47 protein-coding genes and 1 pseudogene (1 of these 48 running past the window's edge) are annotated in these 57671 nt (G+C 46.1%); 24 read left to right on the top strand and 24 right to left on the bottom strand.

All coding sequences use genetic code 11. The annotated features are described in order from the left end of the window. The 4 genes from QUA20_RS10335 to QUA20_RS10320 all read left to right on the top strand — a co-directional run. Nucleotides 1-322, top strand: the 3' portion of a protein-coding gene (locus QUA20_RS10335) for a DMT family transporter (protein WP_333188451.1). It extends 11 nt beyond the left edge of the window; 322 of the gene's 333 nt are visible here — the last part of the coding sequence; its start codon lies off the left edge, out of view; it ends in the stop codon at nt 320-322. Nucleotides 323-355: 33 nt separating this feature from the next. After that, nucleotides 356-2434: a dynamin family protein gene (locus tag QUA20_RS10330; RefSeq protein ID WP_333188449.1), complete on the top strand. Its 2079-nt coding sequence runs from the start codon at nt 356-358 to the stop codon at nt 2432-2434. A gap of 14 nt (nt 2435-2448) precedes the next feature. Beyond that, nucleotides 2449-4131 carry a dynamin family protein gene (locus QUA20_RS10325; protein ID WP_333188446.1) on the top strand — a complete coding sequence of 561 codons (1683 nt, stop codon included), beginning with the start codon at nt 2449-2451 and terminating at the stop codon, nt 4129-4131. A 503-nt stretch (nt 4132-4634) separates the two neighbouring features. Further along, nucleotides 4635-4952, top strand: a complete 318-nt coding sequence (locus QUA20_RS10320) for an SDR family NAD(P)-dependent oxidoreductase (protein WP_333188443.1) — start codon at nt 4635-4637, stop codon at nt 4950-4952. Here QUA20_RS10320 and QUA20_RS10315 read toward each other — a convergent pair. Beyond that, nucleotides 4936-5103, bottom strand: a complete 168-nt coding sequence (locus tag QUA20_RS10315; protein WP_333188440.1) for a hypothetical protein — start codon at nt 5101-5103, stop codon at nt 4936-4938. The two genes, QUA20_RS10320 and QUA20_RS10315, sit on opposite strands and share 17 nt — an antisense overlap. A gap of 115 nt (nt 5104-5218) precedes the next feature. On the opposite strand from QUA20_RS10315, the gene QUA20_RS10310 reads away from it, so the two are divergent. From QUA20_RS10310 to QUA20_RS10290, 5 genes are all read left to right on the top strand, one after another. Continuing rightward, nucleotides 5219-6403: an L-dopachrome tautomerase-related protein gene (locus tag QUA20_RS10310; protein WP_333188437.1), complete on the top strand. Its 1185-nt coding sequence runs from the start codon at nt 5219-5221 to the stop codon at nt 6401-6403. 200 nt (nt 6404-6603) lie between these two features. Further along, nucleotides 6604-7020: a hypothetical protein gene (locus QUA20_RS10305; protein ID WP_333188434.1), complete on the top strand. Its 417-nt coding sequence runs from the start codon at nt 6604-6606 to the stop codon at nt 7018-7020. 183 nt (nt 7021-7203) lie between these two features. Next, nucleotides 7204-7725, top strand: coding sequence for a hypothetical protein (locus tag QUA20_RS10300; protein ID WP_333188433.1), 522 nt, complete (start codon nt 7204-7206; stop codon nt 7723-7725). A 71-nt stretch (nt 7726-7796) separates the two neighbouring features. Then, nucleotides 7797-8861 (top strand): aldo/keto reductase, encoded by a 1065-nt coding sequence (locus QUA20_RS10295; RefSeq protein ID WP_333188431.1) that lies wholly within the window; start codon nt 7797-7799, stop codon nt 8859-8861. A gap of 166 nt (nt 8862-9027) precedes the next feature. Further along, nucleotides 9028-9228 (top strand): VOC family protein, encoded by a 201-nt coding sequence (locus QUA20_RS10290; protein WP_333188428.1) that lies wholly within the window; start codon nt 9028-9030, stop codon nt 9226-9228. Between the two features lie 35 nt (nt 9229-9263). Here QUA20_RS10290 and QUA20_RS10285 read toward each other — a convergent pair whose 3' ends face one another. Both QUA20_RS10285 and gloA2 read right to left on the bottom strand, forming a co-directional pair. After that, nucleotides 9264-10556 (bottom strand): endonuclease/exonuclease/phosphatase family protein, encoded by a 1293-nt coding sequence (locus QUA20_RS10285; RefSeq protein ID WP_333188425.1) that lies wholly within the window; start codon nt 10554-10556, stop codon nt 9264-9266. 42 nt (nt 10557-10598) lie between these two features. Next, nucleotides 10599-10985 (bottom strand): SMU1112c/YaeR family gloxylase I-like metalloprotein, encoded by a 387-nt coding sequence (gene gloA2, locus QUA20_RS10280; RefSeq protein ID WP_333188422.1) that lies wholly within the window; start codon nt 10983-10985, stop codon nt 10599-10601. A 307-nt stretch (nt 10986-11292) separates the two neighbouring features. Here gloA2 and ilvC point away from each other — a divergent pair, with 307 nt between their 5' ends. Then, a complete protein-coding gene (gene ilvC / locus QUA20_RS10275; RefSeq protein WP_333040067.1) occupies nt 11293-12342 on the top strand; it encodes a ketol-acid reductoisomerase in 1050 nt (349 codons plus the stop codon). A gap of 916 nt (nt 12343-13258) precedes the next feature. On the opposite strand, the gene QUA20_RS10270 is transcribed toward ilvC, so the two are convergent. From QUA20_RS10270 to QUA20_RS10255, 4 genes are all read right to left on the bottom strand, one after another. Beyond that, a complete protein-coding gene (locus QUA20_RS10270; protein WP_333188419.1) occupies nt 13259-14920 on the bottom strand; it encodes an alpha/beta hydrolase in 1662 nt (553 codons plus the stop codon). A 488-nt stretch (nt 14921-15408) separates the two neighbouring features. Continuing rightward, complete coding sequence (locus QUA20_RS10265) at nt 15409-17412, bottom strand: cation:proton antiporter domain-containing protein (protein ID WP_333188416.1); 2004 nt, start codon at nt 17410-17412, stop codon at nt 15409-15411. A gap of 559 nt (nt 17413-17971) precedes the next feature. Continuing rightward, nucleotides 17972-20725, bottom strand: a complete 2754-nt coding sequence (locus QUA20_RS10260; protein ID WP_333188412.1) for an NHL repeat-containing protein — start codon at nt 20723-20725, stop codon at nt 17972-17974. A 443-nt stretch (nt 20726-21168) separates the two neighbouring features. Further along, nucleotides 21169-22566 (bottom strand): amidase, encoded by a 1398-nt coding sequence (locus tag QUA20_RS10255; RefSeq protein WP_333188410.1) that lies wholly within the window; start codon nt 22564-22566, stop codon nt 21169-21171. A gap of 305 nt (nt 22567-22871) precedes the next feature. Here QUA20_RS10255 and QUA20_RS10250 point away from each other — a divergent pair, with 305 nt between their 5' ends. Beyond that, nucleotides 22872-24164, top strand: coding sequence for a type IV pilus twitching motility protein PilT (locus QUA20_RS10250; RefSeq protein WP_333188569.1), 1293 nt, complete (start codon nt 22872-22874; stop codon nt 24162-24164). Between the two features lie 61 nt (nt 24165-24225). Continuing rightward, nucleotides 24226-25026, top strand: a complete 801-nt coding sequence (locus QUA20_RS10245; protein ID WP_333188408.1) for a circadian clock KaiB family protein — start codon at nt 24226-24228, stop codon at nt 25024-25026. A 338-nt stretch (nt 25027-25364) separates the two neighbouring features. On the opposite strand, the gene QUA20_RS10240 is transcribed toward QUA20_RS10245, so the two are convergent. Continuing rightward, entirely contained in the window at nt 25365-27005 is a 1641-nt protein-coding gene (locus QUA20_RS10240) for a thioredoxin-like domain-containing protein (protein ID WP_333188405.1), read from the bottom strand. Nucleotides 27006-27299: 294 nt separating this feature from the next. Here QUA20_RS10240 and QUA20_RS10235 point away from each other — a divergent pair, with 294 nt between their 5' ends. Both QUA20_RS10235 and QUA20_RS10230 read left to right on the top strand, forming a co-directional pair. Further along, nucleotides 27300-28019, top strand: a complete 720-nt coding sequence (locus QUA20_RS10235) for a hypothetical protein (protein WP_333188403.1) — start codon at nt 27300-27302, stop codon at nt 28017-28019. Further along, nucleotides 28019-28498 (top strand): DUF2726 domain-containing protein, encoded by a 480-nt coding sequence (locus QUA20_RS10230; RefSeq protein ID WP_333188401.1) that lies wholly within the window; start codon nt 28019-28021, stop codon nt 28496-28498. Before QUA20_RS10235 ends, QUA20_RS10230 begins: the two co-directional genes overlap by 1 nt. A 118-nt stretch (nt 28499-28616) precedes the next feature. Here the strand turns inward: QUA20_RS10230 and QUA20_RS10225 are convergent. From QUA20_RS10225 to QUA20_RS10210, 4 genes and pseudogenes are all read right to left on the bottom strand, one after another. Next, nucleotides 28617-30209 (bottom strand): annotated as a pseudogene (locus QUA20_RS10225) (GAF domain-containing protein); the annotation flags it as partial. 120 nt (nt 30210-30329) lie between these two features. Continuing rightward, entirely contained in the window at nt 30330-31298 is a 969-nt protein-coding gene (gene arsM, locus QUA20_RS10220; protein ID WP_333188396.1) for an arsenosugar biosynthesis arsenite methyltransferase ArsM, read from the bottom strand. Nucleotides 31299-31379: 81 nt separating this feature from the next. Beyond that, a complete protein-coding gene (locus QUA20_RS10215; protein ID WP_333188393.1) occupies nt 31380-33008 on the bottom strand; it encodes a hypothetical protein in 1629 nt (542 codons plus the stop codon). Nucleotides 33009-33521: 513 nt separating this feature from the next. Next, entirely contained in the window at nt 33522-33647 is a 126-nt protein-coding gene (locus tag QUA20_RS10210; protein ID WP_333188390.1) for a hypothetical protein, read from the bottom strand. On the opposite strand from QUA20_RS10210, the gene psaA reads away from it, so the two are divergent. The 5 genes from psaA to QUA20_RS10185 all read left to right on the top strand — a co-directional run bounded on the left by psaA (nt 33646) and on the right by QUA20_RS10185 (nt 40787). Further along, nucleotides 33646-35940 (top strand): photosystem I core protein PsaA, encoded by a 2295-nt coding sequence (gene psaA, locus QUA20_RS10205; protein WP_333188387.1) that lies wholly within the window; start codon nt 33646-33648, stop codon nt 35938-35940. The two genes, QUA20_RS10210 and psaA, sit on opposite strands and share 2 nt — an antisense overlap. A gap of 110 nt (nt 35941-36050) precedes the next feature. Further along, the gene (gene psaB, locus QUA20_RS10200) at nt 36051-38279 is read left to right on the top strand and encodes a photosystem I core protein PsaB (protein WP_333188384.1); all 2229 of its coding nucleotides are present in this window, start codon (nt 36051-36053) and stop codon (nt 38277-38279) included. A 262-nt stretch (nt 38280-38541) separates the two neighbouring features. Then, nucleotides 38542-39297 (top strand): class I SAM-dependent methyltransferase, encoded by a 756-nt coding sequence (locus QUA20_RS10195; RefSeq protein ID WP_333188382.1) that lies wholly within the window; start codon nt 38542-38544, stop codon nt 39295-39297. A gap of 513 nt (nt 39298-39810) precedes the next feature. Then, a complete protein-coding gene (locus tag QUA20_RS10190) occupies nt 39811-40596 on the top strand; it encodes a hypothetical protein (protein WP_333188378.1) in 786 nt (261 codons plus the stop codon). Nucleotides 40597-40655: 59 nt separating this feature from the next. After that, nucleotides 40656-40787: a hypothetical protein gene (locus QUA20_RS10185; RefSeq protein ID WP_333188375.1), complete on the top strand. Its 132-nt coding sequence runs from the start codon at nt 40656-40658 to the stop codon at nt 40785-40787. A gap of 211 nt (nt 40788-40998) precedes the next feature. Here QUA20_RS10185 and QUA20_RS10180 read toward each other — a convergent pair whose 3' ends face one another. Next, entirely contained in the window at nt 40999-41793 is a 795-nt protein-coding gene (locus tag QUA20_RS10180) for a DUF4238 domain-containing protein (RefSeq protein WP_333188372.1), read from the bottom strand. Between the two features lie 230 nt (nt 41794-42023). After that, nucleotides 42024-42218, bottom strand: coding sequence for a hypothetical protein (locus QUA20_RS10175; protein WP_333188370.1), 195 nt, complete (start codon nt 42216-42218; stop codon nt 42024-42026). Between the two features lie 177 nt (nt 42219-42395). Between QUA20_RS10175 and QUA20_RS10170 the strand changes: the two genes are divergently transcribed. Both QUA20_RS10170 and QUA20_RS10165 read left to right on the top strand, forming a co-directional pair. Continuing rightward, the gene (locus QUA20_RS10170; protein WP_333188368.1) at nt 42396-43127 is read left to right on the top strand and encodes a group 1 truncated hemoglobin; all 732 of its coding nucleotides are present in this window, start codon (nt 42396-42398) and stop codon (nt 43125-43127) included. A 1-nt stretch (nt 43128) separates the two neighbouring features. Continuing rightward, nucleotides 43129-43470 (top strand): hypothetical protein, encoded by a 342-nt coding sequence (locus QUA20_RS10165; RefSeq protein ID WP_333188365.1) that lies wholly within the window; start codon nt 43129-43131, stop codon nt 43468-43470. A gap of 84 nt (nt 43471-43554) precedes the next feature. Here the strand turns inward: QUA20_RS10165 and QUA20_RS10160 are convergent, their stop codons facing one another. Then, nucleotides 43555-43749 carry a hypothetical protein gene (locus QUA20_RS10160; RefSeq protein WP_172190590.1) on the bottom strand — a complete coding sequence of 65 codons (195 nt, stop codon included), beginning with the start codon at nt 43747-43749 and terminating at the stop codon, nt 43555-43557. Nucleotides 43750-43973: 224 nt separating this feature from the next. Next, nucleotides 43974-44186, bottom strand: a complete 213-nt coding sequence (locus QUA20_RS10155; RefSeq protein WP_006631306.1) for a helix-turn-helix domain-containing protein — start codon at nt 44184-44186, stop codon at nt 43974-43976. Nucleotides 44187-44369: 183 nt separating this feature from the next. On the opposite strand from QUA20_RS10155, the gene QUA20_RS10150 reads away from it, so the two are divergent. After that, nucleotides 44370-44840 carry a hypothetical protein gene (locus QUA20_RS10150; RefSeq protein WP_333188362.1) on the top strand — a complete coding sequence of 157 codons (471 nt, stop codon included), beginning with the start codon at nt 44370-44372 and terminating at the stop codon, nt 44838-44840. A gap of 41 nt (nt 44841-44881) precedes the next feature. On the opposite strand, the gene QUA20_RS10145 is transcribed toward QUA20_RS10150, so the two are convergent. The 8 genes from QUA20_RS10145 to QUA20_RS10110 all read right to left on the bottom strand — a co-directional run bounded on the left by QUA20_RS10145 (nt 44882) and on the right by QUA20_RS10110 (nt 54589). Then, nucleotides 44882-45088: a hypothetical protein gene (locus tag QUA20_RS10145; protein ID WP_172190588.1), complete on the bottom strand. Its 207-nt coding sequence runs from the start codon at nt 45086-45088 to the stop codon at nt 44882-44884. 273 nt (nt 45089-45361) lie between these two features. After that, nucleotides 45362-46684 carry a CO2 hydration protein gene (locus QUA20_RS10140; RefSeq protein WP_333188360.1) on the bottom strand — a complete coding sequence of 441 codons (1323 nt, stop codon included), beginning with the start codon at nt 46682-46684 and terminating at the stop codon, nt 45362-45364. A gap of 173 nt (nt 46685-46857) precedes the next feature. Then, nucleotides 46858-48411 carry an NADH-quinone oxidoreductase subunit M gene (locus QUA20_RS10135; RefSeq protein WP_333188358.1) on the bottom strand — a complete coding sequence of 518 codons (1554 nt, stop codon included), beginning with the start codon at nt 48409-48411 and terminating at the stop codon, nt 46858-46860. 112 nt (nt 48412-48523) lie between these two features. Beyond that, nucleotides 48524-49243, bottom strand: a complete 720-nt coding sequence (locus QUA20_RS10130; protein ID WP_333188356.1) for a carbonic anhydrase — start codon at nt 49241-49243, stop codon at nt 48524-48526. Between the two features lie 104 nt (nt 49244-49347). After that, nucleotides 49348-51207, bottom strand: coding sequence for an NAD(P)H-quinone oxidoreductase subunit F (locus QUA20_RS10125; RefSeq protein WP_333188353.1), 1860 nt, complete (start codon nt 51205-51207; stop codon nt 49348-49350). Nucleotides 51208-51758: 551 nt separating this feature from the next. Further along, a complete protein-coding gene (locus tag QUA20_RS10120; protein ID WP_333188350.1) occupies nt 51759-52763 on the bottom strand; it encodes a glycosyltransferase in 1005 nt (334 codons plus the stop codon). 340 nt (nt 52764-53103) lie between these two features. Next, entirely contained in the window at nt 53104-54219 is a 1116-nt protein-coding gene (gene mraY, locus QUA20_RS10115; RefSeq protein ID WP_333188347.1) for a phospho-N-acetylmuramoyl-pentapeptide-transferase, read from the bottom strand. Nucleotides 54220-54349: 130 nt separating this feature from the next. Continuing rightward, nucleotides 54350-54589: a DUF3134 domain-containing protein gene (locus tag QUA20_RS10110; RefSeq protein WP_172190580.1), complete on the bottom strand. Its 240-nt coding sequence runs from the start codon at nt 54587-54589 to the stop codon at nt 54350-54352. Nucleotides 54590-55002: 413 nt separating this feature from the next. Between QUA20_RS10110 and QUA20_RS10105 the strand changes: the two genes are divergently transcribed. Then, a complete protein-coding gene (locus QUA20_RS10105) occupies nt 55003-56679 on the top strand; it encodes a glycosyltransferase family 4 protein (protein ID WP_333188343.1) in 1677 nt (558 codons plus the stop codon). A gap of 138 nt (nt 56680-56817) precedes the next feature. Next, nucleotides 56818-57402, top strand: a complete 585-nt coding sequence (locus tag QUA20_RS10100) for a PAP/fibrillin family protein (protein WP_333188341.1) — start codon at nt 56818-56820, stop codon at nt 57400-57402. Nucleotides 57403-57671: the final 269 nt, after the last annotated feature.

Raw genomic sequence — 57671 nt, 5'->3', positions numbered from 1 at the left:
CGACAAAAAAGCCAGAGAACTCCGGCACAAAGAACAAGAACTGCGGAAGCGCGAACAAGAAATTCGACTGCGCGAACTAGAAGCCGAAATCGACCGTTCAGTGCCAGAACATCTAACGAGCAAGTACGAAGAACCAGACAGCCAAGTTAACGGGAAACTCAAACAGTGGCGCCGAAAAATTATAGCCGCCGCTCAATTTACAGGCATTGTTATTGCTGTTATTGTTGCAGTTCGCATAGCATCTTGGCTGGCAGCCGCGCTGATAGTTGGAGGCATTGCTTTGATCGCTTACAAAATGTTTATTGAAGAAGACAGAAGTTGAAAAGCCCAAGCCGGAAATTCTCAGGAAATACCCATGAACCTTAAAGTCGAAACTAGCAACTTTCTCAACGATTTAGAGCGAGTAGCCGCAGTCCGCCGAGAAATTGCCGATCGCCTCAGCAACATCGCCACAGCCATCAATCAATCAGAATTAGCCGGAGCCGAAGCATCGGGAAAACTCGGTTTAGAAACCGACAGCGCCGACATCAATCTCGCCAGTAAAAATTTGCGCCAAGGAGTTTTTCGGCTGCTAGTTTTAGGCGACATGAAACGCGGTAAAAGCACTTTTCTCAATGCCTTAATCGGCGAAAACTTACTGCCCAGCGATGTAAATCCCTGTACAGCTTTGCTGACGATTTTGCGCTACGGTTCAGAAAAAAAAGTTACCGTTTATTTCAATGACGGCAAAAGCCCAAAACAGCTAGATTTTAAAAGTTTTAAACAGAACTACACAATTGACACCGCTGAGGCAAAACGCTTAGAAGAAGAAAAGAAACCAGCATTTCCAGATATCGACTGCGCTGTAGTAGAATATCCCTTACCTTTGTTAGAAAAAGGCATAGAAATAGTAGACAGTCCCGGACTGAACGATACAGAAGCGCGCAATGAATTATCTCTCGGTTACATCAACAACTGCCACGCTATTTTGTTCGTACTCAGGGCAACTCAGCCTTGCACGATGGGGGAAAGACGCTATCTAGAAAATTACATCAAAAATCGCGGCTTGAGCATTTTCTTTCTGATCAATGCTTGGGATCAGGTGCGGGAAAGTTTGATTGACCCGGACGATTCTGAAGAATTAGCAGAAGCAGAAGGGAAACTGCGGCGGGTTTTTCAAGCTAATTTGGCTGAATATTGTTTAACAGAAGGACACGATATTTACGACGAACGAGTGTTTGCGATTACCTCAATTAAGGCATTGAGGTTGCGGATCAAAAACCCGGATGCGGATTTGGCAGGAACTGGTTTTCCCGAATTCATGGCGGCACTGAATACGTTTTTGACCCAGGAAAGGGCGATTTCGGAATTGCGTCCGGCGAGGACTTTGGCGCGTCAAATTTCTGCTCGCGTCCGCGAAGCTGTTGGACGCCGTTTACCATTACTCGATCGCGATGTCAATGAATTGAAGGAAAAGATTAATTCAGTTGAGCCGGAGTTTAAGAAGCTGACTCAAATTCGCGATGAATTTCAACAAGAAATTATCGGCGTTAGAGATAGTAAATCGCGGGCGATCGCAGATTCTTTCCGCGCCTACGTTCTCAACTTAGAAAATACCTTTGAAACAGATTTCTTGCGGTATCAACCGGAGCTGAGATTTCTGGATTTCTTCAGCCAAGACAAGCGAGAAGCTTTTGAAGCATCGCTCAAACGAGCATTCGAGCAGTACATCAACGACAAACTAGCAGCTTGGACTCTCACGGCAGAACAAGAGATGAATTCAGCATTTTCGCAGCTATCGAAAAGTGCGGCAAATTACGGAGCATCTTACACGAAAGTGACTGAAAAAATCACCGAAAAACTGACCGGGCAAAAAATACCGGCAGCAGTCAGCAACTCGAAGGAAGATAATTCGCCATCTTGGGCAAAATGGGCAATGGGATTGTTTTCATTAACGACCGGAAATCTAGCGGGCGTAGCTATGGCAGGAGCGGGTTTTGACTGGAAAAATATCCTGCTCAATTTAATTACTGTGTTGAGCGTCAGTACGATTTTTGCTAGTTTTACGGGGATTGTTTTGGGGCCGCTGTACTTGGCTTTGTTGGGGATGGGTGTTGGGGTTTTGCAAGCAGACGGAGCTCACAAACAGTTGGTGAAAGCGGCGAAAAAAGAGCTGGTGAAATATCTGCCGCAAGTGGCTCAAGAGCAGTGGCAGCCGATTCACGATGCTGTGAAAGAGTGTTTTGATGTTTACGGGCGGGAAGTGGGCGATCGCATGAATGATGATATTAATTCTCGGAAAGCAGAATTAGATAATTTGCTTGAACAAAAGGAATCTCGCGAGATTAATTGTCAGGCTGAATCTGAGCGTTTGAAAAAATTGGAGGCTGATGTTTCTGCCCAGTCGCAGAGTATAGAATCGCTATATCAAGGTTTCCTAGCCTCCGCGAAATGAAATAAAACAACAATATGCAACAACCCGAAACTTATCAAAACCTGACCGACAATCTCAAATCAGCACTCGGCATCCTCGAACTGGATAAAAACTCCCAACTTTATCGAGATACCACCTCAATCTGCGACTATCTCGCCAAACCAACTTTTCAAATCGCTGTCTTTGGCCCGTTTAATTACGGCAAGTCAACTTTGCTCAATGCTTTGCTGGGAAATCGTGCTTTGCCGATCGACCTTGTGCCCACTACAGGTGCTGCCATTTATGTCAACTACGGCGAGGAATTGCACGCAAAAATTACCCTGAAAGACGGCACGGAAATTAGCGAACCGGGGACTGATGTGTTGAAACGCTACGCCATCCTTGACGACGCGAGACAAATGCGGGATGATGTGGCGGCCGTGAATGTTTACTGTCCCCATCCATTCCTGAAAACGGGTGTGGAATTGCTGGATTTGCCGGGAACCAACGATCGGGAAGAACAGGATAATTTGGTTCGGGATAAATTGCTAACGGCTGATTTGGTTGTGCAGGTTTTAGATGCTCGCAAATTGATGACTTTAGGCGAACGAGAGAACTTGAGAGATTGGTTGAGCGATCGCAACATCAACACTGTCCTCTTTGTTGCCAATTTTCTCAATCTACTCGAACCAGACGACCAAAAACAAGTTTACAATCGGTTGTTGTTTGTTGCCGAAAGTTTTCGCTCCAACTTACCGAACAATATCAGCAATATCTACCGCGTCGATGCTTTGCCTGCTTTGAGGGCGAGGCTGAAAGGAGATGTGGCGGCCGCCCAAACTACAGGAATTGCCACGTTTGAATCGGCTTTGCAAAGTATTGTGGCAGCTCAACAGGAACAACTAGCAGTTAAGTTGCCCAGAATTGAAGCTATAGCTACTAAAATTTGCCAATCTCTCCGAGGGAAATCTGAAACTGTCACCGCAGAAATAGCCGCAGCTCAACAAAAGCACGAGCACAGAATTGAAATTAAACAAAAAGCCGAGAAATTGATATCAAAAGGCTTTCACGCCAGCGTTTCCGAATTCGAGATTTGGCTTTACCAGCCCACACTTCTACAGCGGTATCAATCGGAAATGGCGCTGTCGCTTCAGGAAGGGAGTTTTGATGCGTGGAAGCTAAAATTTCAGCGAGAGGTCTTACATCAGCAGCAAACCATCGCAGAATGGGTAAATAAAGCTTGCGAATTCTTTGAGAAAGAACAGCCGATCGCACTTTTGATTTCGTTTCCTCCATCCCCGCAAGTCAGTTTACCGGAGCCGCCGCCGCCTCCAGCTCAAAAGTCGATCGAGGGCGAAGTAACTCCAGTGGCGATCGCCACCGGCTTAGGTTGGCTGTTGGGCGGGCCTGTGGGAGCCGCAGTAGTTGGCGGTGCTAGCTATATTTTGAATAAAAGAACTGTGTATGAAAAGCCGCCTGAATCGTCAGAAGCTTATCTCAATCAAGTAACGGAAATTTGCAGCGAGGCTGCTAAAAACTATCTCGCTCGCTTCAGCACCGATACTTTTTCCATGCTGCAACACTACAAGGAAATCGCCGGAAAAGTTATCTGTTTTCAAGACAGCAAAGAGCTGCTAAAGACAAATATTCAGGAATACCAGATACAGTTTATCAATAATTTGTTAGAAAATATCGAATCCTGCCTGGAAATGACGAAATCTGTAATTAACGGCAAATGATCCGAACCGACATTGCTGCCAGTATTAATTTTTAAAATATGAATTTATTTGCTGAGTAGGAAGCGATCGATCGCAATATAAGCCAGCGACATAAAAGTTGGCCAAGTCGCTAAAATGCCAAAGCCCGATCGCGCATTTCGCAAATTTTCGGTTTTGACCATATTTTTGTAGAATGGCGACCACATTGTGGTATTGAAATTCTCAACCAGTGAAAGCCTTAATAATACTTAGTATGCAGAACTACCTGGGGAAGAACGGCTGTGAGTGAAGACGCTTCGCAGTGCTTGAGTTGCCGTGCGATTGCACAGACGGAATTCTACAAAAGTAACCTCAAACAGACACTACCAATATGTCCTTGGGTGGTATGTCCTGGGAAAGATGCGAGCGCACAGTTGCCTCCCTAGGATTGTAAGAATTGAAAGCCCCCACTCCACAAAGATTGTCTGGTAGAGAGAGAAGCAATCCTAGACAAACGAGCGTGGAGCAATTACAGAGGATTTTATATGGTGAGAAACTGTTCGTTGACCCGGCCGTTGGCTGTCGTGACGGGTGCCTCTAGCGGCATCGGCTACGAACCCGCCAAACAGTTTGCCCGAAACGGCTTCGATCTTTTGGTGACATCGACTGGTTCAAGTATTGATGAGGCTACTAAAAGCTTTAAGGGACTGATCCCCAAAGTCGAGACAGTACAGACTGACCTCGCCACTGACGGTGGGGTTGAGACGCTTTACAACCACATTCAGAAGACAGGACGACCCGTAGATGCGATCGCGATCGGTGCAGGTGTCGGCGTCGGCGGCGAGTTTACTGAATGCCGCTAATCCACGCTGCACGCAGGGTCTGCGCGCCTACCAGTGGATGATGGAGGTCGATCGCAGTAAAGACGTGAGACTTTTTTGCAGTCACGATGCTATTGAGTCGAAAGCCTTCGCTGACGAGTTTAGTAGCTCTCAAAACTAGAAATTTCATCATTATTTTTTTGGTAACAGATTCTGATGGTTCGATCGACAATCGGCGTGTCCAAAGCTTTTTGATCCGCAATCTCCTTTTAGTAAATTTCATGGCATCGATATAAAGAAGGTATTCTATGAAGCTCCTTAAACTCCTACTATTTCTTGCAGTCGTCGGTTTTCTCGGCTCTGCTGTTTATGCCCAGTCTCAACCCGCCAAGATCGATCTAACAACGCTGCCCAGAGAGCAAACACTTGGCGAGATCGAACCCGTCGCAGTCTTCAACGGTCCCATGCCTACAGGTGTTACTGTTTCCCAAAGCGGACGCATCTTCGTGAACTTTCCCAAATGGGGCGATCGCGTAGAGTACACTGTTGCCGAAGTCAAAAATGGTCAGACTGTTGCGTATCCTAATCCGGAAATGAATCGCCCGAACCCAAGCGACCCATCAAAGTCTCTGCTTTCGGTTCAAAGTGTGGTGGTTGACCCGCGCGATCGCTTGTGGATTTTGGATACCGGCAGCGTCAACTTTGCACCCGCTCCGCCCGGTGGAGCCAAATTGGTCGGAGTGGATCTCAAGCAAAACCAGGTTTTCAAAACCATTGTCTTTCCCCCAAATGTGGCATTGCCAACAACTTACCTGAACGATGTTCGCTTCGATCTGCGACGAGGTAAGGCTGGAATGGCATTCATCACCGACTCGTCCGACAAGGGGCCCAATGGAATTATTGTGGTTGACTTGGACTCCGGCAGAAGTTGGCGGCGGTTGAACGACCATCCTTCCACGAAAGCAGTCCCCAATTTTCTACCCAGTGTGGAAGGGATGCCTATTATGAATCGTCAACCGGGTCAACCGCCCAGCCCAATCAAGATGGGTGCCGACGGGATTGCAATTAGTGCCGATGGGAAGCAATTGTTCTACTGTCCGCTTGCCGGACGACGGCTCTACAGCGTTGATGTTGATGCGCTAGCGGATGAGCGGTTGTCTGACCAAGAGGTGGGAAAGACTGTAGTGGATCGCGGCGAGAAGGGAGGAGCTTCCGATGGCTTGGAGTCGGATGCTCAAAACCGCATTTACCTGACGAACTACGAACAGAATGCGATACAGCGTCGTTTGCCAGACGGCACGATCGAACGGCTGGTGCATGACCCGCGAGTGCTGTGGCCTGACACCCTTTCAGTGGCGCAGGATGGTTATCTTTATTTCACGGCAAATCAACTCCATCGCCAAGCCAGGTATCACAACGGTCAGGATTTGCGGCAGAAACCCTACAGCCTGTTTCGAGTTCGGATTAACGCTCAACCTGTAGCACTGCGGTGAACTACCCTGTTCGCAGTCACCCAGTGAAGTAAGCGCGTTGGCATTGCGGGCGATCGCGCGATCGGTGGCGGTCAATGCTAGAAAAGTAGCCTCAAACACGCAAAGCGCGCTCGTTCGTTGGAAAGACGCGATCGCACGGCTCATTATTATTTATTGGAGGAGTTTGTGAAAAAGTACCGCCTATTGAGAAACAGTCCCCGATGAACGCTGGCAACAACCCCACGCCGACAGATGCAGTAATGGGCGTGCTTGCCAAACGCCGACAACCCGCAGTGGAAATGGTTGGCGATCTCAGCCATCAACTCATACCAGGCCCAGCGGGCGATCTGTTGGCGCGTATTTACAAGCCGCAGGGACAAGGCTTCTTCCCCGTGCTGGTCTATTTCCACGATGGCGGTTGGGTCATTGCTAACCTCGATATCTACGACTCCTCTTCTCTTGCTCATTTGCCCAATTTGAACTTATTAATCAATAATGCAGGAATCTCGCAGCGTATTCAGTTGAGTGATACTGATGCAGGTGAGCTAGAAGAAAAGCTTCGTAGCAAAGTTGAGATAGACTGCATCGCTCCAATTCTTCTTTTAGCAACTCAACTTCTGCCACACCTGAAACTTTGAAAGGAATAGAGGGCGATGCTTTGAGATAGAGGTTGGGAAAAGTAAAAGTTTAGCTCTGCTTTCACGGATATCGCCCAGTTTTGCTTACTCAGTCATTAACGCCAGAGAGTAGTAAACGCTAAACTTTGAAGGATTTATGAGCAATGCCTACAAACTACTTTATGAAACAGAAGAGGATTAACCGTGTTTCTGAGAATTTGGCGCTTTATTACTATTATTCTTGTTGCACTTTTCATGGGTTTGGAGTTCTCCCATGCGTTAGAACTGCCAGCCAAAATGCAGTATGACGGGCCGCTCTACGTGACGCTCCAAAATACTCTGTACCGATACTTGGGAATTCCCGGTCCGGGTGCGTTCATCACGCTTGGGATGCTGACATCGGCAGCCGTATTAACGTTCCTTGTCCGCAAACACCGGCAAGTTTTTTACTGGACATTAATTGGCACAATCTGCTTGGCGCTGGCTTTCCCGGTGGTCTTCTTCCTATTCATCGAGCCTGTGAATGTTGTAATTGAGCAGGCAACCGCTCAATCTATACCATCGGACTGGCTGCGGCTGCGCAGCCAGTGGGAATCTGCACACGCTGCAAACTTCGTTCTTAGTTTAATCGGGTTCAGTGCGCTGCTGATTTCTTTACTGGGTGAGACTTCGCCGAATCGTCCGCACGATCGGCTCACTCCTGAAATCGCGCAACTAACTAGATGACAGGTTGCAGCCCAGCATCAAAAGTGTTTTTGCAACATCCTCAAACCACACGACATTACAAGGAGAAATTTATGAATATCAGCAGACGCAATTTGTTAAAACTAACTTCTGCTTCGGGTTTAGTTGCAGCAGGGCTGGCAGCTTCCGAAGGGTTTTTCAAACCTTTGTTAGCTCAAGATGAACCGGCTCAAGTATACGCTGAAAGTGCAGTTGCCCAAGCTCAAACTCAAAGCGGTGAGATGAGTTACAGGACGCTGGGACGCACGGGAGAACGAGTGTCTGCGATCGGCTTGGGGGGACACCATATCGGACGGCTTCGAGAGGAGCAAGAAAGTATTAAGCTCATTCGCAGTGCGATCGACCGCGGCATCAATTTTATGGACAACTCCTGGGATTATCACAACGGGCGCAGCCACCGATGGATGGGGCAAGCGCTCAAGGATGGCTACCGGCAAAAGGCGTTTTTGATGACCAAGATTGACGGCCGCACGAAGGGCGCTGCCATGATGCAGATTGATGAGTCGCTGAAGGCGTTGCAGACCGATCGCATCGACCTAATGCAGCATCACGAAATTATTCGGATGGAAGACCCCGATCGCATTTTTGCTCCCGGCGGGGCTATGGAGGCGGTAGTGGAAGCGCAGAAGGCGGGCAAGATTCGCTACATCGGGTTTACAGGACACAAAGACCCTTTGGTTCACCTGCGAGTGCTGGAAATTGCCGCTCAAAACAATTTCCGTTTTGACGCGGTACAGATGCCGCTGAACGTGATGGATGCTCATTTTAGAAGTTTTGAGCAACAAGTTCTGCCGGTGCTGGTGAAGAACCAAATAGGTGTATTGGGGATGAAATCTATGGGCGACCCCTACGTGCTTAGAAGCAATACAGTAAGTCCGATCGAATGTCTCCACTATGCGATGAATCTGCCTACTTCAGTGGTGATTACTGGCATTGATAGTATGCAACTCCTCGATCAAGCGTTAGAGGCTGCTCGCACGTTTAAGCCGATGGATCGAGCACAAGTTGCAGCAATGCTGAATCGCACTCGCGAGGCGGCGGCAAAAGGGCAATACGAACTGTATAAAACTACCAACCAATTTGACAGTACCGCCATGAACCCATCGTGGCTAGGATAAGTGCTTTTTTATTCATCAGCACATCTATACTTGAGGCCGAGCAAACGTAGCCTAGCGGCGAGGATTTGGGAAATCTTCCCCAAGTTTTTTCGCATCTGGCTGCGATCGGGGCTGCCTAGAATTTAGATAAAGCACTCGAAAGTTATTGAATAATGCCCCTATACAAATGCAAAAAATTCGAGCCATTGCATTGATGGTGAAAGATGCCGATCGCTCCCATGATTTCTATAGGAAAGCGCTCTCGTTTGAACCTGTTTCGGATATCACGGTTGAAGGTCAAAAATTCGCATTGTTACTTTTAGGACTAAGACCAACTGGCACACTGGAATCGACCTGTAGGCTGTCAGTTAACTTTAGTCCTAAGTGAATCAATAATTTGTTAGAAAATATCAAATCCTGTTTTCAAATGACCAAATCTGTAATTAACGGCAAATGATCCGAACCAACATTGCGGCCAGTACGAATTTTCAAAACACCAATTTCTTGGCTGACTAGAAAGTGATCGATCGGAATATAAGCCAGCGGCATAAAAGTCGGCCAAGTCGGTAAAATGCCAAAGCCCGATCGGGCATTTCGCAGGTTTCCGGTTTTTACCATATTTTTGTAGAATGGCGACCACATTGTGGTATTGAAATCCCCAACCACAATTAGCGGATTTTTTACTTGGGCTGCATACTCGCCGATGCCTGTTAGCTGTTGGTTGCGATCGATAAAACTGTGCTGTTTGATTGGCACAGTCGGATGAGCAAGAATCAGAGAAATGATTTTACCTTGAAATTGAACATCCGCCAACAAGCTCTTTCTTTGCTTTGAAAAGGCTTTAACAGAGGGATTGTTTAAAGGCAGCTTGCTGTAGATGGCACTGCCAAATCTCTCAGATTCTTGATAACGGCAAGAGTAAGGAAATATCTCGCTTAAAACCGCTAACTCTTTTGCCCAAGACGGGTTGACTTCTACAAAAACCGCGATATCAGGTTGTTCTGCTTTTACCAGCGATATCACCTCAGAATAGCGTCGGTTATTCGTTAAAACATTTGAATGCAAAATCCGCAAGTTTTGTGCGGGAGTTGCTCCTGCAAATGCTGGCGCTGGAAAATACCAAGGAACAATTTCCGCCAAATTAATGATAATGCAAAATGCGCTCACCAGCAACCATCTTTTTTTTGAGCGCACCAGAGCGAAGAATATCAAAGTAGAGAAACTAACCAGCAGATATTGTAGTTTAAAATGAGAACTCAATTCAAAAAAAATGTTGATTTTTCCTAAATAACCGACTATTGAAAATAGGGCATTTACAGTTGCTGCGATAATAAACCATTTTAAAATTACGTGCTTTAAGCTAAGGTTTTTGTTGGGTATGCTGTGCAGTACCGCCCATTTCAGCTTAATTTTGAGGTCGTTGGTAATCGGCAATTTATCAATTTCTATTACCAGTTGTTCTGGCTGTTCCAACTCTCGCCGCTTTTGATAAAATCTCACCAGCAAGCTATCTACCACAAAATAACTAAACGAATTGGCAACAAATCCTACAAATACCAACACACCTAAACCGATCAGCATACCAAAGGAACCGCCTACTTTGACCAAACCCGACCAAACGGCTGCCTCACCTGTTTTACCTGTAGCTGCTATAGCTATAAATAGCATTAAAGCAGGCAATCCGATCGTGATTGTGTTTCTGATAATACTGTCCATTATTTACCCTTTTTGCTAAGCTTTTTTACCTTGGCTGTTGCTCTAAAGTTCATAAATTTCTAACGGTAAGTTGTCGGGATCTCTAAAAAAGGTAAAACGTTTTTCTGTAATCTCGTCAAAGCGAATTTCTTCTACTTCTACTTGTTGGAATTTTAAGTAAGCAACGGATGCTTCTATGTCCTCAACTGCAAAAGCTAAATGTCTCAAACCGCAAGCTTCAGGATTGTTAACTCTTTCTGGAGGATGGGGAAATGAGAAAAGCTCGATGGTGTCGCCGTTGCCGACTCGCAAATCTAGTTTGTAAGAATTCCTCTCGGTTCGGAAAGTTTCTTTGATAATGGAACATCCTAAGACTTCTACATAAAATTTCTTCGACGCTTCGTAATCCGAGCAAATAATCGCGACATGATGTATTGCTTTTATTTTCATCTTAAAAAAGTTAGTTAGTTGCGTTTGTCTGAGATGTTGCACCATTCTCAATCAGCTTTTTATGAACAGGCAAGATGCCTGTGAAGCGAGAAAATTCACTCTTTGTGAAACAGGTATCTTGCCTGTTCTTGAGAATGGTGCAAGATGTGAGGTTTTCCCAAATGCACAGCACGCTATTAACAATTATATTTGACGATCGCAGACTCGGCGACAAACCCTGCTAGATTCAGGGCGATCGCCCTTTATTTTCCCCGTCGAAATCTTAATCTGAAAAATTCTGCAAAAAAAAGTACCCTACTTTGATAAAATGAGAGTTTTGCAGTCAATCACCCAATTTGCATCTCAGGAGACAAGCACTATGGCCCGTATGTATTACGACACCGACGCGAACCTAGACCTCTTAGCCAACAAAACGATTGCTATCATCGGCTACGGTTCCCAAGGACACGCCCACGCCCTGAACCTCAAAGACAGCGGCATGAATGTCGTTGTCGGTTTGTATCCCGGTAGCAAATCTGCCGCCAAAGCAACCGACGCGGGTTTAACAGTTCACCCCGTAGACAAAGCAGCCGCCGCCGCTGACTTCATCATGATTTTATTGCCCGATGAAGTTCAAAAAACTATTTACAAAGAACAAATCGAACCGAACCTTTCAGAAGGAAATGTTTTAGCATTTGCTCACGGTTTTAACATTCACTTCGGCCAAGTTGTTCCCCCTGCCAATGTAGACGTAGTAATGGTTGCCCCCAAAGGCCCCGGACACTTGGTGCGGCGGACTTACGAACAAGGGGAAGGCGTTCCTAGTTTGTTTGCAGTATATCAAGATGCTTCCGGTCAAGCGCGCGATCGGGCAATGGCCTATGCTAAAGGTATCGGCGGCACCAGAGCCGGCATCCTGGAAACGACTTTCCGCGAAGAAACAGAAACGGATCTTTTTGGCGAACAAGTAGTTTTGTGCGGCGGTTTGAGCGCATTAATTAAAGCTGGATTTGAAACTTTAGTTGACGCCGGATACCAACCGGAATTAGCTTATTTTGAATGTTTGCACGAAGTTAAACTTATCGTTGACTTAGTAGTAGAAGGAGGCCTCGCCAAAATGCGCGACAGCATCTCCAATACCGCAGAATACGGCGATTTAACTCGCGGCCCCCGCATCGTCACGGATCAAACCCGCGCCGAAATGCGCAAAATTCTCAGCGAAATTCAATCCGGCCAATTTGCCCGCGAATTCGTTCTGGAAAACCAAGCCGGCAAACCGGGATTTACCTCCATGCGCCGTCAGGAAGCAGAACATCCTATTGAAGAAGTTGGTAAAGATTTGCGAGCTATGTTTAGCTGGTTGAAAAAGCACGCTTAATCAATTTTAGATTTTAGATTTTAGATTTTAGATGGGAGAACCAATCTAAAACAGTCCTGAACGCAGAACCTAATTATGTAGGGTGCGCAGTGCGCACCTTACCGCTTGGAGGAAAATCTCAAATCTTAAGTTTAATCGATTACAGATTAGAGAGTCGATAAAAAATCTCTCCTCTAAAATCTAAAATCGTAAGGTTGGGCGAAGCGAAGCGTAGGGTTCGCTTTGCTTAACTCAACCTACAAGAAAATGGCTAGGTATTGTTAGACAAACCGGGTTTCTCGTGAGTAGATCGAAACTATCTACTGGGACTAGGGCTTTTTTCCAAGTTCTCAATCTCCTTATCCCTTTGCTTGTTTGAATCTTGCGGCTTCACCCATGATGGCCACAACCCGACGAAAAACTTTCGACTTGCCACGCTAGTATCTCTTACAGGTTTGGGGAGAAAAGTTAAACTGTCACCGTAAAGGGTAAACAGCGCTATAAACAGAAGCAACAGCGGGATAAAATTTTTTTTAGGCATGGCAGTTTGGGAGTAGAGTTTGTGAAAGCGCTTTGTTATATTTTGCCCTTGCACGGACAAAATATATCAGAAACAGCTTAAGAAGAAACATACACCCTGGGTCTAAGCGGCGGCGCACACAAAAGGAAAGGCTGCTAGGTCGCAATACGACATCCGGCTTAAATATTTCCTTTATTTATTAGTCCGCAGAGAGGGACGACAGGCAAGCGCAGAGTGCGATTTCAATCGCCGAGTCTTATAAAGGGGTTGTTAGTGCGGATTGGTATAAGGTGGGCATTGCCCACCCTAAATATACATATGCAAGTGTAATTCCTGTTAAAAAACCCGGTTTATCCGTTTTAGTACAAGTCTTAACCCTTAGTTATTAGCTAATGACTAATGACTAATGACTAATGACTACTTATTCCCTTGAATAAAAGTTTGCACGACTGCATTAATTTCCGGGGAAATTTCTGTTACCAGTCGCACTGGGATTGCCGGTGTGGAAGCAAATTGCGCGTATTCTGATGTTAGAAAAACTGCATATTTGTCAGCTTCTGCCGTTAGTTGAGCTACCGTGGCCAAACTTACAGCTTTAATATAATTGCGTATGCTAACAGCTTGGTCGCCGACAAGTTCATCGCCAGTAATTCCTGTACTCGGCCTGCGAACTTGGTCTAAAGTTGTACTCGGATCTTTGACGCTTAAGTGGGTTCCTCCTACAAAACCGACTAGCCATTTAGGAGATGGAATTTTCGGAAAGCTGGCAATTTGTTCGGCTAAGGCGGGAGTTGTTTTGTCGGCAGAAGATGCTACTATTAAGGTGGGAATTTGAATTGCACTTAAACCCGTTTCTCCAAATAATAATGATGCGATCGGATTCATGGCGATCGCCCTTTTAATCCTCGCATCCCGCAATTGATACCGTTCTTCGGGCAATGCGGCCGCGGCGCACTGAATGCCTTCGCCCAAGCTGAACCCAATCAAATCCCCCTGACACCTTTGTTTGAGTCCGCTCAATTGCAGTTCGGCGCCGGCCAAGGACAAGGCTGTAGCGCCGCCGAAGGAATAGCCAATAATTACCGATCGGTCGATCGCGATTTTCCCCTGCAAATTATCATCAGTTTGGTTCAATTTTGTCAGTTCGTCGAGCACAAAACTGATGTCTTTGGGACGGTCTAAAAACTCTTGAGGAGCTAGCAAGGTAGACTTACCCGCGATCGCAGCATTAGTATTCGTTTCATTGCTTCCCGGATGTTCTAAAGCTGCTACCACATAGCCGTGAGACGCCAAATGCTCGGCTAAGTAGCGCAAATCCGTGCGCACAGAACCCAAACCGTGAGAAAAGACGATCGTCGGTTTGTCGGCTGTCGCAGCTCTCGACCAGTAGACATCAACCGGAATAGGTCGATTGCGGGCGCTATCGTTCAAATCTAGCGCCCGTACCCGCACGCCATTAGGGCCGCGCTGGCTCGGGTCGAAAGGCAGGTTCAGGGCAGGTTTAACCGCTGCTAACTGAGGTGCGATCGCCGTCATAAAACGCTGAGTTTGCCAAAAACTTACGTTCAAATTTCCCAAAACTGCGAAAGCTCGATCGAGATCCACCACCAAGCGCGAGCTGGGATAAGATTCAATGAAACTCAATACCGATAAGCCTTCTGGGGCTTTCGCTCCCTGCACCAGAGCCGATCGCAGCGCTTCCACACCGCCACCGTCGCGCCTGGGTATGACTGTAGTCAAATCCGTCAGGATTGCAGTGCCGATGCCCGTATTTAGCAAGTTGCTCAGCCCGACTACATTGAGGGGAATTTTCGCTTGCAGCGCCCGAAAGATTTTACTGCGCTGTTCGGAGGACAGGAGATTGGCGTAGGCTTGCAGTTTTTCGGGGACTTTTCCTGTTTCTGCGAGTTCGCGCAAATCTGCAACCGATATTGACAATTTTAAAATTCCTTTGCGGACAACAACAACCGTTTCTGCCGGTTTTACAGTAGATGTCACAGCACTGAAAGTGTCCATCGCGATCGAACCCAAAACACTCGCCACCGAAGAAAACCATCTGAAAGCTGGTCTGATGCTCATTTTTACCTTATTGAACTAGAGGAGATATATCACCATATTCTCAAAATTTTTCCCTATGCCGAAAAATTGTCTGGCTTGAGGCGCGATCGTCAAGGCCTCTGGGCATATTTACTTGCCGATCGCCCATTCCGTACCTAAGTACACTTCTTGTGCGGGTGCTAATGATGATGAGTTGAAGGATTTTTTAATCGGCAGCCCAAAAAATACAAACTTCGCGAGTGAAAAGAGGGATCTAGTGTATTTCCGAACCGCGCCAAGGTGCGGAAATTTTGGTAGCAATTCCGTTGGATTAGGATTAAATATAAGACTTACACAATTGTCACAAATAGGGCTTAAATTTTAGGTATGTAGTTGCGCTTTAGCGCTCTTTCCTAAGCTAAGAAAGAGCGCTAAAGCGCAACTACATACCTTTGTTTAATTTGCCAGTTGGCTTTAGCCCTAAAATATAAACCGCAGATTCATAACGTAATCTGCGGTTTATATTTTTCTCAAGATACAGGAAAATAAACAACAAGCATGGAAATATCTGGGTGAGCCCGAGCGATCGCTTCCGGTTCTTTAAGAGCTCCCGGTTGTTCCCACAATTTCTGTTGGTGAGAAATTGCTGTTAAAATCAGCAAATCGTGTTCTAACAACTGCTGCGAAACTAGCTTGATAAAATTTCCCCGCACCCGATTTACTGGTATCTCAGAAAGAATTTCCACCTCCGCCGCACTTTTGTTGCTTTGTTCCCGTTTTGTCGCCACCAACACCACTTGCAAAGTCGCCTTGAGTTCGTCGGCCAAACTCTTCGCAATATCCACCGTTTCCTGAAATCCAAACTGAGTTAACTCGCTGTCAGTGACCGCCAAAATAACTCTGGCTGTATTCTGGATAGGATCGGGAAATCGAGCAATCAGTACGGGTACGGGCGATCGCCTCACCACATTGTCAATGATGCTGCCAAAAAAATTATCGCGAGTCGTGGAAAATCCCTTCCAACCGCAAACAATTAAACTAGCCTCGCGTTCGGTTGCACTCCGCAGGATTCCGCGATCGATCGCATCATCTATCCTCGCAATCGGTTCAACCGCACAAGCAGCAGCATGGGCCACAGTTTCAGCAGCCGTCAAAAGTTGAGTTTGCTGCATTTTATCTGCGGGCGAAATTGCTTCCCCGCGATCGGACAAAATATGCAGCGGCAGCAAAGTTCCCTGAGAGCTTTTTGCTAAAATCAAAGCCAAACGCAGCAAATTATCTTCCGTATTCGGATTAGCAACAGGCACTAAAACTCGATGTCCCCATGAATTCTTTCCCGAAGTAGCAGCCGGCAAACTCGACCCCGGCTGCTGCATTTGTTGACCCCACCGAGATACAATCCAAGGAGAAGCGACACAAGTTACTAAAATCATGGCAATGATGCCGTTCACCGTTACGCGATCGACCAATTTAATGTCAAAAGCAACCGTAATCGCAGCCAAAGTAGAAGCAGCTTGAGCAACAGAAAGACCGAACATTACCATAATGCTGGGAAACTCAAAACGAAATAATTTCCCCGGTAGCCATGCTGCCAAAAACTTGCTCACCACCTCAGCTAAAATCATCACCGCAGCCACCAACAAAGACTGCGGCTGCTTCACCAAAATTAGCGGGTCAATTAACATCCCCACAGAAATTAGAAAAAACGGCACAAACAGCGTATTGCCAATAAACTCAATCCGATTCATCAGGGGACTCATTTTGGGAATAATTTGAGTAATGGCAATTCCTGATAGAAACGCACCAATAATTGCTTCAATCTCAATTAGTTCTGCTGCGTAAGAAACTACAAACAGGGTAGCTAATACAAATATAAATTCTGCATTTTCGTCATGTCCGAATTTCTTAAAAAACCAGCGACCGATTTTGGGAACTCCCCACAAAGTACCAAAAGTGTAGATAGCAAGAGATGGAATGAGAACCAGCCAAAAATCGAGAGTGAGATTTCCTTTGAAAGCTTTGACAACAATTGCCAGCACCAACAGCCCCAACACATTCGTAATTAAAGTCCCGCCCAAAGTCGTAGTAATAGTCTGAGTTCGCATCAATCCCAATTTGCTGAGAATTGGCAGCGCTAAAAGCGTGTGCGTAGCAAAACAAGAAGCGACTAAAATTGAAGCCAGCCAGCTATATCCCAACAGCAGCATCGCTCCCGTTCCCAATATCATCGGTAGCGAAAAAGTAGCCAGCCCAAATATGACAGCTTTGTCCGCATTGAGTTTGAGGTCGTCGAGGCTAGTTTCCAGTCCCGCTAGGAACATCAAAAACAGCAATCCTACAGTACCTAACAAAACAATAGTAGCGTCTCGCTGCAGCAAATTTAGACCGTTGGGCCCGACAATTACGCCAGCAATAATTAAACCGACTATTCCCGGCAGTCGCAAGCGCTCAAATAACAGCGGCGCGAGTAGCATGATTGCTAAAAGAACTAGAAAAACGGGAACGGGGGCGGTAATTGGCCCGGAAGTTAACATAAATTTCACCCTAAATATTGGCAGCGAACTGCTACCATATTTAAAAGGAAACAATCAAAATGTCTATCAATCTAAAGAGGTATTCTCAATTAATTACAGCGTAATTGGTAATAAGTAGGACTGGGCGGTAGCAACTCGGTTTATTGGTAAAATATGGGTTTGATGATTAGAAATTGGGTGGATCGCGAACTCCGATTAAAAAAACTATATTTTTTATGGAGGCACAAAAAGCCGGTTAAGAGTCAAAATAACAGGTTGTGAGCGATCGACGTTAACGCCGAAACCTGGTTTTTGATCCTACTTGTGTCCACCACTATTTAGGTATCAAATGCAAGGGGACACAGACATATATTCCCAGATGGAGCTTGGCAAACTCGCTCCTAATTCAGAAACCCCGTTTATTAAAAAAACCGGGTTTCTCACCACAACAGACAATTTAAATGGGTTAGTCTCGGACGCGAAAAAACCATGTTTCTACGCAACGTACTTAACCGTACCATTACGGTAGCTAAGTATGTATTTGTTGTCAAGATTTGTCCATCTAATTTTCAATGATAGGCTAAGCGAGCGACACAATACTAGCTCGATCGTAAGGCAATCTGTTTGTCGGCAAAACCTCCAGATTAATTTGCAGCGAATCCAAAGCCGGATTTTCGGCTAGCAGCTTTTGCGTCAAACTCTTATTAAGAATTTCCCAGAAATCCGTTTCATTGGGATAATTACTCAAGAAATTGTCGATGCTTTTGTAAATCGGCACAAAGTCGGGATACTCATCCTGCGTAATTCCTGGTTTGTACTGATATTTGACATCAATATTGAGGTTATTCAAACCCTGGTGATCGATCGAGTAATTAGGAAGCTTGAAATCCCATGCTTCGCCTAATTTACCATCTTGAGTGCGAGTAACGGTACTGCTGCGCTCGTAAGGCAATTGGTTGGTCGGTAAAACGTCCAAATTAACCGTCACAGACGAAATTGCCGGATTGTCAGAAAGCACTTTTTCGGTGAGATTTTTGTTGACAATTTCCCAAAAATCTGTTTCGTTCGGGTAGTTAACTAAAAGATTGTCAATGCTCTTGTAAATAGGCACAAAATCAGGATACTGATAATTTTGAATCCCGTCTTGGTACTTATAATTTACATCAATATTCAGGTTGTTTAACCCTTGATGATTAATTGGGTAATTTGCCAATGTAAAATTCCATTTCTGCGTCAGTTGAGCATCGGACGGAAAGAAAGCAATTCCTATTGGACGCTCTAGCTTGCTGTCGGGAGGGACAAAAATAGAACTGTTACTCGACCCCGGATTTCCCGATATTGGCAGCGGTTCGTCAGTCTGGCCGTTATACCGCAAAACCGCGCCGGCACCGTTAGCATTAGCGCGGTTGTCAAAGCCAACTGCAAACAAATTGCCGATCGGCGAAAAGGCCAAACTACCTACATAATTGCTACTGGGCGAAGTATCAGTATAATTGGTAGATAAAACCTTGACCAATTCCCCGCTTTTTAAATTGTAGCGCCTGATATCGTTAGCAAAATCGCTGACATAAAGGTCGCCGTCAGCGGGCCCGATTGCCATTCCCAAAAGACTTGCAAATCCCTGACTCCGAGGCGAAGGATCGGGCGAAGCAAAGATACTTGACTGCCGGGTTTGCGGGTTGTAACGCAGCACCTGACTGGGGAAACTTGCGCTAAAATCAGCTTTACCATTGCTCGCAACACTCCCCTGCGTTGTCACATACAAATTGCCGTCAGGAGCAAACAGTAAACCGTTCGGGCCATTCAATCCTCCCGCTTGCTGATTTCCCGAAGCAAATACATCAATAAACTGTCCTGTTTTGCCGTTATATCGGAGAATTTGGTCACTCAAAAAACTGCTGACATAAAAATTACCGTCAGGGCCAAAAGCTAAACCGTAAGGGCGAAACAATCCGCCAGTTTCATCGACCGCCGTGTTCGGATTATCGCCGACAAACTTGTCAATAAATGCGCCAGTAATTCCGTCATACCGCAATACGGCAGATGCTGTCGGTTCTCCAGAATTTCCGGGCTTTTCGCCGCTACTAACGTAAATGTCCGACTTATCATCGCCGTTGCCATCTGGCCCAAAAACGATCGTATCTGGATTGGACAAACCGCCGCTTCCCGGTGAAATAAATTCGCCTAGAAAATTGCCGGTATTGCCGTCAAACCGAAGTACATTATTTCCCCTGCTATTGCCAACTAGGAAAGTTCCTTGAGGATTGCTGGGTTGAGTGCGAGTAACTTTGCTGGTTTGGTTGTAAGGCACGTTTTGGCTTGGCAAAACGTTGAAATCTATCTTAATTGCCACCAAGGCAGGATTTTGGTTGAGGATATTTTGAGTCAAGTTTTTATTGACAATTTCCCAAAAATCTGTTTCGTTCGGATATGCGGTTAAAAAGTTATCAATGCTATTGTAGATTGGCACGAAATCGGGATATTCATTGGGAGCGATTCCCGGCTTATACTGGTAAGTGACATCGAGATTGAGCGTATTTAATCCTTGGTGATTGATTGCGTAGTCTTTTAAGGAAAAATTAGCATCTTCTTTGATTTGACCGGAACGACTGCGGAAAACTGTACTTGCTAGATCGTAGGGCAATATCTCCGTTGGCAAAACTTCAAGTTGAATCGTAACATCTGTCAATACCGGATTTTCATTAAGCACCTTTTCAGTCAAATTTTTGTTAACAATTTCCCAAAAATCAGTTTCGTTCTGGTAGTTAACTAGGAAGTTATCAATACTTTGGTAAATGGGTACAAAATCGGGATATTCGTTCTGGGTAATTCCCGGTTTTAATCCGTAACCAACTTTGAGGTTTAGGGTGTTTAAACCTTGGTGCTCGATGGTGTAATCTGTAAAATTGAAAGCCCAGTTTTCATCAGGAAATAGCGAAGAAGTTTGGGATAGGGTGAGTTCTCGCCCGCCACCAATATCACCAACAGCAAAATCCATCCCTGTCAGTTCGTCTGTCTGAACTTGAGTGGAGACAGCGGTCAGGGATTTTAGACTACTATCAACTTTAAGATTGTCGCTTCCTGACGATTGGAGACCGAAGTCGGTGAATGGCTCAAAAAGGTCGATCGCACTACCAGTCGCAGCGGCCGCCCAATTGGGTTTTTGAGTCAAATCGTAGCTGGTATCAAATAAACCATTGGTATCGCCGACGGCAATTTTGCCGATCCGATTTAAGCGATCGAAATTACTGAATAAGTCTAGTATTTCCGCTGAAATACCCGCAATATTTCCCTGAATAGGGTTTTCTTCAAACAGTCCTGCTGTCTTAAACATAAGCTATTTTTTTAGATACACCCGCCAGCGGCAATTAAGTTGAAAACTTCTACGCTACTTCCCAAAAAAGTCAAGTAGTTTAAGAAGTACCTTATATTTTACAAGAATTCAACCTGAAATTTGTCCCCTTTCTCAATCCTCTCGTTTGCCGTTGCATCTGTATTGTTCAAATGTCAAACAGTCAATCGATTTTAGATTTTAGATTTTAGATTTTAGATTTTAGAATTGAAGCATTGACCCCACGGATCAATTCGGGGTATCCTTTATCGGATACAGGTTTTTTATTTCTGGACGGATGAATCCGGGGGCTTATATCCTGGATGCTTTCGGTCAACAGTTAATAGAAAATTATGCCAAAAACCGGATTTATAGTTCCCCGCAGACAAATCCTGATTTGGCATACCCCTAAAAAAGAGAAACGTGCTTTTATCCCTTGCTCTTCCCTATTTAAAATCTAAAACCGGGAAAGGTTTCGCCGCTTCCATCTGCGCCGCTAAAGCAATTAAAGTTGCTTCCGCTGCCGGCCGCCCGATAATTTGAATTCCCACGGGCAAACCGTTGTCATCTAAAATAGCAGGAAGTGCGATCGCAGGCAAACCGCTAGCATTAAACGGCGGACAAGGAGCAATCCAATTAATAATCCGCTGCAAAGTTTCTTCAAAACTCAAATCCGCCCACTCCCCAACCCGGATTGGCGAGTGCATATAAGTCGGCAAAACTAACACATCAAATTTTTCAAAGAATCCCACAATCCGCCGTGAAATCACCTGCATTTGATTCACCGCCCGCAAATATTCCCCAGCCGAAATAGTTCTTTCTAACAGCCAGCGATTCATCGGTTCCAAAGCAGGGCCTGGAATGCCGCTTGCAGCAGCCCCCGACTGCCAAATTGCGATAAACGGTTCGATTAAACCCGTAAAATCCGGGCATCCAGGTTCGACATCGTGGCCCAAATCTGTCAATAATTTTACTGTTTCGAGTACCGCTTGCTGACAGGTAGCCGAAACCTCGCCCACAGGGGAAATAGTCGTAGAAAAAGCGATTCGCAGCTTGCCCTGCTTTTGACGGGAAGCCTCTAAAAACGTCGGATTTGAATCGGGTAGCCAGTACGGATCGCCTGTTGTGTAGCCTGACATCACGTCCAAAAGTGCGGCGGCGTCAGCTACAGTGCGCGCCAGTGGGCCGTTGGCAGAAATGCCGCTGAGGTAATCTCCGACAGGTGCCCAGGAAACTCGCCCCCGCGACGGTTTAATGCCCACTAAACCGCAGCAGGAAGCTGGGCCTCGAATCGAACCGCCGCCGTCTGAACCTTGGGCGATCGCGCACAAACCCGCTGCTACAGCGGCCGCTGAGCCTCCGCTGGAGCCTCCGGGCGTATAGTCTAAATTCCACGGATTGCGCGCCGGTGGGAAACCTTCTGGTTCGGTGTAAGGTAATGAGCCAATTTGAGAGGTTGCTGTTTTCCCCAGAATGTTAAATCCCGCTGCTTTGATCCGCCAGACTACTGACTCGTCGTAGGCAGAGATATTACCCAGCAAAGCCTGAGTGCCGTAGGTACAGGGAACGCCGGTAACGGGTGTCAAGTCTTTAATGGCGATCGGCACTCCGAAAAAAGGTGGCAATTCCTGTGGCTTGTTTAACCCAGCTAGTTTTTCGGTTTGAGATTTAGCCAGGGCGATCGCCCGCTCGGCCGTTACAGTAAAATAACTGCCCAGCTCGGGGTTTAATCGATCGATCCGTTCCAAGTAGAGATTGACAATTTCTAAAGGCGACACTTCGAGGGTGCGGATCGACTCCGCCAACTCCAGAGCTGGAGTAAAAGCCCGATCGACAGAATTCATCGGTTTAAGTCCTTAATAGTGGGCTAAAGTATCAATTTATACTTACTGGTTGCGGAAAACTCTTTTCATTAAAAAAATTCTCCAAAAATGTAGAAAATCCATATTCCGCCGTAGAGCGAGAGCGCTCGCATCCTCCAATTGGCATAATATTTCCTTAGTAGTGCAGCATTATGACTCCCTCTTAGGATAGACTGAGTAGAACAGTCAAGCTTTTGTGCAAGACCCGCACAATGGCGATCGGCATTGTCCAACTCCCACAAATCATCTGTTCGAGTCAGCCTTCTCACCAACTTAAGGTAGCGCATATGACACAACAGCATCCGCCAGCTCCTCGCCCGCCCGTACCCGGAGCTCCCCCACTGCCCGGAATACCCCGCCCTCCAGCTCCAGGGATGCCCCCCAGAGCAGCAGGAATGCCGCCAGCACCGCCGCCCGCACCAGCACCAGCACCGCCGCCCGCACCAGCACCAGCACCAGCACCAGCACCGCCGCCGCAATCCTTCGCCACACCTAAAAACCCGAACTCTAGCAGCGGCGGATCTCCGAGTTTGAAAGAGCTAGTAATCCGAGCCAAAGAAGAAGGAGTATCCGACCTTCACCTCGGAGTAAACGAAGTTCCCCGCTTCCGCACCCGGGGCGAGATTGCCGACATCGGCTATCCACCGACGGATTTAGATACGTTTTTTGGTTGGCTGCGCGAGTGCATGAGCGATGAAGAAGTAGAAATTTTCCAAAAAACCCTAGACTTTGACGGCGCTTTCGACTTCGGCTTCGTCCGCATCCGGATCAGTTGCATGGACTCCTTGGCCGGCCCGGCGATGGTGCTGCGGCTAATTCCTGCCAAAATATTGACAATGGAGGAATTGAAACTGCCGGAGGTCTTTAGGAAAATATGCGGCTACCACAAAGGGCTGATTTTGGTGACAGGCCCGACAGGTTCGGGTAAGTCTACCACCTTGGCCGCGATGATCGACTACATCAATAAGAATAAAGCCTACAACATCATCACGATCGAAGACCCCGTAGAATTCGTACACGAAAGCAAAAAATCCTTGATCAAGCACCGGGAAGTCGGCAGGCACACCCTCAAGTTTATGAGCGCTCTCAAAGGCGCTCTGCGACAAGACCCGGATATGCTGCTAGTAGGAGAAATTCGGGACAGAGAGACGGTGGAAATCGCCCTCAAAGCCTCTCAAACCGGTCACTTAGTTGCAGGAACCCTGCACACCAACAGTGCGGTTAAAACCCTGAACCGGATTCTTGATATGTTCGGGGCGGAAGAACAGGATGCCATACGGGTTTCCATTTCCGAATCCCTAGTGGCGATTATTGCTCAACTGCTGTGCAAAACCACAGACGGGAAGCGGGCTGCTTTCCACGACGTTATGATCAATACCGACGTGGTTAAGGAATACATTCTCAAGGGCCAGAATGAGGAAATCAATCAAATCATGATCAAAGATACTTATGAAGGCATGACGACGATGAATAAGTCGCTCTACGGTCTTTATCAAGAAGGTCGGATTACTGAAGAACTTTGTGTAGAGAACTCGCCGTTCCCGAACGAAATGGCTCAGATGCTCCGAGGTCGAGTCTAAAGGTGGAGTGTTAACAGTTAACAGTTAACTGTTAACTGTTAACTTTAATTGGTGTACTTCATTGAAAGTCGATCGCCCGATTTTGCCAGAATTTTTCAAAGGTATTGCGCTGTTTACACCAGGGGGAGACTTAATCTATTGCATAGACTCCCGCAAGCAAACTCGGTGGCACTTGCAGTTGTGCGTAGCTCTACAGGAGATCCTCGGTTTGTCGGAACCGCCGCATTTTCTGATACCTTGCTATACCGCAACCGTTGACTGCTGGCTCGATCAGAGCGATCGGCAGTTGCGGGTTGCTGCCGAGGCTTACCCCCCGGTGCTGCGACATCAAACCCTGCTGAATGCCATTTTTGGGACTGGCGACTTGGTATGGCACCCCCGCAGCGAAGAAATGTGCGAACCGATGGCGATCGCTACTTATCACCAACAATTCCCCGAACTTTGGGAAAATCACGACTTAGTTGTACAGTATGCCAGCCCCGAAGCTCGATCGGACTCGATCGGTTCGATCGTATCTCCCTCATCCTTCCCGCAATCGCAGCAGACTCCGCTTCCCAAACAAACAGCACTAACCCCACCCCCACAAACTCAAGGGTACGTTTTGCGCCTCTTTGTTTCCGGCAGCAATCCCAGCACCGAACGCACCCTCGAAACTTTACACCAGTTCTTAGAGCAATGCCTCGATCGTCCCTACACTTTGAAAGTAATTGATGTTTTAAAACATCCAGAACAAGCTGAGGCAGATCAGATTTCAGCAACTCCTACTTTGATTAAAATCTGGCCGAAACCCGTGCGGCGAATTGTCGGCGAATTGAACGATGATGAAAAAATAATGCGGCTGCTGAGATATTCGGAATTTTAGATTTGGACGATTATTTTTGCGATTATTTAATACTGGCGATCGTGCGTTGAGTAGCCCTGGAATTAACAACATTTAGCAATTGAGTCGTGGATGCAAAAAGTGGTTTGACGCTCTACTTATATCGGCCAGGTGTTCTTATGCCCAGCACCATAAATATAGAGGTTCTGCATCCAGACTGAATTGCTGCTGAGACACTGCACTCGCCGCGAATAATTAGGCTAACTTACTTTGGTTGAAAATTGTGGTAAGGTGCGCCGAAGAGCACCCTACGTTATCACAATCAATCTGGCAATCAGGAGAATTGAGAAGGGTGTCTAATGTGAAAAAGGTCGATCGGCTCAATCAGGAAGACAAACATCAGGAGGACACAAACCCGTGAAATCCAAAGTTGTGACTTCCAGCGTATCCAACTCAACTCTCCGAATCACATGATTGTTCGTATCAGCAACAAACAAGTGAGACCCGATCGCGCTCAACCCTGAAGGTTCAAAAAATCGAGCCTTAAGACCTTTAGCATCAACCAAACCTGCTGTACCGTCTCCAATCATCGTTCTGCACGTACCGCCCCGGTGGTCGATCCGCTTAATTTTATGATTGTAAGTATCAGCAACCCAGAGGTAATTTTGAGCGTATTCAACACCCAAACAGTGCTGTAACCTGACCTCATCAGCGCGACCATCTTTATCCCCAAAACCAAACAATTCACCGCTACCGCAAACAGTACGCACCTTCGGGTCTTCATCAATACCCACAGCGCGAATCGAACTAATTTCGCTATCAGCAACAAACAACTCCGATCGATCCGTAGCCAGGCCGCTGGGCTGAGAAAAAGCAGATTCTGCAAGATTCCCGTCAACACACGATTCTCGGCCAATACCCGCATAAGTGCCGATCGTACCAGTGTCTAATTGCATTTCCCAAATTTGGTGCGAACCCGCCATTGCAATAAAAAGTCTATTTCCAACTCTTTCTAAATCCCAAGGCGAGTTCAATTTGGTTTCTAAACCCTTGCCGCTGCCCGGTGCAATTTCGTGGCTTTGTTCGCCGGTACCAGCAACAGTTTCCACTCGTTGAGTCGTAAAATCAATTTTTCTGAGAGCATGATTTTCCGTATCAGCAACATAAAGAATTTGACTTTCTGCATCAAAAGCCATACCTTGAGGTGCAAAAAACTCCGCCTCTTCAAAGCCCCCATCGGTTAAACCCGGTTTGCCGGTACCGATGACGTGCAGCACATCACCTTCGGTAGTGCTCACAACAATTCGGTTATGTCCCGAATCCGCAATAAACAAGCAAGAACCGACCAAGTTTTGTTGAACCGAGTTAGCAGGCCCGGGCAATACAGTTTCATCTACAAATTCATTATCCTCAGTCATTTCGCCCAAAAGAGCTTCATGTTGGTGAAGGTGTTTTGCCTCCGTTGCAGTGATGGCAAATGCCAGCACTTTACCGGGAAAAGCCAGCGGTGTTGATAGAGGTTTGCGCTGTTTTTCTAAGCGAAAACTGAGTTGTTTAAAGTTAAGTGCATTTTTATCTTTGTATTCAGCAATTAACTTACCAACTAACTCGTCAAGTGCTTCTCTATTGCCTTCGCCGGAAACAAAGCCAACGACATAACTTTCAGGATCGATCACCATTAAAGTCGGCCAAGCGCGAACCGCGTAGCTTTGCCAAACTTTCATGCCGCTGTCTACAATTACCGGATGTTCGATATCGTAGCGGAGGATAGCTTGGCGGATGTTTTCTACTTCTTTTTCGTTTTCAAATTTAGCTGAGTGAACGCCGATAACCGTGAGGGAATCTTTATATTTTTTTTCGAGGTATTTTAAGTCGGGCAGGACGTGCAAGCAGTTGATGCAGCAGTATGTCCAGAAGTCGAGGAGGACGACGCGCCCTTTTAGAGATTCAATGGATAAAGGTTTTTCGGTGTTCAGCCAGGGGTAGTTTCCGGGGAATTCTGGTGCTCTGACGCGGGGCATGGCATCTCCTTGGTAGGGCCTGAATATTTTTTCACTTCTTTAATTTAGCGGGAAGTTTAGCGGCATGGGGAAAAAGCGGGTTAAAACTGGGCTTTTGGAGACAGCCCAGATGGCTGTGGCAAAAGAGGGGGGCAAGGGATGCGATCGGGCCTTACTGTCCTTGTTTGGTATAAATACTCAAAAAATCCCTGTGTAATTAACATCTAAAAATCTTAGCCAAGATGCTTGACATTTCTGGACGGCAAGTTTAAGCTATGTCTAGGAACCTTAGCCAAGGTTTTTAGGAAATAGCAAATGTCCAAAATTATCTACGATCTTATCCAGCGTTTTGAGGTAGAAGACGGGGTACCCCGCCTGATTTCAACCAATATTCAAGTTATTGAAGGTGGCCAAGATTTGATGTCTTTGGCTATTAGTTTGTTAAAGGAACTTGGTTTCTACGAAAAGTTTGAGGAGAAGCGAACCTCTCAATATATAGGATACAGAGTTAAGAAGCCAGGGAAAGGGGATAAACGTTATCAACTTGTTTTTCAAGAGCGAAAGGATAGTTTGTTTATTTCTATTCGTCAAGATCTCTTAGACGAACATATACTCAGCTTTAAGTATTGGACCTTGGTAGAAGTAGAAGCTGAACTTACAGCAGGAGCCGTCTGGGTGTTACCCAGTAAAAAAGAGCTTTTTTTAAATTTAATCGATCCGCGGTTTCCTAGCCTAATAGAAGGGAAAACAAGGGGAAATTTTTATATAAATGAAATTATAGAACAACTAATAGACTCTTCAGATATACCACAAAAAATTAACGTTTCTTTTGCTTCCTGTAAACGCACAATTCTCAAGATTCCCCTTAAAGAAAATGAAAAATTTCCCCTTGAAACATTAAGTAATAGGGATAGCTACGTCGTACTCAGGGAAGATAAACTGTTTCCCTACGCATGGCAAGTATCTATCAGTTCAAGAGAAGTTCTAGAAGAGTTCCTTGGTCACTTTGCAAAAATTATTCTAGAGGCACAATAATGTCTGTCAAAGCCAAAAAACTTGTCAACCCTTACGAAGAAAGAATGCTTGAGTTCCTTCACACCTGTGTAGACAACAATTATAAAATCCATACACAGGTTAGCTTATCCCAAATTTGCGAACAAGTCAGCAACCTTGACTGGGAACTCAAAAAGTTTTTATTTAGCCCCAGTGGTGTCGATGCTTTAATCACAGACTTGAACTACAATCCTTGCCTAGTAGTAGAGTTTCAGTCTCAATACCACGATAGCCCAGAAGCGAGAGAGCGCGATCGCAAAAAAGCTACTTTACTTGAGTTTGCCAAAGTTCCCTTAATTTACTCGCGGGTAAAAAACTGTGGTTTGTTATATCTCTCGTCTCCAGATGAAGAAGTAGTTTTCAATTTATTCACAGGACAAAACAGGGAAAATGCCCAAGCGCTAATCACGCAGTATTGCAGGGAATCAGTCGCGCCTCAAGTTCAGCTTATAGCTTGGTAAGTAGTAATAGTTAGGTTATGTCCGAAAATACCAAGCTAATTAATATATAGCTTGCAGGGCGGGTTCACCAACAATATAGTCTTCTTGCTTCTCCCAAAATTTATCCTGGGTTTGGCGTGCTGTTATTTTCCAAAATAACCAATACACCGTTAATTTTATTCTGGTCGATCGCACTTGCGATCGAGTTAAACCACAGATTGATATTCTGCGGTTCCCCTTGCAAAGGCAATAAGACGCGATCGGGGTAATATTGCTCTCTATCTTGATCGCCTTCCGGTGACAAAGCAGCATTTAACCATTGACTAAAATTCTCATTCTCGATTTTAATTAAATCACCCACAGATACACTCTCTACGACTTCTTGAGCGCCACCTAGCAATTGTTTAGCCCTATCGTTAGCGGTAATAATATTACCTTTTTTATCTGTGGAGATGACACCATTAGGGAGCGATCGCACTATATCTTTATGTCTGTTTTCTTGTTGTTTGACCTGGGAAAACAAGATAGCGTTTTGCACGGCGACTCCTGCTTGGATGTTAAACGCCTTCATAAATTCCATGTCGGTGCGATTGAAACTCGCTTTCCACTGATCGGGGGGGTGCGGCCAATCTTCCGGGTTGTAGGGGGGGAATTCTCCTTTTGGTTTTTTATTAATTAAGTGGGTGACGCCAATCAATTTGTGGCCTGTATTAAACACTGGCATACACAATATACTGCAGGTGCGGTAGCCAGTTTGTTTGTCTATTTTTTTTGCATTTTCGGCGCGGGGGTCGTCGTATACGTCAAAGGGAATCAACAGCGGTTCGCCGGATTGGGCGACGATGCCTGCAAAACCGGCGGTTCTGGGTATGCGAAGTTCTTTAAGATCGCCGGCGAGCGGGATTTTCGTCCAGAGTTCGTCTTTATCTTCGTCCATCACCCACAAGGTACTGCGATCGGCATTCATCAGTTCTTGGGCCCGATCCATCACCCGCTTCAAGGTATCATCTAAGTCTAGACTGCTCTGAGAAAGAGCGTTGACGGCGTTCATCAGCGCTGTGGCGGCCCGTTGTCTTTGACTTGTGGCGTAGAAAGATTTGGACGACTCTACAACTAAGCGAATGGACGAGGCAAATTCTCTAAAATTTTCTTCGTCTGCTTGAGTGAATCCTACTTTGTCAATCTGTTCGCCTAAAGTATCATAATCTTTGTGGTTCGGCTTGAGTTTATTAATCAGTTGGACTACTGCCATTAACTCGCCTGTTTCTTCGTCGAGCAGAGGCATCGCCAGCATTGTAGAAGTACGATATCCTGTTATGTCGTCAACTTTTTTGGCGTTTACAGAACGTGGGTCATCATAGAAATCATAGGGAATATTTACAATTTTTTTCTCCGTGGCTACTTCTCCCGCAATGCCCTGATTAGCGGGAAATCTGATCTCTAAATTTTTGCCATTTTCGTCTTTAGCTACAACTGCCCACAGTTCATTTTGCTCTTTATCGAATATAAAAATTGTCGTTCTATCTGCATTCAAAAATTCCCCTGTTTTTAGAGTAATGTCATGGAGCATTTCATGCAAGACTGACTCACAGCCTCGACCGTCAAATATACAATTTATGAATGATAGAATTTGATTGAGAGTTTGACGCTCTCGATGTCCCTCGCAACAAACATCTCGAATAATATCTCCAAAATCATCAGGGTTCAGAGGTTTTAAAATATCGCTCAAACTCATACAATAACTCCTCTCATCATTTTACTGAGGCAGAGTCCAGAGATAACTATCAGCAGAAAGAGTTGAAAGAGGCAGCTATCTCTGCGGTGAACGCTACCTCCCTATTCGGAAATAAATCTAACAACAACCGCCGCCGTTATAATGCCAAGTCGAATCAGTAATTAACACCTTGTCGGGCATTAATCCCCCCAACTTCCCAGCAGTTTTATCGCACACCGCCGCCGGCACGCCCCGCTGCAAAACGTGACCAGCCCCGTCATCAAACAGCTCTTCAGACCCCCTATAAATCGCCGTCCTGCCAGTGAAAATGCAAGCTCCGTCATCCGGTACATCCACTTTGAAAGACACCGAATCCAGGCTTTCTAACAGCAAATCCGCATCCAATTGATAATTGTGTTTGTCCAGCAATCGGTAAGGACGGCGCGCCCGAACTTCGACTTGCCCAAAACCCACGTCTACAAGGTGTTGAACGTATTCTGCGTAGGTCAGAGCACCGGACAAACACAACGCCCGCAAGCGTTGGTCTTCTTTCAAATGTTGGGGAATTGACAGAGTTGCGATCGGATCGCTCATCAACAACCTGCCACCGGGTTTTAAGACCCGATAAGTTTCTTTTAATGCTTTAGCTAAATCCGCAGGTTCAAAGATATTAAACAAGCAGTTTTGGGCGACAACATCTACAGAAGCATCCGGCACTGGCAACGCAAAAGCATCGCCTTCACGAATTTCCACAAAACTCGCATCAAACCAATCATTTTCTTGGGCGGCAATTTGCAAGTTTCGTGCAGCCGCTTCTCGCATTGCTGGAACCGGATCTACGGCAATTACTGCTCCCTTTTGTCTAGAAAAATAAGCAAATTGCAGTGCTTCTAAACCGCCGCCGACGCCTACATAAAGCACGACTGGATTGCCGACAAGTTCGGCGGCGTGAACGGTTGTGCCGCAGCCGTAATTCATTTCTTGCATTTGTTCGGGAATTTTTAATCCTGGCAATTGCAAGGGACTGCTTTGGACGCAGCAAAGTCCGATTTGGGGTGTTTCGGCAACATCGCTGTAGAATTTGGCTGCTGTTTCTAGGTAGGTCATTTTTGGGTTTCCTTTAATTTTTGATCGCAGATGCAGCACGGGCGGGACGCCCATGCCACGAAGAAGCTCAGAAAGATTTTGTTACGTGGCAAATTCGACTTTTTGTTCGGATTTTGGCTGATTTTCGGGTTCTAAAACTGTTTTTTCGGGAGCAGCTAAGTCGGGGGTTGGCTGGCTAGGAGTTTCAGTGGCAACTGGTGGCGCTGGCGGTACAAGATTGGGAGATTGTTCTGGTATCGTAGGAGCGACTACTTTTGGTACAGGAGCGTTTTTTGTTATTTCTGGCAGAGTTGGGGAATCTGAAGGAGTAGCAGGTTCGACAACTTGACGCAAAAAGTTGCGAAACCGATTGTAGTATCCTTTATATTCCTGTTTTTTTGCTTCAGGAGATGCTGTTGGTGTGGGTTCTATTATTTTAACAGGAACCACAACTGTGGGGGTTTCTAACTGTGGAGTTGCTGTCGGCTTCGGTTCTATTAGTGGAACTAGTTCTACAGCTTTCGATGATTCTAATTCTGGAGTTGCTGTCGGCTTCGGTTCTATTAGTGGAACTGGTTCTACAAGTTTTGGCGCTTCGAGTTGCGGGGTTGCTGTCGGCGTCGGTTCTATTATTAGAACCGGAGCAACTTCGGGAGCAACTGTTGGCTCTAAGCTGGGTTGGGTAACTGGGGTTTCTGGAACCGCTGGTGAGGGTTGGACAACTGGTGTTTTTTCTAATGCAGGTGTCGGTTTCGGTTCGGGGGTTGGCGTTGGTGTGGGCTTGGGGGCTTGGTAGGCGCGATCGACTATACCGCGAGTTTCTGCTACTGTTAGTTCGCCTCGCAGTAATTTTGAAAGAGTGTCTTGACCGAGCGGTTCGTAATTTATCAGTCTGACTGTATTATTAAAGGCGTTTTTGACGATATTTCCCCGTTCGTCAATTAATTCTAGCTGTAGCCAGTTTTTCCCTGGTTTGAATCCTTTAAGATATATAGGTTGCCACTGGTCGATCGCAAAGCTTTCGCCGTTGACTGTGGCTCGAATTTTCCAATCGAGTATTTCATCTTGGGAATTTTCTTGCGCCACTTCGTGCAGGGGGGCATTTGTCAAGTAAAAGTCGAGCAGGATGGGTTCTGCCCCGTAGCTGCCTTGGGGGCTGTTATACGTTAATAGGGGCAATGTTCGATCGGGACTGTTGTCGTCAGTTTTGGTAAAAACGTGAAAGGTGGTTTGGGCCGCCGCACCTTCGTTTTTAAAGCTTTCTTCCCAAGGGCGAGCGGCTAACACCTGCAGGGTATGGGTTCCGGGTTCTAAGTCCGAGAGCGTTAAAGGTTGGTTGATATCGTAAACTTCTGCATAAGGTTGGTTATCTAATAAAACTTGCAGATGGGGGCCCAAACCCAAGTTTGGATCTTTGAAAATGGGCAAGCCCTTAACTTGGAACTGAACAGACACATTTGTATCCTGAAGCACTTCGTCAGCTTTTGGATTCAAAATACTAATTTGAGGCTGGTAGATTTCTAGAGCCTGACGCAGTTGTTGAAGGGCTTCTGGGGGAGAAACCTCTGAGATTCTGTTCATCTGGGCGGTATCTGAGCCGCTCTTGTTCCCTGATTTGGGCAATTCGGGATGGCCCGCGCCACAGCTTGCTAAACCCAAAATTAATACTGCTGCTGCGAACAATGCCAGCAGCCTGCCCGCAACCGTTCTGTGCCAATTGATGCCAATCACGCAACCATACTCCTAGAAGCCTTCTCATAGGGAACTATAGCCCAAAACCGAATTTAGTATTTGGGAATTGCCGATCGGGAATTCGGGAGGCTCGTAGGAACCCGGATTGATGTTGCAGTGGGAACCCATCCTCTCAGACTATTAACTCTCGCAGCCGTTGTCCGAAACATTTCTCTACAAATCAGTATTCGTCAATTACCTTATCTTTTAGTTTTGTAAAGTTAATGGCATTACCCCTTGACTTTTTCGAGGGACTATGGAAATTAAAGGCGTTATTGCATCAAGAATTGAGGCTTTTTTAAGTATTGTTAACAAGGGATTAATACTCCTCTAGCAAGCTTATAATTCATAAAACTCCCTCAAAAGGAGCAGCCGCATCAAACCTAACTCAGGGACACGATCGGCGGCTCATCTGGTGAGAAGAGTTGGCAGTACCCAGCGACATTGTTAGCGACACTGGGAACCTGGCTTCTTCAAAGAAGCAAAATGCTTGGGGAGACGATGCACCTGCGTCTAACTCTGCAAAGAGTGAAGTACAATCTGTGTCGGAGAACCGAGAATCCCCGTACCAAAAGCCCGGGGAATGTCAGATACATTATCAGTTCTCGTTCCTTGTCTTACCGAGAGGAGAGTCTTCATGACCATTAGTCCTCCAGAGCGAGAGGTAAAAGTTAGGGTAGTAGTCGATGAGAATCCGGTTCCCACTTCCTTCGAGAAGTGGTCAAAACCAGGTCATTTCGATCGCACTCTAGCTAAAGGGCCAAAAACCACCACTTGGATTTGGAACCTCCACGCTAACGCTCACGACTTTGACAGTCATACAAGTGACTTAGAAGACGTTTCGCGCAAAATCTTTAGCGCTCACTTCGGCCACTTGGCAGTAATCTTCGTATGGATCAGCGGCGCATATTTCCACGGCGCTAAATTTTCCAATTACGAAGCTTGGCTGACAAATCCTACAGCCATCAAGCCCAGCGCTCAAGTGGTCTGGCCGATTTTTGGTCAAGAAATTTTAAATGCAGATGTAGGCGGCGGTTTTCACGGGATTCAGATCACCTCTGGTCTGTTCCAGTGGTGGCACGCCAACGGCATCACTAACTCATACCAGCTATATTGCACTGCGATCGGCGCCTTGGTAATGGCAGCCCTGATGCTATTTGCCGGTTGGTTCCACTATCACGTCCGCGCTCCGAAACTGGAATGGTTCCAGAACGTGGAATCGATGATGAACCACCACTTGGCAGTGTTGTTGGGCTGCGGGTGCTTGGGCTACGCGGGACAGCAGATTCACGTTTCGCTGCCGATCAACGCTTGCATGGACGCGATCGATGCAGGTGCACCGCTGACAGTCGGCGGCAAGCTGATCAAAACAGTTGCTGACATCCCTCTGCCGCACGAGTGGATTTTGACACCGGGCTTGATGGCTGACATCTACCCGAGTTTCGCTAAAGGTTTAACCCCCTTCTTTACCCTAAACTGGGGCGAATACGCAGACTTCCTGACCTTCAAAGGCGGTCTCAACCCCACCACAGGCGGTCTGTGGCTGACCGATACAACGCACCACCACTTAGCTTTGGCAGTGCTGTTCATCGTCGCTGGTCATATGTACCGGACGAACTGGGGCATCGGCCACAGCATGAAAGAAATCCTAGAGAACCACAAAGGCCCCTTCACTGGAGAAGGTCACAAAGGTCTCTACGAAATCCTGACTAATTCTTGGCACGCGCAACTGGCGATTAACTTGGCACTGATGGGCTCTCTGAGCATCATCGTGGCTCACCACATGTACGCGATGCCTCCGTATCCGTACATCGCGACCGACTACCCGACTCAGTTGTCCATCTTCACCCACCACATGTGGATAGGCGGATTCCTGATTGTTGGAGCAGCCGCTCACGCAGCAATATTCATGGTGCGGGATTACGCTCCCGCTGGAAATGTCAACAACTTGTTGGATCGCGTGATCCGGCATCGGGATGCGATCATTTCCCACCTGAACTGGGTTTGTATATTCTTGGGCTTCCACAGCTTCGGTCTGTACGTTCACAACGACACGATGCGGGCTTTCGGTCGTCCTCAAGATTTGTTCTCGGATACCGGGATTCAGTTGCGTCCGATATTTGCCCAGTGGGTGCAAAACATCCACGCCTTGGCTCCGGGCACAACAGCGCCTAATGCTACGGAAATCGTCAGCCACGCTTTTGGCGGCGGTGCAGTAGTAGTCGCCGGCAAAGTAGCGATGATGCCGATCGAGTTGGGTACGGCGGATTTCATGATCCACCACATCCACGCTTTCACCATTCACGTTACAGTCCTGATTCTCTTGAAGGGCGTGTTGTTTGCACGCAGTTCTCGCTTGGTTCCCGACAAAGGCAACTTGGGCTTCCGGTTCCCTTGCGACGGCCCCGGCCGTGGCGGCACCTGCCAAGTTTCGGGTTGGGATCACGTGTTCCTAGGCTTGTTCTGGATGTACAACTGCATCTCGATCGTGATTTTCCACTTTAGCTGGAAAATGCAGTCGGACGTGTGGGGAACAGTAGCGCCAGACGGCACAATTTCTCACATTACTGGCGGTAATTTCGCACAAAGTGCGATCACGATTAACGGCTGGCTGCGGGACTTCTTGTGGGCGCAAGCTTCTCAGGTAATTCAGTCCTACGGTTCGGCACTGTCGGCCTACGGTCTGATGTTCCTAGCCGGACACTTTGTGTTCGCCTTCAGCTTGATGTTCCTGTTCAGCGGCCGCGGCTACTGGCAAGAACTGATTGAATCCATTGTTTGGGCTCACAATAAGCTCAAGGTAGCTCCCTCGATTCAGCCTCGCGCTCTGAGCATTATTCAGGGTCGGGCTGTGGGTGTAGCTCACTACCTGTTAGGCGGAATTGTCACTACGTGGGCATTTTTCCTAGCGCGAATCATTTCGGTAGGGTAAACTACCCCTAGGTTTTGGATTCGGGATTTGGGAGGAATCTCAAACCCAGAATCCAAACTCCGAACCGAATCCCTTCAATTTTGTTCAGGATTCAGGATTAATCAAGGCTTATGGCAACGAAATTTCCAAAATTTAGCCAAGACCTTGCCCAAGACCCGACCACACGGCGGATCTGGTACGGGATTGCCACAGCACACGACTTTGAAAGCCACGATGGCATGACCGAAGAAAATCTTTACCAAAAGATTTTTGCTTCTCACTTCGGCCACGTAGCAATCATTTTCTTGTGGACTTCGGGCAGCCTGTTCCACGTAGCATGGCAAGGTAACTTTGAACAGTGGATTAAAGACCCCCTAAACGTCCGCCCGATCGCTCACGCGATTTGGGACCCGCAATTCGGCGCTCCTGCAGTAGAAGCTTTCACTCAAGGGGGCGCTTCTAACCCAGTAGACATCTCTTACTCCGGTGTCTACCATTGGTGGTTCACTCAAGGGATTCGGACTAACGCCGACCTGTATCAAGGAGCTATCTTCTTGCTAATTCTGGCGGCTGTCTTCCTGTTCGCAGGTTGGTTGCACCTCCAGCCCAAGTACCGCCCCAGCTTGTCTTGGTTCAAAAATGCTGAATCTCGCCTCAACCACCACTTGGCTGGTTTGTTCGGTGTCAGCTCTTTGGCTTGGACTGGTCACATGGTTCACGTTGCTATCCCCGAATCTCGCGGACAGCACGTAGGTTGGGAAAACTTCCTGTCTACCCCGCCTCACCCGGCCGGTTTGGGTCCGTTCTTCAGTGGTAACTGGGGCGTATACGCCGAGAATCCAGATGCAGCGAACCATGTCTTCGGTACTTCCGAAGGCGCGGGAACCGCAATTCTGACTTTCTTGGGTGGCTTCCACCCTCAAACAGAATCCCTGTGGCTGACAGACATCGCTCACCACCACTTGGCGATCGCAGTTCTGTTTATCGTTGCCGGTCATATGTACCGGACTAACTTCGGTATCGGTCACAGCATCAAAGAGATGTTGGATTCTAAGGCTGGTTTGGTCGGCGGCAAGAGTGAAGGTCAGTTCAACTTGCCTCACCAAGGCTTGTACGAAACCTACAACAACTCGCTGCACTTCCAACTGGCATTTCACCTCGCTGCTTTGGGCGTGATCACCTCCCTGGTAGCACAGCATATGTACGCGATGCCTCCCTATGCTTTCATAGGTAAGGACTTCACGACTCAGGCTGCGCTTTACACGCACCACCAGTACATTGCTGGATTCATCATGGTCGGCGCTTTCGCCCACGGAGCTATCTTCTTGGTGCGGGACTACGATCCTGAAGCAAACAAAGGTAACGTGCTCGATCGAGTGTTGCAGCACAAAGAAGCGATTATCTCTCACTTGAGCTGGGTGTCGCTGTTCTTGGGCTTCCACACTTTGGGACTGTACGTTCACAATGACGTTGTAGTTGCTTTCGGTACTCCTGAAAAGCAAATCTTGATTGAACCAGTGTTCGCACAGTTCATCCAAGCTGCTCACGGAAAAGCTCTCTACGGCATGGACGTGCTGTTGTCTAACCCTGACAGCATTGCTTCTACCGCTTGGCCGAACTATGCTAACGTGTGGCTCCCAGGCTGGTTGGACGGGATTAACAGCGGTACTAATTCTCTGTTCTTGGCGATCGGACCTGGCGATTTCTTGGTTCACCACGCTATCGCACTAGGCTTGCACACCACCACCTTGATCTTGGTCAAGGGCGCTCTGGATGCACGCGGTTCTAAGCTGATGCCGGACAAGAAAGACTTCGGTTATTCTTTCCCTTGCGACGGCCCCGGCCGTGGCGGTACTTGCGACATCTCTGCTTGGGACGCGATGTACATGTCTGTCTTCTGGATGCTGAACACCCTAGCTTGGGTAACGTTCTACTGGCACTGGAAGCACCTGGGCATCTGGCAAGGTAACGTGGCTCAGTTCAATGAGTCTTCTACCTACCTGATGGGCTGGTTCCGCGATTACCTCTGGCTGTATTCTTCTCAGTTGATCAACGGTTACAACCCGTACGGTACTAACAACTTGTCTGTCTGGGCCTGGATGTTCTTATTCGGACACCTCGTTTGGGCAACTGGTTTCATGTTCCTGATCTCTTGGAGAGGTTACTGGCAAGAATTGATCGAGACTTTGGTTTGGGCTCACGAGCGCACTCCTTTGGCTAACTTGGTTCGCTGGAAAGACAAGCCTGTTGCTTTGTCGATCGTCCAAGGTCGTTTGGTTGGCTTAGTTCACTTTACTGTGGGCAACGTCCTCACTTACGCGGCCTTTGTAATTGCCTCGACGGCCGGGAAATTCGGGTAACTCTGAACTCTGGTTTCTAGGTAATTAAACGAAATCCCCTGCCTTCTGGCGGGGGATTTTTTTGTATAGCAGAAGGAAGTTCGGCAACTGATTGTGTAACCGATGTAACGGATGGATGGAATAAGATCGATCGGTCGAAGCAAAATGCAGTTCGATTAATGTTCATCGGCGGGACAATGCGAAGCGGTTGGCTGAGTCTGTCAAGCAGGAATAAAAGTGCGATCGCAACTAAATTTGTGAGGTAGTCTGCTGGAACGAAGTCATGACAGAGTGGTATAAGAAAGACCTCGCATATATTCATGATGTTGGGCATAGCGATTATGCTCTTAAATCTGCCCCTGGTATATTGAATATCTTGGCCGAAAACAAGCTACAACAAGGTTTAGTCGTGGACTTGGGTTGTGGCAGCGGATTATCAGCACTAGAATTCACAAAGGCTGGTTATCGTGTTCTGGGAGTTGATATTTCTGAGTCTTTGATTGCAATTGCCCGAAACAGAGTGCCAGATGGCGAGTTTCGAGTTGAGTCGCTGTTTAAAACTGATATCCCACCGTGTAATGCTGTCACCTCGATCGGCGAATGTTTGAATTATCTGTTTGATGCAGACAACGATCGCCAAAACCTGGTGCAATTTTTCCGTCGCATTTATCACGCCTTAACCGAGGGCGGTGTTTTCATTTTTGACATTGCAGAACCCGGACAGATTGCAGCAGGAAACACAACCAAAGGATTCACGGAAGGAAAAGATTGGATTGTTCTGGTTGAGAAGGAAGAAAATCAAGAGAATCAAACCTTAATTCGCCGCATCATTACTCTTCGTAAAGTAGGGGAAACCTACAGGCGAGATGAGGAAATACACTGTTTGCGGTTGTACAAGGCAAAAGATATTGCTGAAGCACTCGATCGCGTAGGTTTTCAAGTTGAAATCATACGTAGTTACGGTGAGTACAACTTGCCAAAAGCTCATGCAGGATTCGTTGCACGTAAACCGATGTTAGAGGGGAACTCGATCGCATAACTGACTTGAGGCTCGATCGGCCTTTTCACTTTACCACTCGGGCGATCGTCTCCTCTGCTGTGCTGGATTTAGTGTATCGGAGCATTGAGCAAGGACAAGCTGCGCTTGATGCGTCAGCAGCAAGTGTTCAAGAGGCTAAAAGGGATTGGAACATAGTATGACTGAGCAAAGACAAATTCCCGATCGACAGAAAGTTAAGAAAACTGTCGCCATGCTTCGGGAAAGCAACCGAATGCTTGAAGCTTGGACTTAAACACGAGATGAACTGATCGCGATGCTAGAAGCTGATATTCGCAACAGTCCGATTTATGTTCATTGGCGCGAGAATGCGAAGCGCTTGGCTGAGTCTGTCACGCAGGAATAAAAGTGCGATCGATCAGTCCTAAAAACCTTCAGGCCAAAGCTTTTCGCGGTAATTTGCACCTACAGAAAAATTTATAGTGCGAGCGGGGTAAAATTAGTAGTTAGGTTCCCAAGTTTGGGGGATAAGTTGTTGATCGAGAGGACTCGGTTGTGAATACAATTATTGACACACAAGTGCTTTCATATCGTTTCAAGGAGATTGAGAACGATGTCCACGACGAAAGCCGAGCTATTTCATCAATTACAGCTAATGAATTTTTACTGGCTCAGCCCAGAGACTCAAAGCAACCTGACTACTACATTCTTCATCCAGCTAGATACTCGGTACTAAATTCAGAAGAGCGTGATTTTGGTATTCCCGAGCATTTTGGAAATCTTAAATGGGCCAAGGGAGGTGCTTGTCGGACAGACCAAGTGATTATCGACTTTGGCAGTCAGTTCTCTGCATATCGTGAGTTTGGAAACGAAGCAATTGCTGAGGTTATTAACAAAAAAAACTATAGCGTATATGAACTCAGTGTTTCTCATTTATCTAAACAAAAGCAGAAGTACCTCAAAAAACGTTTGAAATACATTTTGGATAATAATTATCGTTGTTACTCTCTAACTAGAGCGACAATAGAAAATGGGTTGACTCTGTTTTCAGAGTTTGCTGCTAAACATAACTGCAAAAGCAATATTCGTAACACTATCAATGATATCTTAATACTGGCGACTGCTGTTGACAGACAAAAGAAATTTATGACATATGATAATGTGCTAAATCGTTTTGCTGCTGAGTATTATGAGGCTCCAGCTCACCAAAACGAAGATGAATTGATAATCGATTTTTCAGAGGAGACAACTGAAAGTAGAAAAAGTGAGGAAAGTAAAGGATATGTCAATAGGGGTTGGAGTTACTCAGTTCGTAATAACCGAGAGGTACAGGGAACCTAACAACCCGCTTGCACCCGACCGCATTAAGGTTGTCTGTTGGAACCAATAAGGTATTTGTGATGGTTGAAGCGAAAGGTTATGGCATGGTTCTTACAACTATAGTGGCTGTAGGAGCGATCGCCCTTTTCACTTCACCAAAAGCGCGATCGCTCTCTCAACCTCATTTTGGGGGGGAGTTGAGTTTTAATTGAAGCCTTTCTCTATTATTCGAGCAAACATCGAGATTAGTATTGCAAATCTCTTCAAATAAAGCAAAATCATCGCTCTGACTAAAAATAAACCTAGAGCTCTGGAGTACCTGAAGGCGGTTGTAGTCAAGCACATATTCCCTTGTTAGAGGAACTAATGTTCGCTCCAGGTTTAGCTTGTGCCGGAAATATTTCTTTTCCAACATGATTAGGATCAGCTTACTGTTAATAGGAATACTACCTCTATTCCCTCTGAAGAATAACAACTTGACTCTAAATGGGAAGCCATTACAACTGGATTATCGGATGTAAAAAATAGTTTATCTGTACTATTTACTCCTATCAACCAAATATGATTGAAAAGAATCTCTGCAAGCTCTTTGCAATGATCAAAAATAAATTTTGCTTGTGTGATAGGCATACCATCATTTTCCAAGTATGATAATGTAGACATACACTGATTAAGTCTGTCTTTTTTAATTTCATTAGCCAATGATTCGTCAACCTTAATAGAATTGTCTTCTTCAAACTGATTGAGGCGTCTTGATAATTCATCTTCTACTTCTTCTACTATATTGGGTATCAAGGATTGAGCTTTTTGCCAAAACTCGTTTGAAAAATCTCTAAAATCTTTTGTACGGAGAGATTGAACGGCTACCCAATATGCTAAATCAAGCTTCTGGTCTTGAGTTAAAACTTGAAGAGAATCCACTTTTTCTGAGGGCTTCAAACTGAGGATGCCTTGTATTTTATTCTGGATATGATTCAGAAACTTAGAAGCTTTTGTTTCAAGTTCTGAGAACCACTTTTCCATCGGTTGTTGGCGGTCTTTATTGCCAGATTGTTGAGGAAAATCATAAAAATATTTTTCACACGCTAAATTTTTGACGTTAGTAAATGGGAGCATTTTATTTTCAAATTTATCAAAAGTACACAGTTTTTCTTGCTGGTTAGTAAAATACTTTAGGTAAAATTGAGGTACATAGTGTTTATTTTTAACATTTGACATACGGTTTAGCACCAATAAAAATTAGATTATTTTATGTTTTTACTGTAACACAAATTAATCTACATTGGGAATATTAAATAGGATCTTTTTGAGGGATTAGTAATTATTAATTAAACTTGTAGAAGTAGGTTCACTAAAATCTCTTATTTTTTAGCAACGATCGCCCCGAACCTCATTTCACCAAAAGTACGTGAAGCGTAGCTATCCCGTAGGGAATCGCCCTTATCCCCTCAAATCTCCCCATTCACCTGCATCTGATGCACCCGATCGGGCAATTCTTGCCAGCGATTTTCGTATAGCTTGTCAATCGCCAGCATCCCTACATAGGTAATTTCCTTAAGTGTTAGTCGGGTTGCTAGCGCCTTTTTCTGCACAATTTCCTTGATGATGGGGCTGACTCCAATGGCGGTACGGGCTCTCGTCACAAACTAACCGGAGATTAACCACTTCGATTAAATCTTAGGACTTTTAACCTAAGTTTTTAGCTGCGATGCAACTTGTTTAACCGCGTTTTGACAAGATGCAACACAATGTGAAGTCAATCAATCCGCAAATGCTGACTTATCTAAGAAATATTACAAACTCTACCGTAAGATGATTTGATGGTAAAGTTATCAATTGAAGTGGAGAGCGATCGCTCTTTACCCTCGCATCTTTACGATCGCACAGAGCGAAAGACTAAGTTTAGTTGGGCTGAGACTTCGGCTTCCGACTTCTTAAGCCTATGTATCTGTAAATCACTTAGTGCTGAAGATTCAATTAACCATATTACCCTCACAATTGGAGATTTTTCAATGAAACTCAGTAAATCTTTGGCAATGTTGTTGACATTAATTTGTATGACAGTCATCGTTGTGACTACTTTCAGATTAAGCCCTAGTTTCGCTCGTTCTACGCCGGTGATGCCAGCACAAGAATCAGCAGAAAAAGTAACTACAGATCTGATTGCACAAGTTCCCGGAGGAAATTCTCTCTACACTAGGCTGGGAGGCTACAACGCGATCGCAAAAGTCATTGATGATTCAACAACTTTCATATTCGCTGACGCACTAATTGGTAAATACTTTATTGGCTTGGGCACAAACTCACAACAGAGGCTGCGTCAGTTGTTAGTGGATCAATTCTGCCAAGCGGCAGGGGGGCCTTGTGTTTATACAGGGCGGACTATGAAGCTTTCCCATAGTGGAATGGATGGAGGTCTCACGAACAATGAATTTAACGCTTTTGCTAATGATGTGTCCCAAGCTCTCGATAAAAATAGGGTCAATCCACCAGAGAAATCCGAAGTCCTGGCATTTGTTAATAGTCTCAGAAGCAAGATTGTCGAAAAGTAATATGAAACGCTGCAATCTCCTCCTGCTTTCGGTGGCATTTCTGCTACTGTCAGGAATGGTAAAAGCCGACGCAGCCCGTGCACAACCCTCAGAGCCAACCACCGAGATGAAAGTTCCAGTATCCCCAATGCCGAGGCAGTCTTCTGAGCGGTTTTCCATGCCTGCTATTTTTGCTCCACCCCATGCTCAATCCAACGATCGACCTTTTTGTTTTTATCAGCGCTCCGATAGCACGATAGTTGATTTGAGCGGACTGTGTGGGGCTAAGAGCACCGAAACGGGTACAAATACTAGATGGGAGAACGCTCCTGTTGAGGAGAAGAAGACCCCTATTTATTGGTAGAAAAATGAGAATTTGTTTCAGTAGACGAATTCCATAGGAGCGCCCTTGCCTTACTTCACCCGAAGTGAGATCGCCCTCATCGCCTCAAATTTCACCATTCACCTGCATCTGATGCACCTTATCTGCCAACTCTTGCAGGCGCTTTTCGTCCAAATCGTCAATCGCCAGCATCCCGACATAGATAATTTCCTTCAGCGTTAGTCGGGTTGCTAGCGCCTTTTTCTGCACAATTTCCTTGATGATGGGGCTCACCCCGATGGCGGTACTGGCTCTAGTCATCCAATTTTAGATTTTAGATTTTAGATTTTAGATCGATCCGACAGATGAATCCGAGGCCCCGAACCAAATTGCTTGATTGTCACAAAGGTAACGGGAGATTAATAACTTGGATTAAATCTTAGCACCTTTAAGCTGAGCTTTTAGCTGCGGTGCAAAGTGTTTAAGCGCGTCTTGACAAGACGAAACAAAAAAGTTTATAGTAAAAACGTGGAAAGGCAGATCGACTATTCCTCCAAAACCTCAACCAAATCCTCAATCATCACATCAAAAGTGCGAGCTAATTTCAGCAGCAAAGTAAAGTCAACCGTTGTCAGCCCGGGACAGCGGGCATAATGCTTGACAGTGTTGTAGACCACCCCAGAACGTTCTGAAACTTCCTTGAATGTCCAACCTTTCTCTGCGGCTAGTTCTCTGACTTTAATTCTTACTAAACCCATGCTTGACAATGGGTGCTATAACACCTTACAATAAATTCATCTAAAAAGCCGATCGCCCCCCGGCCTGGAAAACTAAAGGGCGATCGTCTGTAAAACCTAATCTGGATAGATTATTTCTTTCTATCAAAAAGTGCATTTGCCATATCCAGAAGTCTACTAACCATATCCAGAGGTGTACTAGCCATGATATCAGAAACTCCGGCAAAATCGCGGACGATCGCAGAATCGAGAATAATTCACAAATCGCCAATCCTGCATCCGCTGGCGAGATTCGTTACCGAAGAAACAGTTGCACTCCTGTTCAATATCGCAGTAGACGAGATTTACCGCATCGAATGCTGTCGTTACATGGTGTACGTTCACGCCAAAGGCATCAGTCGGTTTGTCAGCTACGCCGATTTTCCCCCGACTTTAGCAGTAAAGCCGATCGCACCTCAAGATTTTGGCAGATGGTACAAACGCTGGAAAAGCAAGCAAGCACCAGCATTTTGGACGAAATTCTACACGTACAAGTTCAAAAAAGCTGTTTCAGTTGACAGATTGCTGGAGTGGGGCCAACTGGTAGCTACTGTTAAATCGGTCATTTCTGGGGCAGAGCTGCAACAGCTACGAGATGTCTATGCCCAAGAAAAACATTTGATGGAAAAATTTTAAAGTGCGATCGACTTAATTCTACTTGAACTTTCAATTAAATTTTAAAACACTTCATCCTCGATACCCAGCCACCATTCCCCCAGATTCATTAAATCTTTGTGAAGGTCAGTAAGTTCTGTCATATACTCTTCAGCAGAAATCTCCGATCGCCTTTCTTGCAATTTTTTCAGCCGCAGTTGCACCAACAGCCAAGGTTTGGAAATCCCGTCCTTTGCTTCGATATATTTGGCTAGATCTTTGCTGTCCATAGTTATTGGTTATTTTTTATTGGTTATATCATTTCCGGTTTTATCTGAGTGATCAAACCGCAGAGAACGCAGAGAAATTAGAGGAAAATCAGTGATACAGATGAATAATTACGATGCCAACTGACTTAATATTATAGGACTTTTTCAACTGCTTAAAAAAACTCTGATTTTGCCCAGTCGGTTTCAACCGACTTGAGCTTTGAGCCAGGGGTTTAAACCCCTGGCTAACGGACTGGCAAACTTTTCAGCTAAGATGCCTCCCTTAAACATCCTTTACCTGTAATCCGAAGTCTGAATATTCTTGAGCTTCGCTGCATATTTCATGCCGTATTCCGGGCGGCAGAAGCGATCGAGCTGAGCCTCAAAGAAAGCCCGATTTGCCTTCAAATGCTTTGGATTCTGGTCATCTAAGGGATACAAAAGCGCCGTCCGCAAAGCTTGAATCACCGCCGAAGTAACGCAGTACATCGATCGCTGAAATGTCACCCCAATTTGATTGAGGATATCATCTTCGCCGCGACAGCGCTGTTTGTAGAAATCCATCAAATAAGGCGGCAGGAAATGCAGCATATCTTGTGCTAGCAAAGTCGGCGGAATCCCCGCCGTACCTACCGGGAATTTGTCTGCATACAATACTCCGTAGTGGAAGTCTTTTTGGTCGTCAGGAACTTCCCTAGCTTGAGCGTTGTAAGATTTGGTGCCTCGGAACGGCGAAGTGCGGTAAAATACAGCTTCCACATAAGGTAACGCTGCTTCGTAAAGCCAAGTGAAACCCTTAGATTTGGGGATGATTTCGTAGGTTTCACCGTCGATTTGAACGTGGTGGTAAATCGGACGACCGGCGATCGCAAAAATGCCATTTACTAGGAAATCCATCGCCTGCGGGACTGTGGTAACTTTCCCTTCGTCGTACAAGTCGGAAACCTCAAAAAACACCGGCGCCATGACTTCCCAGAATAAACCTAGATTGCTGTAATAAGACATTTGGCGGCACTGTTCTAAAAACATTTCGGGAAATGCTTTGTGAAGTGCCAGCATGAACGGGTCTTTTTTGAAGTAAGCTTTAATTGCCCGATCGGCATTAGCCTTATATTCGTCAGTGTCCAAATAAGGATCGAATTGATTGGTCGGCACGTACAAGCCCCGGTGCCAAAGCATTGACCTCATGCACTCTTCGGCAAATTCCATGTTAATGCGATCGTGCCACAAATGGTGCATAAATCGAGGGAGTTTACCAGTTTCTCCCTTTTCCATGAACTCCAAAAGTTCCGGGTGAGCACTTCCAGTCCCGCGCCAGATCCGCAAATCTGCACCGTCGCCTGCATAGTGATTTTGCAAGTCTAAATACTCTTGAGGTAAAAAGTATTTAAAGAAAGGAAGCGGGTGTAAAAATACCCGTTCGGCGATGTAAAGCAAATCCCGCCAGTAGAAATCCATCGGCACTGCGTAAGCTTTCCAGATAGCGATAATTTGCATTAGATTTTCCGGCGTATCTGGAATCATCGCGCCGCCAGCTTCTAGCCTGTGAATTACTTCAGAAAATTCGTGCTTGGAAGGAGGTAGTTTAGTTGCTGGTTTATTAGGGGTTTGTACCATTGTTCTTTCCTTTGATTGAACCTAAATATTTTGAATTATTGCAAAAAGTGGCAATTCTTTAACTGGTTCCCCGGCTGTGCTTGGGAACCGATATCCAGGCCTGAACCGGAAAATTGGAGGCAGAGCCGGAGGAGATGCGTTACCAAGCAGAGCCTGGTAACGAGTAGATTCTCTTAGTCTGCGCCGGCGGATATCGTTTCTGTAGACGTGATTTTTATCGCCGAATGTTCAAGGGGATAGCTAATAGCTACTTGGGCATTTCTGTCCGCCGGCAGAGTAGCAACGATCGCATTTGTAGTTGATTCGCTCCACTTGAGCAGCCAAGCAGGTTGAATTCCCAACACAAATATTATGCCCGCCAAAACCAGCGCCGGCATATTTTCACCAAACGTAACAGGAGGGTAGTAAGCCGTGGCGTTGTCCAACTTCCCAAAACAGGTGCGGTTGAGCAGAATCACAAAGTAAACTGCTGTTAAGCCAGAAGCTAAAATGCAGAGTAAAGTAGGAATTGGAAAGATCGAAAAACTGCCTTGAAACACTAAGAATTCGGCAATAAAACCCACCAAACCCGGAATTCCGGCGCTTGCCATGCCGCCCAAAACTAACAGGGAACTGGCAGTGGGTAAACCCCGCATCGGGTTCATCAAACCGTTGAGCACGTCCAAATCCCGCGTGCCTACTTTGTTTTCGATGATGCCTACCAAATAAAACAGCAAAGCTAAAATTAAGCCGTGGCTTACCATTTGCCCGACAGCGCCGATTAACGCGAGTTTCGTACCCGCGGCGCAGGCAACGAGGATGTAGCCCATATGTCCGATCGAACTATAGGCTACCATGCGCTTGATGTCTTTTTGGGCGATCGCGCTCAAAGCACCGTACATCACGCTCACTGTCCCGATAATCGCTAAACCGGGAGCTACAATCGACCAAGTTTCGGGAAACAACTGCAAGCAGAACCGCACTAAACCGTAAGTTCCCAACTTTGCCAAAATCCCTCCCAGCAGAATTGCTGTTGCTGGCGAAGCTTCGACGTAAGCATCAGGCAGCCAAGTATGCAGCGGCACTAAAGGAATTTTAATTCCCAACCCAATTAGCACAATTGTTAGCAGGATCAATTGCGTTCTCAAGGGCAATTCTTGAGTGGTAATCGCAGTGTAATCGAAATTTAAAGAGCCACTCAGCCAAGCAACACCCAAAAATCCCGCTAAAACTAAAAATCCCGAAACTGCCGTGTAAATCAAAAACTTCATGGCAGCGTATTCTCGCTGCTTTCCGCCCCAAATCGCAATCAACAGGTAGAAAGGAATTAATTCTACTTCGTAAAACAGTACAAACAGCAGCAAATTTTGAGACATCAAAGCTCCGGCAATACCAGCATTGATCAGCAAAATCAAAGCATAGTAAAGCTGGGGACGAGCCATCCCTTCGCCAGTACCGTAAATGACTAATAGCGTCAGCAAAGCACTTAAAACCAGCAGCGGTAAGGACAAGCCGTCAATGCCCAAGTTGTAGCTCAAACCTAATTGTGGAATCCAAGGCAAATATTCTTGAAATTGCAGTCCCGAATTGGCTGTATCGAATTGAGTCAACAGCCAAATATTCAAAAGGAAAACAGCAGCAGCAAAAGCCGAGGCTATTGAACGCAGACGCATCCCATTGATGTTTCCGGGCAAAAACCCGACTACCGCAGCGCCCAACGCGGGCAACCAGAGCAAGGCACTAAGCATAATGTGTGAAGTGAAGAGTGAAGAGTGAACAATCAATTTTGCAGCCTCTTGTCTTTGATAATTTGAGAGTTTAGATGTTAAACTTTTTCCCTATTATCAATCCCAAATTTAATCACGACTCAGAAAGAATAGTGACTCGACCCGTGTCTAAATCGTAATACCCACCAACAACTTTCAGTTTATTCTCCGCAATTAACTTTGAGATAACTGGAGAGGCTTTCAACTTGTTAGCTTGCAGCACAACATTAGCTTTTGAGGCATTCTCTATTCTGTCGCCCGTTTGGTTTTTCGAGCTTTCTACAGCAGGCTTAATGGCGTCGAGCAAACTGCCAATCTGACCGGGAACTTGAGCTCCTTTAACGGTTGCGTCTACCGCACCGCACCGTTTATGCCCGACTACCACAAGCACTTTTGCTCCCAGTACCAGCGTGCCAAATTCCAGGCTGCCAATTTCCTCGGAAGTAGCAACATTTCCGGCCACACGACAGACAAATAAATCACCCAATCCTTGATCGAAGATAATTTCCGAAGGAAAGCGGGAATCTGCACAGCCGAGAATAGCAGCAAAGGGTTTTTGAGCTACGGCAACTTCGAGAAGGCGGGGTAAGTCTTGGTTGGGACTTTGGCGTTTGCTGTCAACAAACCGTTTGTTTCCGTCGATTAACTTTTGGAGAGCTGCATCGGGAGTCAAGTCAGTTTGAGCAATTGCTGGTTCGGGTGCAGCCAAATCAGCGCCTGCTCGTGCTGCAAGTATCCCTGTACCAATGGCTCCTGCGACAAATTTGAGGGAATTGCGTCGGGAAAGATTGAATTGTCTGTTGTTTGAGTTCATTGATGTTGCCTTGTTGTATCTAGTTTGAAATCTTTGTTCAAGACTTCATGTTTTTAAGATTTTAGATTAAAAATGTCACCTAAAATCTTAAATATTAACTCTATTTACCCGCCGACAATCAGCGACAGGCGAGCTAGCAAAGGCCAGCTTATCAGCAGTCCCAAAAGTGCAACTCCGAACAGAATTGTCAGGGCGTAAAACTGAGTTTGACCGTTAACGTTGTACTTGAGGCTTTGCCCGCCAAAAACCGTTGCAAAACCGATTAAGTTTGCGAATCCGTCCACAATATTGCGATCGAACCAGGAGATGGTTTGGGAAACCAAACCAACTGCAAATATCACTGTCACGCGGTAAAGTTGGGCAGTGTAAAAGTCGTAAGCGAAAAAGTCTTGCAGGGCTTGAGAACCGATTCGCACCGGTTTTTCCCATTTCTCGTTTAGGTAAACAAATGCTCCTGCACCGATGCCGATCGCCGTTGACACAACTAGCAGTCCACTGGCGGTATAATTCAAACTCGCCCCGGGCAATAACTGCCACGCGGCCAGCAAGTGCGGAACGTGCAAAGTAAAGCCCATTAAAACAGTCATGGGCAAGATAAAAGGCCAGTGAACTTCTGGCGAACGTTCGGTCATTTGCTTTGGTTTGCCGCCAAAAACTAAACCGAAGACGCGCACTAAGCCAAAAGCAGTGACGCCGTTTACAAACAGCACTATTCCTAACAAGAAAGGGTGAGTTTCCCAAAGCCCGGATGTGAAGTCTTCTAAAGCCCAGAAACAGCCGAAGGGCGGCAGTCCCACCAATCCAGCGCTACCGACAATAAACGATATTGCCGATATCGGCCGCTTTCCCCACAAACCGCCGAGAGCTCGGACATCCTGAGTGACGGTGTTCCAAATTACCGAACCGATGCTCATCACCAGCAAACCCATTGCCAAGGTGTAGGCAAATATCAATGTCAGGGCTGTCTGGGCTTGTCCGGTGCCGACGGCGATAAATACTAAGCCCATGTAAGCGCTGACTATATAGGAAAGCGTGCGTTTGATGTCAATTTGGGCGATCGCAATTAATGAAGCACCCACCGCCGTCGCAGCGCCTACAATAATAGTTGTCTTCAGTCCGATCGGCGACAAAGCAATCACCGGCTGCAACTTAATCAATATCCAAGCACCAGTTTCCACAACTACGGTGTTCCGCAAAATCGTCGCCGGTAGCGGGCCTTCCATCGCCTCATCCAGCCACAGGTGCAAGGGAAACTGAGCACATTTACCCATGGGGCCGGCAATCAAAGCTAAAGTCAGCAACGTCGCTACAGTCGGGTCAAGCTTTGCAGTCTGGGCCCAAACAGCCAACTCGTCAAAATTCCAAGTTCCAGCCAGCGGCAGAATTGCGACTACTCCCATCAGCAGGAATAAGTCACCCACCCGCTTGGTTAAGAAAGCGTCGCGGGCTCCTGTCACCACCAAAGACTGATTGAACCACAGCCCGACTAGCAGGTAAGTACCCAAAGTCAGAACTTCCAAAATCATGTAGCTGAAGAACAGGGAATTGCACAGTACCAAGCCGCACATCCCCGCTTCAAACAGCCCCATCAGGGAAAAGAACCTAGCCCAGCCCCAGTCCATTTCCATGTAACCGAAAGCATAAATCTGCGCCAGCAAGTTCAGTCCGGTAATCAAAACAGTCGCCCCGACAGTGACAGCAGAGATTTCTACGGGAATGGTTAAGTCTAAACCTGCTACGTTCAGCCAGGGAATCAACTGGTGTTGCGCCGGTTGGTTCCAAATAGCTGTCACGGCGATGACGCCGTGTAAAAAAGCGAACAAGGTTAATATGGCGTTTACGTAACCGGACGGTCTGGGCCCGGTGCGGCGAGTAACTGCCGGAAACCACAGCATTGACAGAACTCCGCCGATGAGTGGATAGCAAGGTATAAACCAAACTGTCTGGAGTAAGATTTGAGCCATTGGCATTACCTGTAAAGGTTACAAAGATTTAAAAATCTGAGAATAATTCCGATGCGCTGACGACAGCACTGAAAAGCCAGAAGGCAGAAGTAAAGAAAATTTGGGGGTTTGCCTGTGAGTTCGTTCCCGTCGTCAAACCGAGCGCTTCAGAATCGACTTATTAATTTTATATTAAGGATTACGTTAAATTCTCATATTTCGGATTTAGCATATCTATATGTACCAATAAACTGTACTTATACGTATTTAGAGGCGGGGATTGTATAAAAAAGAATCATTGATTCGATCGCACATCATGCACTATTTTGAGCAACAGGCAAGATGCCTGTGCCACAACAGTTCAATTTTTGTGGGGTACACCATTTTGAGCAACAGGCATCTTGCCTGTTCCACAAGAATTCAATTTTTTTTTGTGGGGAGTAGGGGTTGGACATCCTACCTGCCGGTGAAATGCTTATTTAGAACAGGCAAGATGCCCACCCCACAAAAGTTCAATTTTTTTTGTGGGGTGGGCATCTTGCCTGTCCGTGAAATGTTGATGCTCTAAAATATTAGAACCGATCAATGTCCCAAGCTGATTCTGGAAGTTTGGCTTGGCGCTGTCCCATCGACCTGGCCCTAACATTCAAAAGACCGATCGGCGTATTAAACAAATCTACCAGATCGGCTCGGGCGATCCTCTTCGAGGGCTTCGCTAACGCACTTTTGGCAGCAGCAACTGGAAATTCCTTAAAAAGCCATCTAGCCAGCCGGTAAAAATATTCCCCTGTTGTGAATTCTCGCATCAAATCGACGCCGTAAAGTTCGTGCAAATATTTATTAGATTCGCCGTACCGATACCATTGACTTTGCAACTGTTTTATTGTAGAACGGTGGCGGTGTCGGACGATCGCATTTTCAGCAAAATACAATTTATAGGATGTTTCTCGCAAAATCCGCCAGCATAAGTCAGCATCGCCGCCGCTGGTGAGATGGGGACGAAACAAACCTACTGTTTCTAAAACTTGCTTGCGTACAGCTAAATTCGCGGTTTGACCGTAGGGACAAAAAGGGTGAGCGAGAGTATGTTTTTGAGATAAAGTATTTTCGCGGGCGCTGTGTTGTTCTAAAATAGTTTTACCGGGCAATGCGAGTATTTCCCCAGCACTAATTCCTACTTCTAAGTCAACAAATGGCTTAACTAAATTTTCCAGCCAGTCAGATTCCGGGCGACAGTCTGCATCGGTAAATGCAATGATTTCGCCTGTTGATGCGCGAATTCCTTGATTGCGGGCGGCGTAGGAACTTTGAATCTGATTTTCGGTGAGGTGGCAAATGGTTATTCGATTGAAATTGCTTCCCCCCCTTACCAAGGGGGGGACTGAGGGGGGGTTAGAGGCTGCTGTTTGGATAATGGTTGAAGTGCGATCGCGACTGTTGTTGTCTACTAAGAGATATTCTACACTGTCGATCGGATAAGTTTGCGATCGCAGGCACTCGATCAACTCCGGCAAATCTGCCTCGCCGTTGTAAATTGGCACTACTACCGAAACTTCCGGTAAAAACATTTTAATCATTCAAAAACAACCGTAAACGATCACATAACTAATATTGAGTAAGATTAAACGAACCGCGAAGGCGCTAAGGACACGAAGGAAGATAAATAAGGAAATGTAGTTCTTCCTTCGCGCTATAGCGTCTTCGCGGTTCGTTCAAATAATTAAAAAGCGTTATTAAGTTCCATTGCATTAACTGGGGATATCAATTCTCAAAATTATAACTTCGGAGCCTTAAACAGGCAAGATGCCTGTTCCACAACAACTGAATGGAGTTGTGGAACAGGCATCTTGCCTGTTTCTTTGAAATAGTAGAAAATATCTCTTACATCCCCTGTGCAGTCCGTCACTCAATCCGTTCTCAACTGTTGCTAGTCAACATCAGAATCATTAACACTAACACCCCGTTAGTTAGATAAAAAATGCCAACAACCTGAGTTTCTAGCCAGCCGCACAACTCTAAATGATGGTGCAGCGGAGCCATTCTTAACAGACGCTTGCCGATTCCATCCGGTCCTTTTGTAGCTTTGTAATAACCTACTTGAGCAATTACTGACAGCGTTTCAATAAAGAAAATCCCGCTGATTATTAATAATATCCAAAGGCTATTTGTTAATAAAGCTACTGCACCCAACGCACCGCCCAAAGCTAAAGCACCTGTATCGCCCATAAACACGCTGGCTGGATTGCGGTTGTGTGCTAAAAAACCGAGACAACTGCCGCTGGTGCAGGCGCAAAATATCATTAATTCTGGCGAAGTTGAGGCTACAGATGCGCCCAATCCCAAAAGTGCGATCGCCCCCAAACCTCCCATCAACCCATCAATCCCGTCGGTAATATTAGTAGCATTGCTTTCAGCTACCAGCACAAAACCAGCCAGCGGCCAAAACAGAAAACCTAAAGGCAATACCCAACCGAAAGGCAAAGCAATGCTGGTAGAAATAGCTGGTTCGCGGAACATCAGCCACAGACAAAATAGAGCTGCAAAACCTACTTGCAAAGCCAATTTCATCCTAGGTGAAATACCTTTATTCGACTTGCGACGCAAAATTTGCCAGTCGTCGATCCAGCCGATGAAACCGTAAGCTAAAGTTAAAGCTGATACGGCAACAACATCTGAGTTAAATCTCGACCAAAGCAAAGCAACTGCGACCCCTGCTGGCACAAAAAAGATGCCTCCCATTGTCGGCGTTCCCGCCTTTTTTAAGTGAGCTTGGGGGCCGTCTTCGCGAATTATTTGTCCTGCTTTTAATTGCTGGAGTAAAGGCACAACTCCACAGCCCACAGCCGATGCAACTACAGCACAAACAGCTAGTGGCATAAATAGCGATGCAGGCCCATTCAAAAGTCTACCCGCTGCTAAATCTAAACCGATCGCGACAATGCCGAGCCCCAAACCCAGCAGCAGGAATAAATTCCTGCCTGTAAGTTTGAAAGGCATAGTAAAAGAAATTTTCTCATCCACAAAGTTATCCATAACACTCCTCAACACACACCATTTAAGAACAAGCAATTGAAAATTGGGGAATAGGGTGCGCTACAGGAGATTGGGAAATATCTTAGTTTTTATTCCCTGTTTCCGGTTGATTACTTCACCCTTCTACAAGTTATTCCTCGCCTACACTCGCATCCTCTTCAACTTCCTCTTCTAAATCATCGTAAGGACTGTCGTCAACTGCCATTAGTTCTGAAATTTCTTCTTCGTGCAGATAGTCGGGTTCTTGGACATCCCTTGCTAACAGGCGATTGTTAGATTCCAACCAGTCTAAAAGAGAAGATTGCTGCTTTAATGGAATTACATCCGCAGGCAAGTGGCGAGGTATTTGACGCAGAGATGGGTTGTACATGATTCTCGGTTTTTAAAGACAAAGACGCGATCGAGTAGAGGTAATGTTTTGCCGACGGACTGCTGCTTTGATGAAGCACTTGCAAATCGGGCATCTAGCAAGGCTAAAGCATTATACCACAAGCACTGTTTGGTTCCGGATCGGATAAGATGGGAGACCCAAAAGGCGATCGCCCCCAATCATGGGCCTCAGGATAACACTAAAATCCGCTCTTGCCAATCCTTCTTTAGCCCTAAGCATTGTAATCCCAGACGGTCGTCTTTAAGATATCGCGGGACAGGTGGCGATCCTCTTCTGCAAGCCTCGTTAACGGGCAAGCGGTTGATTCAGAACAGTCTCCTGATTTTTCATCAAAGCCTTATCCAGAAAGCCCTCTGGCTTCTTCAGTCAACTCTTGCGCAATAAATCTCAGAATGGATACAACGGCGGCGGTTTTATACAACAAAGAGGGTTACCACACCGGAGGGCAAAAACTTCTGGGGCGTCATTCAGCCGGAGAAGGGTTTCTCAAAAGCTTAGTCCAACACGGAACCGCTGACTCTCTCTACTGTTGCGCCGACAGCCAAACAACCTTTAAGGAGTTTTGTTCGCACATCCAACCTTGGCTGCAACAACCTCGGAAAGTCCGCTGGATTCCCACAGAACGACCGGATTTGCTCTCTCAACCGGGCACAATTTACCGACCCGATCCCGCCCTCTCGCAGATGGTTTGGGCGCGCAGATTTGTCGATCAGCGGGCCTACAGCGTTTGCGGCGTTACTCACACCATCGGTACCAAATATGTCATGGGGGCGATCGGCGATTTGATAACCGCACCCATGCAGCCTTGGGACGCCCTGATCTGCACCTCTGCCGCCGCGAAAACAGCAGTAGAAGGAGTTATGGGGGAGTGGTCTGAATATTTAGCGCAGCGCAACGGCGGTAAACCGGAAATTTTAGTCAAATTGCCGATTATTCCCCTAGGAGTGGATTGCAGCGCGTTTCCCCAGGGTGTGGAAGCAGTTAATAGTCGCCGCCAACTGCGGCAAGAACTCGGCATTTCTCCCGACGATATTGTTGTGTTATTTGTCGGTCGATTGACTTTTTCTGCAAAAGCTCATCCGGTACCGATGTACATCGCCCTAGAGGCCGCCGCACAACAGACAAAAGCCAAAATCCACTTAATTCAAGCAGGTTGGATCGAAGATCCGAGAGAAGAACCCGACTTTAAAAATAGCGCGCAAATCTTTTGTCCTTCCCTAAATGCTATTTTTTTAGATGGGAGACAGCCCGAAATTAGAATAAATATTTGGTCGGCGGCCGACATTTTCATTTCGCTTTCCGACAACATTCAAGAAACCTTCGGACTCACGCCAATAGAAGCAATGGCGAACGGACTGCCGGCCATAGTCTCCGACTGGAACGGATACAAAGAATCTGTACGCCATGAAATAGACGGCTTCCGCATTCCCACACTCATCCCGCCCCCGGAATCTTGTTTAGATTTAGCGCTAAATTATCTCGACGGCAGCTTAAATTGGCCGACTTACATGGGCCATACTTCCCTAGCCACAGCAGTTGACATTGATTTTTGCACCCGGGCTTTGTGCCAATTAATTGAAAACCCCGAATTGAGAAAGCGGATGGGGGAAAATGCCAGACAAAGGGCAAGGGAAATTTATGATTGGAAAGTAGTAATTGCAGCTTACGAACAATTGTGGCGGGAATTAGCAGAAATTCGCCTTGGGGCACCAGAGTCAGCACCTGTAAAAGCCGGGAAGCCGCCTTATCCGCTGGGCGACGATCCTTTTCGGGTATTGGGTCATTATGCGACTCGAACTTTAAGCAATGAGATGATGCTGAGTTTAGGGCCGATCGCCACACCAGAAAATTTACAGCAGATACAGACAATTTGGTTTACCAGTTTTGGTGACGATCGGAGAATATCTGTTAGCATTCAGATGGAAATATTGGATACAATTAAGCAAGAAGGTACTGTCAGCGTGGGGGAAGTTATCAGACGCTACGTTAAAAACGAGCAAGAATTAGCATACCTATATCGGACGATGCTCTATCTAATGAAATTTGGTATCTTAGTTATTAGTCATTAATTAATGTAGGGTGTACGCTGCGCACAAAAAGACCCAATAATAAGCGCGCTAAAAACGACTTGTCGCGTAATTTATAAATAATATTGAACGCGAACTCAATAATATTTTTTCCTGAGTCATTTCTCTTCCTAAAAAACTATGCTTAGAAAATCTGCACTCTTAGAAATAATAGCTGGCAAGAATCGCGGTTTGCTGGCGACGGCTAGCGACAAACAAGCGATTTTAAGCGCGATCGCCCAATTGGAAGATTACAACCCCACACCACGCCCTGTGGAAGCCGCAGAGCTTTTAAATGGCGATTGGCGGTTATTGTACACCACCAGCAGCGCACTGCTGAATCTTGACGGTTTTCCCTTGGTGAAATTGGGTTCAATTTATCAATCTATCCGCGTCAAAGAATCTAAAATTTACAATATTGCCGAACTTTACGGCTTGCCTTACTTAGAAGGAATTGTCAGTGTGGCGGCGAGATTTGAGGTCACTTCGGAACGGCGAGTGCAGGTGAAGTTTGAACGGTCAATTTTCGGTTTAAGCAGGTTGATTGGCTATGAATCTCCAGTCCAGTTTATCAATGAGATTGAGTTGGGTAAAAAGTTCGCTGCTGTAGATTTCGGGTTCGATAGTCGCGAACAGCAGGGATGGCTGGATATTACTTATTTGGATAGCGATTTGCGGATCGGGCGCGGGAATGAAGGAAGTGTCTTTGTGTTGACAAAAGAGTGATTTTGTGATGTGTGATTAAGTGCGATCGCCACTTAACTCATTCTCAATTTATCTTTCCTTCATCCGCGTTTATCCGCGTTCATCTGCGGTTAAAAATCAAAAATATATCACTTTCGCAAACAATTCAATACTTACTAAAACCCTCAAATCCATAGCCGATACAAGCTTCAGATAGGATAACCGTTAAAACTTAGGAATGAAAATTTAATAACATCAGCGATGTATAATAAATAAATGAGTGAATATGAATAGGTTTATGTTTCGGTAGA

This window comes from Microcoleus sp. Pol7_A1 (genome assembly GCF_036701085.1).
Lineage (GTDB): Bacteria > Cyanobacteriota > Cyanobacteriia > Cyanobacteriales > Microcoleaceae > Microcoleus > Microcoleus asticus.
This window is presented reverse-complemented; position numbering and strand designations above follow the sequence as displayed.

What these genes read in the sequence shown, in the direction of transcription:
- QUA20_RS10235 (WP_333188403.1), top strand. Translation starts at nt 27,300, where the DNA reads ATGTCCAAAATTATCTACGATCTTATCCAGCGTTTTGAGGTAGAAGAC.
- QUA20_RS10305 (WP_333188434.1), top strand. Translation starts at nt 6,604, where the DNA reads ATGAACGCTGGCAACAACCCCACGCCGACAGATGCAGTAATGGGCGTG.
- QUA20_RS10185 (WP_333188375.1), top strand. Translation starts at nt 40,656, where the DNA reads ATGGTTGAAGCGAAAGGTTATGGCATGGTTCTTACAACTATAGTGGCT.
- QUA20_RS10100 (WP_333188341.1), top strand. Translation starts at nt 56,818, where the DNA reads ATGCTTAGAAAATCTGCACTCTTAGAAATAATAGCTGGCAAGAATCGC.
- arsM (WP_333188396.1), bottom strand. Translation starts at nt 31,298, where the DNA reads ATGACCTACCTAGAAACAGCAGCCAAATTCTACAGCGATGTTGCCGAA.
- QUA20_RS10195 (WP_333188382.1), top strand. Translation starts at nt 38,542, where the DNA reads ATGACAGAGTGGTATAAGAAAGACCTCGCATATATTCATGATGTTGGG.
- QUA20_RS10135 (WP_333188358.1), bottom strand. Translation starts at nt 48,411, where the DNA reads ATGCTTAGTGCCTTGCTCTGGTTGCCCGCGTTGGGCGCTGCGGTAGTC.
- QUA20_RS10270 (WP_333188419.1), bottom strand. Translation starts at nt 14,920, where the DNA reads ATGAGCATCAGACCAGCTTTCAGATGGTTTTCTTCGGTGGCGAGTGTT.
- QUA20_RS10165 (WP_333188365.1), top strand. Translation starts at nt 43,129, where the DNA reads ATGAAACGCTGCAATCTCCTCCTGCTTTCGGTGGCATTTCTGCTACTG.
- QUA20_RS10145 (WP_172190588.1), bottom strand. Translation starts at nt 45,088, where the DNA reads ATGGACAGCAAAGATCTAGCCAAATATATCGAAGCAAAGGACGGGATT.
- QUA20_RS10290 (WP_333188428.1), top strand. Translation starts at nt 9,028, where the DNA reads ATGCAAAAAATTCGAGCCATTGCATTGATGGTGAAAGATGCCGATCGC.
- QUA20_RS10155 (WP_006631306.1), bottom strand. Translation starts at nt 44,186, where the DNA reads ATGGGTTTAGTAAGAATTAAAGTCAGAGAACTAGCCGCAGAGAAAGGT.
- QUA20_RS10180 (WP_333188372.1), bottom strand. Translation starts at nt 41,793, where the DNA reads ATGTCAAATGTTAAAAATAAACACTATGTACCTCAATTTTACCTAAAG.
- QUA20_RS10125 (WP_333188353.1), bottom strand. Translation starts at nt 51,207, where the DNA reads ATGGCTCAAATCTTACTCCAGACAGTTTGGTTTATACCTTGCTATCCA.
- QUA20_RS10170 (WP_333188368.1), top strand. Translation starts at nt 42,396, where the DNA reads ATGGTAAAGTTATCAATTGAAGTGGAGAGCGATCGCTCTTTACCCTCG.
- QUA20_RS10255 (WP_333188410.1), bottom strand. Translation starts at nt 22,566, where the DNA reads ATGAATTCTGTCGATCGGGCTTTTACTCCAGCTCTGGAGTTGGCGGAG.
- QUA20_RS10130 (WP_333188356.1), bottom strand. Translation starts at nt 49,243, where the DNA reads ATGAACTCAAACAACAGACAATTCAATCTTTCCCGACGCAATTCCCTC.
- QUA20_RS10295 (WP_333188431.1), top strand. Translation starts at nt 7,797, where the DNA reads ATGAATATCAGCAGACGCAATTTGTTAAAACTAACTTCTGCTTCGGGT.
- QUA20_RS10150 (WP_333188362.1), top strand. Translation starts at nt 44,370, where the DNA reads ATGATATCAGAAACTCCGGCAAAATCGCGGACGATCGCAGAATCGAGA.
- QUA20_RS10140 (WP_333188360.1), bottom strand. Translation starts at nt 46,684, where the DNA reads ATGGTACAAACCCCTAATAAACCAGCAACTAAACTACCTCCTTCCAAG.
- QUA20_RS10325 (WP_333188446.1), top strand. Translation starts at nt 2,449, where the DNA reads ATGCAACAACCCGAAACTTATCAAAACCTGACCGACAATCTCAAATCA.
- QUA20_RS10310 (WP_333188437.1), top strand. Translation starts at nt 5,219, where the DNA reads ATGAAGCTCCTTAAACTCCTACTATTTCTTGCAGTCGTCGGTTTTCTC.
- QUA20_RS10240 (WP_333188405.1), bottom strand. Translation starts at nt 27,005, where the DNA reads ATGCCCCGCGTCAGAGCACCAGAATTCCCCGGAAACTACCCCTGGCTG.
- QUA20_RS10110 (WP_172190580.1), bottom strand. Translation starts at nt 54,589, where the DNA reads ATGTACAACCCATCTCTGCGTCAAATACCTCGCCACTTGCCTGCGGAT.
- QUA20_RS10315 (WP_333188440.1), bottom strand. Translation starts at nt 5,103, where the DNA reads ATGATGAAATTTCTAGTTTTGAGAGCTACTAAACTCGTCAGCGAAGGC.
- QUA20_RS10320 (WP_333188443.1), top strand. Translation starts at nt 4,635, where the DNA reads ATGGTGAGAAACTGTTCGTTGACCCGGCCGTTGGCTGTCGTGACGGGT.
- QUA20_RS10265 (WP_333188416.1), bottom strand. Translation starts at nt 17,412, where the DNA reads ATGTTAACTTCCGGGCCAATTACCGCCCCCGTTCCCGTTTTTCTAGTT.
- QUA20_RS10260 (WP_333188412.1), bottom strand. Translation starts at nt 20,725, where the DNA reads ATGTTTAAGACAGCAGGACTGTTTGAAGAAAACCCTATTCAGGGAAAT.
- QUA20_RS10210 (WP_333188390.1), bottom strand. Translation starts at nt 33,647, where the DNA reads ATGAAGACTCTCCTCTCGGTAAGACAAGGAACGAGAACTGATAATGTA.
- QUA20_RS10330 (WP_333188449.1), top strand. Translation starts at nt 356, where the DNA reads ATGAACCTTAAAGTCGAAACTAGCAACTTTCTCAACGATTTAGAGCGA.
- QUA20_RS10105 (WP_333188343.1), top strand. Translation starts at nt 55,003, where the DNA reads ATGGATACAACGGCGGCGGTTTTATACAACAAAGAGGGTTACCACACC.
- psaA (WP_333188387.1), top strand. Translation starts at nt 33,646, where the DNA reads ATGACCATTAGTCCTCCAGAGCGAGAGGTAAAAGTTAGGGTAGTAGTC.
- psaB (WP_333188384.1), top strand. Translation starts at nt 36,051, where the DNA reads ATGGCAACGAAATTTCCAAAATTTAGCCAAGACCTTGCCCAAGACCCG.
- gloA2 (WP_333188422.1), bottom strand. Translation starts at nt 10,985, where the DNA reads ATGAAAATAAAAGCAATACATCATGTCGCGATTATTTGCTCGGATTAC.
- QUA20_RS10160 (WP_172190590.1), bottom strand. Translation starts at nt 43,749, where the DNA reads ATGACTAGAGCCAGTACCGCCATCGGGGTGAGCCCCATCATCAAGGAA.
- ilvC (WP_333040067.1), top strand. Translation starts at nt 11,293, where the DNA reads ATGAGAGTTTTGCAGTCAATCACCCAATTTGCATCTCAGGAGACAAGC.
- QUA20_RS10250 (WP_333188569.1), top strand. Translation starts at nt 22,872, where the DNA reads ATGACACAACAGCATCCGCCAGCTCCTCGCCCGCCCGTACCCGGAGCT.
- QUA20_RS10285 (WP_333188425.1), bottom strand. Translation starts at nt 10,556, where the DNA reads ATGGACAGTATTATCAGAAACACAATCACGATCGGATTGCCTGCTTTA.
- QUA20_RS10230 (WP_333188401.1), top strand. Translation starts at nt 28,019, where the DNA reads ATGTCTGTCAAAGCCAAAAAACTTGTCAACCCTTACGAAGAAAGAATG.
- mraY (WP_333188347.1), bottom strand. Translation starts at nt 54,219, where the DNA reads ATGGATAACTTTGTGGATGAGAAAATTTCTTTTACTATGCCTTTCAAA.
- QUA20_RS10120 (WP_333188350.1), bottom strand. Translation starts at nt 52,763, where the DNA reads ATGATTAAAATGTTTTTACCGGAAGTTTCGGTAGTAGTGCCAATTTAC.